Annotated in this window: 55 protein-coding genes and 1 tRNA gene (2 of these 56 cut by a window edge); 38 read left to right on the forward strand and 18 right to left on the reverse strand. The window is 72.4% G+C overall.

The window, feature by feature from the left end:
• Positions 1 to 1,096: the 3' portion of an RNA polymerase sigma factor gene (locus IT072_RS08630; RefSeq protein WP_223360534.1), read on the forward strand. 155 nt of this gene lie to the left of the window's left edge; the window shows 1,096 of its 1,251 coding nt (coding positions 156–1,251); its start codon lies off the left edge, out of view; it ends in the stop codon at positions 1,094 to 1,096.
• 27 nt (positions 1,097 to 1,123) lie between these two features.
• On the opposite strand, the gene IT072_RS08635 is transcribed toward IT072_RS08630, so the two are convergent.
• Positions 1,124 to 1,675 (reverse strand): TetR/AcrR family transcriptional regulator, encoded by a 552-nt coding sequence (locus IT072_RS08635; RefSeq protein WP_223360536.1) that lies wholly within the window; start codon positions 1,673 to 1,675, stop codon positions 1,124 to 1,126.
• Positions 1,676 to 1,736: 61 nt separating this feature from the next.
• Between IT072_RS08635 and IT072_RS08640 the strand changes: the two genes are divergently transcribed.
• The 3 genes from IT072_RS08640 (at position 1,737) to IT072_RS08650 (ending at position 5,567) form a co-directional block, all read left to right on the forward strand.
• Complete coding sequence (locus IT072_RS08640; RefSeq protein ID WP_223360537.1) at positions 1,737 to 3,269, forward strand: MFS transporter; 1,533 nt, start codon at positions 1,737 to 1,739, stop codon at positions 3,267 to 3,269.
• Between the two features lie 72 nt (positions 3,270 to 3,341).
• Positions 3,342 to 4,397: a 3-isopropylmalate dehydrogenase gene (locus IT072_RS08645; RefSeq protein WP_223360538.1), complete on the forward strand. Its 1,056-nt coding sequence runs from the start codon at positions 3,342 to 3,344 to the stop codon at positions 4,395 to 4,397.
• Between the two features lie 39 nt (positions 4,398 to 4,436).
• Positions 4,437 to 5,567, forward strand: coding sequence for a branched-chain amino acid aminotransferase (locus IT072_RS08650; RefSeq protein WP_223360539.1), 1,131 nt, complete (start codon positions 4,437 to 4,439; stop codon positions 5,565 to 5,567).
• A gap of 19 nt (positions 5,568 to 5,586) precedes the next feature.
• On the opposite strand, the gene IT072_RS08655 is transcribed toward IT072_RS08650, so the two are convergent.
• Positions 5,587 to 6,696 (reverse strand): aminotransferase class V-fold PLP-dependent enzyme, encoded by a 1,110-nt coding sequence (locus IT072_RS08655; RefSeq protein ID WP_223360541.1) that lies wholly within the window; start codon positions 6,694 to 6,696, stop codon positions 5,587 to 5,589.
• A 22-nt stretch (positions 6,697 to 6,718) separates the two neighbouring features.
• On the opposite strand from IT072_RS08655, the gene IT072_RS08660 reads away from it, so the two are divergent.
• The 6 genes from IT072_RS08660 to IT072_RS08685 all read left to right on the forward strand — a co-directional run bounded on the left by IT072_RS08660 (position 6,719) and on the right by IT072_RS08685 (position 11,974).
• Positions 6,719 to 7,663 (forward strand): LysR family transcriptional regulator, encoded by a 945-nt coding sequence (locus IT072_RS08660; protein ID WP_223360543.1) that lies wholly within the window; start codon positions 6,719 to 6,721, stop codon positions 7,661 to 7,663.
• Positions 7,660 to 8,553, forward strand: a complete 894-nt coding sequence (locus IT072_RS08665; RefSeq protein ID WP_223360544.1) for a ketopantoate reductase family protein — start codon at positions 7,660 to 7,662, stop codon at positions 8,551 to 8,553. The genes IT072_RS08660 and IT072_RS08665 overlap by 4 nt, the downstream gene beginning before the upstream one ends.
• Position 8,554: 1 nt before the next feature.
• Positions 8,555 to 9,322: a fumarylacetoacetate hydrolase family protein gene (locus IT072_RS08670; protein WP_223360545.1), complete on the forward strand. Its 768-nt coding sequence runs from the start codon at positions 8,555 to 8,557 to the stop codon at positions 9,320 to 9,322.
• A gap of 42 nt (positions 9,323 to 9,364) precedes the next feature.
• The gene (gene gltX / locus IT072_RS08675) at positions 9,365 to 10,882 is read left to right on the forward strand and encodes a glutamate--tRNA ligase (RefSeq protein WP_223360547.1); all 1,518 of its coding nucleotides are present in this window, start codon (positions 9,365 to 9,367) and stop codon (positions 10,880 to 10,882) included.
• Between the two features lie 8 nt (positions 10,883 to 10,890).
• Entirely contained in the window at positions 10,891 to 11,844 is a 954-nt protein-coding gene (locus IT072_RS08680) for an NAD(P)/FAD-dependent oxidoreductase (RefSeq protein ID WP_223360548.1), read from the forward strand.
• 58 nt (positions 11,845 to 11,902) lie between these two features.
• Positions 11,903 to 11,974, forward strand: a tRNA-Gln gene (locus IT072_RS08685).
• A gap of 71 nt (positions 11,975 to 12,045) precedes the next feature.
• On the opposite strand, the gene IT072_RS08690 is transcribed toward IT072_RS08685, so the two are convergent.
• Genes IT072_RS08690 through IT072_RS08700 form a run of 3 tightly spaced genes read right to left on the reverse strand, consistent with a single transcriptional unit; the run spans position 12,046 to position 15,541 of the window.
• Positions 12,046 to 12,783 carry a YoaK family protein gene (locus tag IT072_RS08690; RefSeq protein WP_223360549.1) on the reverse strand — a complete coding sequence of 246 codons (738 nt, stop codon included), beginning with the start codon at positions 12,781 to 12,783 and terminating at the stop codon, positions 12,046 to 12,048.
• Entirely contained in the window at positions 12,780 to 14,045 is a 1,266-nt protein-coding gene (locus IT072_RS08695) for a threonine/serine ThrE exporter family protein (RefSeq protein ID WP_223360550.1), read from the reverse strand. Before IT072_RS08695 ends, IT072_RS08690 begins: the two co-directional genes overlap by 4 nt.
• A gap of 2 nt (positions 14,046 to 14,047) precedes the next feature.
• Positions 14,048 to 15,541 (reverse strand): class II fumarate hydratase, encoded by a 1,494-nt coding sequence (locus IT072_RS08700; protein ID WP_223360552.1) that lies wholly within the window; start codon positions 15,539 to 15,541, stop codon positions 14,048 to 14,050.
• A gap of 219 nt (positions 15,542 to 15,760) precedes the next feature.
• Here IT072_RS08700 and IT072_RS08705 point away from each other — a divergent pair, with 219 nt between their 5' ends.
• Positions 15,761 to 16,903, forward strand: a complete 1,143-nt coding sequence (locus tag IT072_RS08705) for a PucR family transcriptional regulator (RefSeq protein ID WP_223360553.1) — start codon at positions 15,761 to 15,763, stop codon at positions 16,901 to 16,903.
• Between the two features lie 24 nt (positions 16,904 to 16,927).
• Here the strand turns inward: IT072_RS08705 and IT072_RS08710 are convergent, their stop codons facing one another.
• Entirely contained in the window at positions 16,928 to 17,821 is an 894-nt protein-coding gene (locus tag IT072_RS08710) for a helix-turn-helix domain-containing protein (protein ID WP_223360555.1), read from the reverse strand.
• 192 nt (positions 17,822 to 18,013) lie between these two features.
• On the opposite strand from IT072_RS08710, the gene IT072_RS08715 reads away from it, so the two are divergent.
• The 7 genes from IT072_RS08715 (at position 18,014) to IT072_RS08745 (ending at position 23,332) form a co-directional block, all read left to right on the forward strand.
• A complete protein-coding gene (locus tag IT072_RS08715) occupies positions 18,014 to 18,946 on the forward strand; it encodes a helix-turn-helix transcriptional regulator (RefSeq protein ID WP_223360556.1) in 933 nt (310 codons plus the stop codon).
• Between the two features lie 73 nt (positions 18,947 to 19,019).
• Complete coding sequence (locus IT072_RS08720) at positions 19,020 to 19,733, forward strand: alpha/beta hydrolase (RefSeq protein WP_223360557.1); 714 nt, start codon at positions 19,020 to 19,022, stop codon at positions 19,731 to 19,733.
• 28 nt (positions 19,734 to 19,761) lie between these two features.
• Complete coding sequence (locus tag IT072_RS08725; protein ID WP_223360559.1) at positions 19,762 to 20,727, forward strand: alpha/beta hydrolase; 966 nt, start codon at positions 19,762 to 19,764, stop codon at positions 20,725 to 20,727.
• Positions 20,724 to 21,233: a MaoC family dehydratase gene (locus IT072_RS08730; RefSeq protein WP_223360560.1), complete on the forward strand. Its 510-nt coding sequence runs from the start codon at positions 20,724 to 20,726 to the stop codon at positions 21,231 to 21,233. Before IT072_RS08725 ends, IT072_RS08730 begins: the two co-directional genes overlap by 4 nt.
• Complete coding sequence (locus IT072_RS08735; protein ID WP_223360562.1) at positions 21,230 to 22,222, forward strand: acetamidase/formamidase family protein; 993 nt, start codon at positions 21,230 to 21,232, stop codon at positions 22,220 to 22,222. Before IT072_RS08730 ends, IT072_RS08735 begins: the two co-directional genes overlap by 4 nt.
• Positions 22,222 to 22,605, forward strand: coding sequence for a nuclear transport factor 2 family protein (locus IT072_RS08740; RefSeq protein WP_223360564.1), 384 nt, complete (start codon positions 22,222 to 22,224; stop codon positions 22,603 to 22,605). The genes IT072_RS08735 and IT072_RS08740 overlap by 1 nt, the downstream gene beginning before the upstream one ends.
• Before the next feature lie 40 nt (positions 22,606 to 22,645).
• Positions 22,646 to 23,332 carry an SDR family oxidoreductase gene (locus tag IT072_RS08745; protein WP_223360565.1) on the forward strand — a complete coding sequence of 229 codons (687 nt, stop codon included), beginning with the start codon at positions 22,646 to 22,648 and terminating at the stop codon, positions 23,330 to 23,332.
• Between the two features lie 32 nt (positions 23,333 to 23,364).
• On the opposite strand, the gene IT072_RS08750 is transcribed toward IT072_RS08745, so the two are convergent.
• Positions 23,365 to 23,676: a hypothetical protein gene (locus IT072_RS08750; protein WP_223360567.1), complete on the reverse strand. Its 312-nt coding sequence runs from the start codon at positions 23,674 to 23,676 to the stop codon at positions 23,365 to 23,367.
• A 173-nt stretch (positions 23,677 to 23,849) separates the two neighbouring features.
• Positions 23,850 to 24,776 (reverse strand): Ppx/GppA phosphatase family protein, encoded by a 927-nt coding sequence (locus tag IT072_RS08755; protein WP_223360569.1) that lies wholly within the window; start codon positions 24,774 to 24,776, stop codon positions 23,850 to 23,852.
• A 57-nt stretch (positions 24,777 to 24,833) separates the two neighbouring features.
• Here IT072_RS08755 and IT072_RS08760 point away from each other — a divergent pair, with 57 nt between their 5' ends.
• Positions 24,834 to 25,691 carry a siderophore-interacting protein gene (locus tag IT072_RS08760; protein WP_223360571.1) on the forward strand — a complete coding sequence of 286 codons (858 nt, stop codon included), beginning with the start codon at positions 24,834 to 24,836 and terminating at the stop codon, positions 25,689 to 25,691.
• Positions 25,692 to 25,736: 45 nt separating this feature from the next.
• On the opposite strand, the gene IT072_RS08765 is transcribed toward IT072_RS08760, so the two are convergent.
• On the reverse strand, positions 25,737 to 26,435 hold the full coding sequence (locus tag IT072_RS08765) for a GntR family transcriptional regulator (protein WP_223360573.1): 699 nt from the start codon (positions 26,433 to 26,435) through the stop codon (positions 25,737 to 25,739).
• Positions 26,436 to 26,689: 254 nt separating this feature from the next.
• On the opposite strand from IT072_RS08765, the gene IT072_RS08770 reads away from it, so the two are divergent.
• The 15 genes from IT072_RS08770 (at position 26,690) to IT072_RS08840 (ending at position 44,624) form a co-directional block, all read left to right on the forward strand.
• Positions 26,690 to 27,964 carry a Gfo/Idh/MocA family protein gene (locus IT072_RS08770; RefSeq protein ID WP_223360575.1) on the forward strand — a complete coding sequence of 425 codons (1,275 nt, stop codon included), beginning with the start codon at positions 26,690 to 26,692 and terminating at the stop codon, positions 27,962 to 27,964.
• Positions 27,965 to 28,021: 57 nt separating this feature from the next.
• Positions 28,022 to 29,266: an extracellular solute-binding protein gene (locus IT072_RS08775; RefSeq protein WP_223360576.1), complete on the forward strand. Its 1,245-nt coding sequence runs from the start codon at positions 28,022 to 28,024 to the stop codon at positions 29,264 to 29,266.
• 62 nt (positions 29,267 to 29,328) lie between these two features.
• Positions 29,329 to 30,285: a carbohydrate ABC transporter permease gene (locus tag IT072_RS08780; RefSeq protein WP_223360578.1), complete on the forward strand. Its 957-nt coding sequence runs from the start codon at positions 29,329 to 29,331 to the stop codon at positions 30,283 to 30,285.
• The gene (locus IT072_RS08785) at positions 30,282 to 31,148 is read left to right on the forward strand and encodes a carbohydrate ABC transporter permease (protein ID WP_223360580.1); all 867 of its coding nucleotides are present in this window, start codon (positions 30,282 to 30,284) and stop codon (positions 31,146 to 31,148) included. Before IT072_RS08780 ends, IT072_RS08785 begins: the two co-directional genes overlap by 4 nt.
• A gap of 30 nt (positions 31,149 to 31,178) precedes the next feature.
• Positions 31,179 to 32,201, forward strand: coding sequence for an NAD-dependent epimerase/dehydratase family protein (locus IT072_RS08790; protein ID WP_223360581.1), 1,023 nt, complete (start codon positions 31,179 to 31,181; stop codon positions 32,199 to 32,201).
• On the forward strand, positions 32,201 to 33,238 hold the full coding sequence (locus tag IT072_RS08795) for a dihydrodipicolinate synthase family protein (protein WP_223360582.1): 1,038 nt from the start codon (positions 32,201 to 32,203) through the stop codon (positions 33,236 to 33,238). Before IT072_RS08790 ends, IT072_RS08795 begins: the two co-directional genes overlap by 1 nt.
• Complete coding sequence (locus IT072_RS08800) at positions 33,238 to 34,287, forward strand: hydroxyacid dehydrogenase (RefSeq protein ID WP_223360583.1); 1,050 nt, start codon at positions 33,238 to 33,240, stop codon at positions 34,285 to 34,287. Before IT072_RS08795 ends, IT072_RS08800 begins: the two co-directional genes overlap by 1 nt.
• Positions 34,284 to 35,225 carry a hypothetical protein gene (locus tag IT072_RS08805; RefSeq protein WP_223360584.1) on the forward strand — a complete coding sequence of 314 codons (942 nt, stop codon included), beginning with the start codon at positions 34,284 to 34,286 and terminating at the stop codon, positions 35,223 to 35,225. The genes IT072_RS08800 and IT072_RS08805 overlap by 4 nt, the downstream gene beginning before the upstream one ends.
• Positions 35,222 to 36,145 carry a GNAT family N-acetyltransferase gene (locus IT072_RS08810; protein WP_223360585.1) on the forward strand — a complete coding sequence of 308 codons (924 nt, stop codon included), beginning with the start codon at positions 35,222 to 35,224 and terminating at the stop codon, positions 36,143 to 36,145. Before IT072_RS08805 ends, IT072_RS08810 begins: the two co-directional genes overlap by 4 nt.
• Before the next feature lie 31 nt (positions 36,146 to 36,176).
• Positions 36,177 to 37,556 (forward strand): hypothetical protein, encoded by a 1,380-nt coding sequence (locus tag IT072_RS08815; RefSeq protein ID WP_223360586.1) that lies wholly within the window; start codon positions 36,177 to 36,179, stop codon positions 37,554 to 37,556.
• Positions 37,553 to 39,724, forward strand: coding sequence for a peptidase C14 (locus IT072_RS08820; RefSeq protein WP_223360587.1), 2,172 nt, complete (start codon positions 37,553 to 37,555; stop codon positions 39,722 to 39,724). The genes IT072_RS08815 and IT072_RS08820 overlap by 4 nt, the downstream gene beginning before the upstream one ends.
• Before the next feature lie 13 nt (positions 39,725 to 39,737).
• Entirely contained in the window at positions 39,738 to 41,939 is a 2,202-nt protein-coding gene (locus IT072_RS08825) for a peptidase C14 (protein WP_223360588.1), read from the forward strand.
• A 44-nt stretch (positions 41,940 to 41,983) separates the two neighbouring features.
• Positions 41,984 to 42,760 carry an SDR family NAD(P)-dependent oxidoreductase gene (locus IT072_RS08830; RefSeq protein ID WP_223360589.1) on the forward strand — a complete coding sequence of 259 codons (777 nt, stop codon included), beginning with the start codon at positions 41,984 to 41,986 and terminating at the stop codon, positions 42,758 to 42,760.
• The gene (locus IT072_RS08835; RefSeq protein WP_223360590.1) at positions 42,757 to 43,839 is read left to right on the forward strand and encodes an enolase C-terminal domain-like protein; all 1,083 of its coding nucleotides are present in this window, start codon (positions 42,757 to 42,759) and stop codon (positions 43,837 to 43,839) included. The genes IT072_RS08830 and IT072_RS08835 overlap by 4 nt, the downstream gene beginning before the upstream one ends.
• Positions 43,836 to 44,624 carry an SDR family NAD(P)-dependent oxidoreductase gene (locus IT072_RS08840; protein WP_223360591.1) on the forward strand — a complete coding sequence of 263 codons (789 nt, stop codon included), beginning with the start codon at positions 43,836 to 43,838 and terminating at the stop codon, positions 44,622 to 44,624. The genes IT072_RS08835 and IT072_RS08840 overlap by 4 nt, the downstream gene beginning before the upstream one ends.
• A gap of 25 nt (positions 44,625 to 44,649) precedes the next feature.
• Here IT072_RS08840 and IT072_RS08845 read toward each other — a convergent pair whose 3' ends face one another.
• Both IT072_RS08845 and IT072_RS08850 read right to left on the reverse strand, forming a co-directional pair.
• Positions 44,650 to 44,985, reverse strand: a complete 336-nt coding sequence (locus IT072_RS08845; RefSeq protein WP_223360592.1) for a nuclear transport factor 2 family protein — start codon at positions 44,983 to 44,985, stop codon at positions 44,650 to 44,652.
• 66 nt (positions 44,986 to 45,051) lie between these two features.
• Positions 45,052 to 45,801 (reverse strand): SDR family NAD(P)-dependent oxidoreductase, encoded by a 750-nt coding sequence (locus IT072_RS08850; RefSeq protein ID WP_223360593.1) that lies wholly within the window; start codon positions 45,799 to 45,801, stop codon positions 45,052 to 45,054.
• Between the two features lie 78 nt (positions 45,802 to 45,879).
• On the opposite strand from IT072_RS08850, the gene IT072_RS08855 reads away from it, so the two are divergent.
• Both IT072_RS08855 and IT072_RS08860 read left to right on the forward strand, forming a co-directional pair.
• Positions 45,880 to 46,857: a C-terminal binding protein gene (locus IT072_RS08855; RefSeq protein ID WP_223360594.1), complete on the forward strand. Its 978-nt coding sequence runs from the start codon at positions 45,880 to 45,882 to the stop codon at positions 46,855 to 46,857.
• A gap of 11 nt (positions 46,858 to 46,868) precedes the next feature.
• Entirely contained in the window at positions 46,869 to 47,726 is an 858-nt protein-coding gene (locus IT072_RS08860; protein ID WP_223360595.1) for a fumarylacetoacetate hydrolase family protein, read from the forward strand.
• 7 nt (positions 47,727 to 47,733) lie between these two features.
• Here IT072_RS08860 and IT072_RS08865 read toward each other — a convergent pair whose 3' ends face one another.
• Both IT072_RS08865 and IT072_RS08870 read right to left on the reverse strand, forming a co-directional pair.
• A complete protein-coding gene (locus IT072_RS08865; protein ID WP_223360596.1) occupies positions 47,734 to 48,606 on the reverse strand; it encodes an SMP-30/gluconolactonase/LRE family protein in 873 nt (290 codons plus the stop codon).
• A 22-nt stretch (positions 48,607 to 48,628) separates the two neighbouring features.
• Positions 48,629 to 49,420, reverse strand: a complete 792-nt coding sequence (locus IT072_RS08870; protein WP_223360597.1) for an alpha/beta fold hydrolase — start codon at positions 49,418 to 49,420, stop codon at positions 48,629 to 48,631.
• A gap of 192 nt (positions 49,421 to 49,612) precedes the next feature.
• On the opposite strand from IT072_RS08870, the gene IT072_RS08875 reads away from it, so the two are divergent.
• On the forward strand, positions 49,613 to 50,218 hold the full coding sequence (locus IT072_RS08875; protein WP_223360598.1) for a hypothetical protein: 606 nt from the start codon (positions 49,613 to 49,615) through the stop codon (positions 50,216 to 50,218).
• A gap of 9 nt (positions 50,219 to 50,227) precedes the next feature.
• On the opposite strand, the gene IT072_RS08880 is transcribed toward IT072_RS08875, so the two are convergent.
• Genes IT072_RS08880 through IT072_RS08900 form a run of 5 tightly spaced genes read right to left on the reverse strand, consistent with a single transcriptional unit; the run spans position 50,228 to position 55,028 of the window.
• Positions 50,228 to 52,156, reverse strand: coding sequence for an MSCRAMM family protein (locus IT072_RS08880; protein WP_223360599.1), 1,929 nt, complete (start codon positions 52,154 to 52,156; stop codon positions 50,228 to 50,230).
• Between the two features lie 53 nt (positions 52,157 to 52,209).
• The gene (locus IT072_RS08885) at positions 52,210 to 52,407 is read right to left on the reverse strand and encodes a hypothetical protein (protein WP_223360600.1); all 198 of its coding nucleotides are present in this window, start codon (positions 52,405 to 52,407) and stop codon (positions 52,210 to 52,212) included.
• 49 nt (positions 52,408 to 52,456) lie between these two features.
• Positions 52,457 to 53,785 (reverse strand): NtaA/DmoA family FMN-dependent monooxygenase, encoded by a 1,329-nt coding sequence (locus IT072_RS08890; protein WP_223360601.1) that lies wholly within the window; start codon positions 53,783 to 53,785, stop codon positions 52,457 to 52,459.
• Positions 53,782 to 54,894, reverse strand: a complete 1,113-nt coding sequence (locus IT072_RS08895) for an LLM class flavin-dependent oxidoreductase (RefSeq protein WP_223360602.1) — start codon at positions 54,892 to 54,894, stop codon at positions 53,782 to 53,784. The genes IT072_RS08890 and IT072_RS08895 overlap by 4 nt, the downstream gene beginning before the upstream one ends.
• A complete protein-coding gene (locus tag IT072_RS08900) occupies positions 54,891 to 55,028 on the reverse strand; it encodes a hypothetical protein (RefSeq protein WP_223360603.1) in 138 nt (45 codons plus the stop codon). The genes IT072_RS08895 and IT072_RS08900 overlap by 4 nt, the downstream gene beginning before the upstream one ends.
• A 138-nt stretch (positions 55,029 to 55,166) precedes the next feature.
• On the opposite strand from IT072_RS08900, the gene IT072_RS08905 reads away from it, so the two are divergent.
• Positions 55,167 to 55,276, forward strand: the beginning of a protein-coding gene (locus IT072_RS08905) for a SufS family cysteine desulfurase (protein ID WP_223360932.1). The gene runs 1,168 nt beyond the window's last position; 110 of the gene's 1,278 nt are visible here — the first part of the coding sequence; the start codon lies at positions 55,167 to 55,169; its stop codon lies off the right edge, out of view.

Genomic DNA, 55,276 nt, shown 5'->3' on the forward strand with positions numbered 1-55,276 from the left:
CAACCCCGCCGCGTGGATCACGACGGTCGCCCGACGGATCGCCATCGACGCGTTGCGCCGCGAGGCCACAGCGGCCCGTGCCCTTCCCGCCCTCGCGGCGGACGAGGCCGGGCGGGAGGCGCGCAACAGCGTGGCGGAGGCCGACATGCTCGCGAACGACGTGTTCACCGGGGACGAGCGTCTGGAGCTCATCCTCCTGGTCTGTCACCCCGAGGTGACGGAGGAGACGCGGGTCGCCCTCGCCCTGCGTTTCGTCTGCGGCGTTCCGACGGCGCAGGTGGCGGAGGTCTTCCTGGTGCCGGAAGCGACGATGGCGGCGCGCCTGACCCGGGCGAAGAAGCGCATCCATGATTCGGGGCTGCGCTTCACCGTGGACGACCCGGAGGCGTTGAGCGACCGTCTGCCGGACGCGCTCACCACGGTCTACCTGCTCTACACGGTCGGCCACGCGCGCACCGACGACCGGCTGCGCGCCGACGCCGTCGAGCTGGCCAGGGACGTGCGCCGCATCCGCCCGGACGACGCGGAGGCGACGGCGCTGCTGGCGCTCCTGCTGCTCACCGAGGCGCGGCAGACGACCCGGGTGTCGGCGCAGGACGACTTCGTCACGCTCGCCGACGCGGACCGCACGCGCTGGGATCGCGCGCTGCTGGCCGAGGGGGAGCGGCTCGCGACCGCCGCGCTGACGACCGCGGCAGGGGAGGAGCCCGGCCGGTTCGCCCTGCAGGCGGCCGTCGCGGGGCTGCACGGGATGGCGCCGACATGGGAGACCACAGACTGGCCGGCCATCGCGCGGCTGTACGACGGTCTCGTGCGCGGGTGGCCGTCGGCGACCGCCCGGCTCGGGAGGATCGTGGCCCGTGCCTACAGTCCGGACGTGGGGCCGGAGGCGGCGCTCGCAGAGCTGGACGCGCATCCCGACCTGTTCGACGGGGTGGCCGCGTCGCAGGCTCTCGCCGTGCGCGCCGACCTGCTGCGGGCAGCGGGGGAGCGGCTCGCCGCCGCCGACGCCTACGAGCGGGCCCTGACGGCGGCCGATGACGCGCGGGTGCGGCGGTTCCTCACCCGCCGGCGGGACGAGCAGCGCGGAGCGTGAGGCTGGGAGTCCGGCCGAAGGCGCTGCTCAGGCGACGGGATCGACGCCGAGGCGCTGGACGAGCTCGATCACGCGGTCGAGATCGGTCTCGCCGCGGAGGACGGCGTTCGTGTCGGGCAGGAGCGCGGTGTTGTAGTACATCCCGTCGCCGATGAGCATGATAATGCGCGCGATGAGCGGGTCGCCGACGGATGACTCGAGGATCTCGAGCCAGGATCGCTGCATCGCGGCGAGGGCGTCGCGCGCCCGGCTGTCCGCGCTCTGCGCCAGTCGGGCGACGGCGACGATGGAGCGTTCGAGGTCGTTGTCCGTGGGGATGGACGTGCGGATGAAGTAGTCGACCGGCCCCTCTGGTGCAGCCCGCATGCGCCCGAGATCGGCCTCGACGTGGTCGTTCAGCCGGGCGAGCACGCCGTCGACCATCGCGTCCTTGGAGGCGAAATGGTAGAGCAGGCCGCCCTTGGAGACGCCGGCGCGCGCGGCGACGGCCTCGAGGGTGGCCGCCCGTTCGCTCTGCTCCCCGAGGAGCTCCTCGAAGGCGTCGAGGATGCGGTCGCGGGCGGAGGGGGTTTCGGCCATGCCGCCCATGCTAGCCGCTCGGACTTGATTACTGTACCGTCCAGACGGTACAGTAATCGACATGTCCACGACGAACCCCACCCGGCCCGCACCCACCGTCGCCCCGCGCGCCGGTGCGCGTGAGTGGGTGGCTCTCGCCGTCCTCATGCTCCCGGTCCTCCTGGTCTCGGTGGACAACACCGTCCTGAGCTTCGCGCTGCCCGCCATCTCGCAGGCGCTCGAGCCGAGCGGCACCGGGATGCTGTGGATCATCGACGCCTACCCGCTGGTCCTCGCCGGCCTGCTCGTCTCGATGGGCAGCCTGGGCGACCGGATCGGGCGCAGGAAGCTGCTCATGATCGGCGCGACCGGCTTCGCGCTCGTCTCCGTCGGTGCGGCGTTCGCCCCCACCACGGAGCTGCTCATCGCCGCACGTGCCAGCCTCGGCTTCTTCGGCGCGATGCTCATGCCGTCGACGCTGTCGCTGCTGCGGAGCGTGTTCGTCGACCGCGAGCAGCGGCGCCTGGCGATCGCCGTCTGGGCGTCCGGTTTCGCGGCCGGCTCCGCTCTGGGCCCGATCGTCGGCGGCCTCCTGATCGAGCACTTCTGGTGGGGCTCCGTGTTCCTGCTCGCCGTCCCGGTGCTCATCCCGCTGCTCGTGCTGACGCCGCTGCTGGTGCGCGAGTCGCGCGACCCGAACCCGGGGCCGATCGATGTGCCGAGCATCCTGCTCTCGCTGTTGGCGATGGCGCCCGTCGTCTACGGCATCAAGTCGCTGGCGTCGGAGGGGCTCACGGTCGTGGGGGTGCTGGCGATCCTGATCGGCGTCGCCGCGGGCTGTCTGTTCGTGCGCCGTCAGTTGCGCCGCCCCATCCCGATGCTCGACATGCGCCTGTTCCGACGCGCCTCGTTCAGCGGCGCAGTGCTGGTCAACCTGCTGAGCGTGGTGTCGCTGGTCGGCTACCTGTTCTTCGTCTCCCAGCACCTGCAGCTGGTGCTCGGGCTCAGCCCGATCGAGTCGGGGCTCGTCCTGCTCCCCGGACTCGCCGTCATGATCGTCGCAGGCCTCGTCGTCGTTCCGATCGCGCGACGGGTGCGCCCCGCGATCGTGGTCCCCGTCGCGCTCGGCATCTCGGCGGTCGGCTACCTCGTCATCGCCCTCTCGGGCGGGGACGCGCAGACCGGGACGCTCATCCTGTCCTTCGTGCTCCTCGGGCTGGGCATCGGCGCGGCCGAGACCGTCTCGAACGAGCTGATCCTCACGAGCGCGCCCGCGGAGAAGGCCGGGGCCGCGTCGGCGGTCTCCGAGACGGCCTACGAGCTCGGCGCGGTGCTCGGGACGGCGACACTGGGCACCATCCTCACCGCGTCCTACCGGGCGGCGGTCGTGCTGCCGAGCGGACTCACCGATGCCCAGGCGCACGCCGCGGGGGAGACCCTGGGTGGTGCGACGACCGTGGCCGGCCAGCTCCCGCCGCAACTGGGCGAGCAGCTGCTCGCGTCGGCGCGGGCGGCGTTCGATTCCGGCGTCGGGCTGACCGCCGGCATCGGGGTCGGTCTCATGGCCGCCGCTGCGGTGCTCGCGGTGGTCTCCCTCCGGCGGCTGCGCGGCTGACGCGGCGAGGAGGGAGGCCGCCCCGGCCGGTAATGTGGAGGCGTCCGCACGCATCGACCACGCAGGAGTGCCATGTCCCAGACCGTCAAGCTCGCTGTCATCCCCGGAGACGGGATCGGGCCGGAGGTGATCGCCGAGGCGGTCAAGGTCCTCGACGCGGTGAGTGCCGGCAGCGACCTCGCCTTCGATAAGACGCACTTCTCGCTCGGCGCGGACCGCTACCTGGCCACGGGCGACGTGCTCACGGACGACGACCTGGCGGCGATCTCCGCGCACGACGCGATCCTGCTGGGCGCGGTCGGCGGGACGCCCGGCGACCCGCGGCTCGCAGGGGCGAACATCGAGCGCGGCCTGCTGCTGACGCTGCGCTTCTCGCTCGACCACTACGTCAACCTCCGCCCGACCACGCTGTTCCCCGGCATCGCCAGCCCGCTGGCCGACCCCGGCGCGGTCGACTTCGTCGTCGTCCGGGAGGGCACAGAGGGGCCCTACGTCGGCAACGGCGGCGCCATCCGCCAGGGCACGCCGCACGAGATCGCCAACGAGGTCTCCGTCAACACCGCCTTCGGCGTCGAGCGCGTCGTGCGGTTCGCGTTCGAGCAGGCCGGGCAGCGGCGCAAGAAGCTGACGCTCGTGCACAAGACGAACGTGCTGACGTTCGCGGGCGGGCTGTGGAAGCGCATCGTCGACGCGGTGGCCGCCGAGCATCCGGATGTGGCCGTCGACTACCTGCACGTGGACGCCGCGACGATCTTCCTCGTCACGGACCCTGCTAGATTTGACGTGATCGTCACGGACAACCTCTTCGGCGACATCCTCACCGACCTCGCGGCCGCGATCAGCGGCGGCATCGGGCTGGCAGCGTCGGGCAACATCAACCCCGCCGGCGCGTTCCCGAGCATGTTCGAACCGGTTCACGGATCGGCTCCGGACATCGCCGGCCAGCAGAAGGCCGACCCCACCGCCGCGATCCTCTCCGTCGCACTCCTGCTCCGCCACCTCGGCGCCCAGGAGCAGGCGGCCCGCGTGGAGCAGGCGGTGTCCGCCGACCTGGCCTCCCGCAGCGGGACGCAGCGCACGACCGCCGAGATCGGCGACGCGATCGCCGCCCGGGTGGCGCAGAATTAGATCACCCTGTTTCACCGCAGGCAGCGCAAAGGACTCTCAATGACATCCAGCAGTATCACACTCACCAGCGGCCCCACCGAGACGAGCGGCCTGCTCTGGCAGGTCACGCGCAACGAGGCCGCGCGCGACGCCGCCGAGCGCGAGGAGATCCTCGCCGACCCGGGCTTCGGCAACTACTTCACGGACCACATGGTCGACATCTGCTGGTCGTCGAAGGGCGGCTGGCACCGGCCGCGCGTCTCGCCGTACGGGCCCATCCAGCTCGACCCGTCGGCGGCCGTGCTGCACTACGCCCAGGAGATCTTCGAGGGCCTCAAGGCGTACCGCCACGAGGACGGCTCGATCTGGACTTTCCGCCCCGAGGCCAACGCTGCGCGTATGCAGCGCTCGGCCTACCGCCTGGCGCTGCCCGAGCTGCCCGTCGAGCACTTCCTCGACTCGATCAAGCAGCTCATCGCCGTGGACGGCGACTGGGTGCCCTCGGCGCCGGAGACCAGCCTCTACCTGCGTCCGTTCATGTTCGCCAAGGAGGCGTTCCTCGGCGTGCGCCCGGCGAACAAGGTCGCGTACTACCTGATCGCGAGCCCGGCGGGCGCCTACTTCACCGGCGGCGTCGCTCCCGTCTCCATCTGGCTCTCCGACCGGTGGTCCCGCGCGGGCCAGGGCGGCACGGGAGCGGCGAAGACCGGTGGCAACTACGCGTCGAGCCTCCTCCCGCAGGCGGAGGCGTACGACCACGGATGCGCCCAGGTGCTGTTCCTCGACTCCGTGGAGGGCAAGTACCTCGAAGAGCTCGGCGGCATGAACGTGGTGCTCGTCCACAAGGACGGCACCGTGGTGACCCCGGAGTCGGAGAGCATCCTCGACGGGATCACGCTCGACTCCATCCTGCAGCTCGCCCGCGACCGCGGCCACACGGTCGAGCGCCGCAAGGTCACCATCGACGAATGGCGTGACGGCGTCGAGAGCGGCGACATCGTCGAGGTGTTCGCCTGCGGCACCGCCGCGGTGGTCACCCCGATCGGCGAGCTGAAGTCGGACACGTTCACCGTGGGCGACATCACCGCGCCGCCCGGGGAGCTGACGATGGCGCTGCGCCAGGAGCTCACCGACATCCAGTACGGCCGCGCGCGCGACCGCCACAACTGGATGACCCGCCTCGACGGGTAGCCCTGCGGCACCGGGTCCTTCAGCGGACGGCCGGCGTGCGCACCGCCTTCAGGGCGGCGTGCACGTCGGCTTCGTCGTTCCAGAGGTGGAAGGCGACGCGGGCGCGGCCCGCGCGACCGGAGGCGCGGAGGCCGGCCGCGGCGAGGTCGGCCAGGGCGGCGCCGTCGGGGTCGTCCCAGGTGACGATCGCCTGCCCGCGGGTCGGCAGGCCCATCGCCTCGGCGAACGTATCGCCGAGCGCGGTCGCGTGCGCGTGGACGGCGTGGATGTCGAGGTCGTCGAAGAGGCCGAGGGCGGCCGCGGTTCCCGGCCAGACCGGCCACGCGGGCGAGACGTCGAAGCGTCGGGCGGAGCGGGCCGGTTCGACGACGGGCCCGTAGCAGGATGTCCACGGGTCCTCACCCGCGCACCAGCCCGCGTGCACCGGCACGAGTGCCTCGCGCATCACATCGCCGACGGTGAGGAAGGCGGACCCGCGGGGTGCGCACAGCCATTTGTAGGCGTGCGTGGCGGTGACGTCGAACCGCGAGGCGTCGACGGGCAGCCAGCCGAGCGCTTGGGTGAGGTCGGCGAAGGTGCGCGTCCCGGTTCGGGCGCACGCCGCGAGGATCCCGTCGGCGTCGGCGAGCGCGCCGGTCGCCGACTGCACGAGGGAGAACGCCACGAGCCAGGTGCGGTCGTCGATCGCGTCTGCGAGGGCGGCCAGTGGTGCCGAGCGCACGACGACGCCGCGGTGGGCCTGCGCATAGAAGGGTGCGACCATCGACGCGAAGTCGCCGTCGGCGCAGAGCACGGTCGCGCCGTCGGGCACGGACGCGGCGACGAGCGAGGCGAGCACCGACACCTGCGAGCCGATCGCGACGGCGTCGACCGGTACGCCGGCGAGGCGCGGGAAGGAGGCGCGGGCCCGGCGCACCGCGTCGTCGTAGTCGACGGGCGACGAAGCGCCGGACGCCCAGCGGTCGAGGTCCGCGCGGCCGGCGGCGACGGTCGCATGGGTCGGCAGGCCCTGCGTGCACGCGGCGAGATAGCCGGCTCCGGCGGGGAAGCGGTCCTGAAAGGTGAGCATGCCTCCACCGTGCGGGATGCGCCATCCATCGCACCAGATCAGGTATTCAATCGCATCCATTCGGATTGGTTATGATTACTGAATGCTGCCCGACGACCTCGACTCCCACAGCCTCCGCGTGGTCCGCGCGATCGCGGACGAAGGATCGATCACGCGCGCCGCCGAGGCCCTCGGATACAGCCAGCCGGCGGTGAGTCAGCACCTGCGCAAGCTGGAGGCCCGGATCGGGCTCCCCGTCGTCGCGCGTGCCGGGCGCGGCGTGCGCCTCACCGAGGCCGGGCGTGTGCTCGCCCGGCATGCGCTGGCGGTCACGACCGCGCTCGACGCCGCGGCGGGCGAGCTCGACGACCTGCGCGGCCTGCGGACGGGCCGGGTGCGCCTGGCGGGATTCCCTTCCGCCTCGTCCTCCCTCGTGCCGCGCCTCCTGAGCACCATGGAGGCCCGGCATCCCGGAGTGCGGATCACCTACCTCGAAGCCGAGCCGCCGGAGGCCGTCGCCGCCGTCCGGGCGCAGACCGCCGATCTGGCGATCACCTTCGGCTATCCGGGAGACCGGGTCGACCCGCACCGCGAGAGCGCGCGTGGCCTGGCGGTCGCACCGCTCTGGCGCGACGAGATGCTGCTGGCCCTCCCCTCCGGGCATCCCCTCGCCGTGCGCGAACGCGTCGACCTGGCTGACCTGGCGGACGAGGCGTGGATCGGCGGGTGTCCGCGCTGCCGCGGCCACCTGCTGGAACTTGCGGCCGGGCGCGGCTACGAGCCGCGCATCGCCTATGAGACCGACAACTTCGTCGCCGTGCTGCGGATGGTGGCCGAGGGCATGCGCCTCGCCCTGCTCCCCGGCCTCGCGGTCGGCTCGGCCGGGGAGCAGGCCGGCGTCGTGCTCCGCTCGACAGGCAACCGCGACCACCGGACGATCAATCTCGTCGGCGCGGCGGGGGCCGACGTCGTGCCGGCGATCTCCGCCACCGCCGAGGCCATCGCCGGGCTCGAGGTGGGGGAGTGGCGACTAGCATCGGTGGGATGAGCGACGAGAGCGACGTGACCCGCGCCGACGAGACCGTCTTCGCGGTCGTGGGGCCCGGCGCGGTCGGCGGCCTCGTGGCGTGGCTGCTGCACCGGGCGGGGCGGGACGTGGTCGCGGTGGGGCGCCCGGCCACGGTGGACGCCCTCCGCGCGGACGGCATCGAGGTGCGCAGCGCGCAGTTCGGCTCCGGCGTGGAGCGGGTCCCGGCCGACACGGTCGTGCCGGACGGGGCGAGCGTCATCCTCGCCACGAAGGCGTACGGGCTGGACGCGGTGCTGCCCGACATCGCCGCCTCCCGGCCCGTCGAGGTCGTCTCGTTCCTCAACGGGGTGGAGCACGTCGGGCCGCTGCGCGCCGCGCTCCCGGGCGTCGCGGTCGCGGGCGCGTCGGTCGCGGTCTCGGCGCTGCGCCTCTCGCCGAGCGTGATCGACCACCGCAGCCCGTTCGTGAACATCGAGGCCCCGGAGGCGGCGGCCGGATTCGCGGCGGTCCGCGCGCTCGCCGACGCCGGGCCGCGCGTGCGCGCCCGCGGAACCGAGTCCGAGGTGCTCTGGGCGAAGTTCCGGATGCTGGCGAGCCTCGCCCTGCTCACCTCGCACTGGCGCCAGCCGGCCGGCGCCGCCCTCAGCGCGGAGCCGGAGCTGACCGAGGCCGTGGTCGCGGAGATCGTCGCCTGCTCCACCGCCGAAGGTGTTCCCGCCACCGCGGTCGACCTGATGAGTGTGCTCGCCACGGTGCCGGGCGGGATGCGCACGTCCCTGCAGGAGGACCTCGCGGCCGGCGCGCCGAGCGAGCTCGACGCCATCGGCGGCGCACTGCTGCGCATCGGGGAGCGCGACGGCGTGCCCACGCCCGCGATCGCCCGGATCGTCGCGGGGCTAGGCTCGTAGGGTGAAGATCGCACGATTCAGCCACGACGGCGCCATCGACTACGGAATCGTCGACGACGACGCCCTCGTCGTCCTCGCCGGGGACCCCATGTTCGCCGGATTCGACACCACGGGCGAGCGTGTGCCGCTCGGGAAGGTCGGCGCTCTGCTCGCGCCGGTCATCCCGCGCTCGAAGGTGGTGGCGGTCGGCAAGAACTACCGGGACCACGCCGCCGAGATGGGCGGGGAGGCGCCGGCCGAGCCGCTGCTCTTCCTCAAGCCGAACACGTCCGTCATCGGCCTCGGCGACGCCATCCTGCTGCCGCCGCAGTCGGAGCGCGTGGAGTTCGAGGGCGAGCTGGCCGTCGTGATCGGGACGATCGCCCGCAACGTGCCGGAGGCGAAGGCCCACGAGTACATCTTCGGGTACACCGTCGCCAACGACGTGACCGCCCGCGACCTCCAGAAGAAGGACGGTCAGTGGACGCGCGCGAAGGGCTTCGACACGTTCTGCCCGCTCGGCCCCGTGATCGAGACCGAGCTCGACCCGGAGGCGTTCCTGCGCACCCGGGTGAACGGCGAACTGAAGCAGGAGGCGCGTCTCTCGGAGATGGTGCACGACATCCCGTCGATCATCGCCTACGCGTCGAGCGTCTTCACCCTGCTCCCCGGCGACGTCATCCTGACCGGCACGCCCGCCGGCGTCGGGCCCCTCGTGGCCGGCGACACGGTCGAGGTGGAGATCGACGGGGTCGGCTCGCTCGTCAACCCTGTGCGCGCCCCCAAGTAGCCGCGCCGCGCACGGCCGCTCCTGACTAGGATTGGGAGCGGTATGTCTGACAACGCTTCGCACCCCTTCTCCACGGCCACCGGCTCGGACGTCCGCGTCCGCTTCTGCCCGTCGCCGACCGGCACGCCGCACGTCGGCCTGATCCGCACCGCCCTGTTCAACTGGGCGTACGCGCGGCACACCGGAGGCAAGCTCGTCTTCCGCATCGAGGACACCGACGCGGCGCGCGACAGCGAGGAGAGCTACGCGCAGATCATCGACGCGCTCACCTGGCTGAAGCTCGACTGGGACGAGGGAATCGACGTGGGCGGCCCGCACGGGCCGTACCGGCAGTCGCAGCGCGGCGAGATCTACCAGGAGCTCATCGAGCGCCTGAAGGAGTCGGGCCACATCTACGAGAGCTTCGCCACCGGCGAGGAGATCGAGGCGCGCAACGTCTCGCTCGGCCGTGACCTGAAGCTCGGCTACGACAACTTCGAGCGCGACCTGACCGAGGAGCAGAAGGCGGCCTACCGCGCCGAGGGCCGCGAGCCGGCCCTGCGTCTGCGCGTGCCGGACGACGACCTCAGCTTCGACGACCTGGTGCGCGGCGAGATCACCTTCCCTGCCGGCTCGTTCAGCGACTTCGTGGTGGTGCGCCCCAACGGCAAGCCGCTCTACACCTTCGTGAATCCGGTCGACGACGCGCTCATGGGCGTGACCCACGTGCTGCGCGGCGAGGACCTCCTGTCGTCCACTCCGCGCCAGATCGCGCTGTACCATGCCCTGATCGACGCGGGCGTGACCACTTTCGTACCGCGCTTCGGCCACCTCCCGTACGTCATGGGCGAGGGCAACAAGAAGCTTTCGAAGCGCGACCCCGAGTCGAACCTGTTCCACCACCGTGATCGTGGCTTCATCCCCGAAGGCCTGGTCAACTACCTCGCGCTGCTCGGCTGGTCGCTGAGCCACGACCGCGACGTGTTCTCGACCGACGAGATGGTCGCCGCGTTCGATGTCGCCGACGTGAACCCGAACCCGGCACGCTTCGACCAGAAGAAGGCCGAGTCGATCAACGGCGACCACATTCGGCTGCTGGAGGTCGCGGACTTCGCCGAGCGGACCATCCCGTACCTGGTGGCCGCGGGTATCCTCACCGAGCCGCTCACCGAGGCGCAGCGCACGGTGCTCGCGGAGGCGGCACCCCTGGTCCAGGAGCGCATGCAGCTGCTCGGCGAGGCGCCGGGGATGCTCGGCTTCCTGTTCACCGACGCCGCCTCGCTCGTGGTGGAGGACGACGCCCGTGCGTCGCTGCCCGCGAACACCGGCGAGGTGCTCGCCGCCTCCCTCGGCGCCCTGGGCGACATCCCCGAGGCCGAGTGGACCCACGACGCCATCGAGAGCGCCCTGCGCGACGCCCTGATCGAGACGATGGGCCTCAAGCCCCGTGTTGCCTTCGGCCCGCTGCGTGTCGCCGTCTCGGGGCGCCGGGTGTCGCCGCCGCTGTTCGAGTCGATGGAGATCCTGGGCAAGGCCGACACCATCGCGCGGCTCGACCGGCTCTCGGCGTCGCTGGCCTAGGGGGAGCGGTGCCCGAGCAGAGCGAGCACGCAGCGTTCGAGGTCGTCGTCGTCGGCGGCGGCCCGGCCGGGCTCTCGACCGCACTGAACCTCGCGCGTGCGCGGCGGCGGGTGCTCGTCGTCGACGGCAACCGGCCCCGGCACGCTGCGACACTGATCGCGCGCGGCTTCTTGACCCGTGACGGCGTGCCTCCGCTGGAGCTGCGCCGTCTCGGCCGCGAGGAGGTCGACGCCTACGACAACGCGCAGGTCGTCTTCGCCCAGGTCGGGTCGATCGAGCTGGAGGGCTCGGGCTTCCGGGTGCGCGCCCGCGGCGTGCGCGGCGGCGCGGACGTGGACACGGTCGCGGAGGCCCTCGTGCTCGCGACCGGCGTCACCGAGACCATGCCCGCCATCCCGAGCCTTCGCGCCTACTACGGCACCCAGCTGCACAGCTGCGTCGAGTGCGACGGCTTCGAGAAGGCCGATACGCCGCTCGCCCTCATCGGCGAGTCCGCCGACCTCGCCGAGCGCGCCCTCCTGCTCACCCAGTGGACCGACGACCTCGTGGTGTTCACCAACGGTGTCGCACCCGTGAGCGCGGACGAGGAGCGGGCCCTGGCCCGGCTGGGCGTCACCGTCGAGCGCCGCCCGATCGACGACGTGGTGGGGGACAAGGGCGTGATGACCGGCGTGCGACTGGCCGACGGCACGGTGATCGAGCGGGCGGGCGGCTTCGTGCGCCCCGCCTGGACCCCGGCGCTCGACTTCGCCGCCGGCCTCGACCTCGACCGGGACACCGACGGCTACCTGGTGACCGACCGTCAGGGCCGCACCTCGCTCCCCGGTGTCTACGCCGCAGGAGAGACCACGGCCCCCGGACCCCAGCAGCTCATCGTCGCGGCCGGCTCCGGCGCCGTCGTCGCATCCGCCGTCAACCGCGACCTGATCGGCATCCAGGCGGACGAGCGCGCCGTTTTGTAGTTCGTTGCGCGCGTAGGATAGAGTTGTTTCTCGTGCCCGGGCCTTGGCCCGAAGCCCTTGGGGTATGGTGTAATTGGCAACACGGCTGATTCTGGTTCAGTTGTTCTTGGTTCGAGTCCAGGTACCCCAGCAAGCGAAGCCCCGGAATTCCGGGGCTTTTTTGCTGTCATCCCGCGGCCCGAGTTCGCCGGGCCCCGGGCCTCACCCGCCCGCGCCCCCACCCCTCCGCCGGCCGACGGCGGCGGTGACGCCCGCGAGGATCAGCGACAGGGCCGCGGGGGTGATCGCAGCGTGGTCGCCGATCATGCTGGCCCCGGTCGCGCCGACCAGGCATCCCACGATGAACCCGGTGAGCAGAGGCCAGGCCGCGGTCCACCTTTCGCGGACGGCCCGGTCGTGACCGCGCGTGCGGACGAGGTCGACGGCGGCCATGGTGGCGACGACGAGGTTGCCGGTCATCACCGCTGTCGAGAACGCCGCGCCGGGGAGGAGGTGCAGGTAGGCGTTCTGGGTCGCCATCGCCGCGACCGCGCACAGACCGATGACGACCGCGAGCGGGGCGGCCGGGTCTGCCGAGGCCGTCGTCGTGAAGGAGAGCACGGCGGCGACCGCGAGCAGGACGGTCTGAACGGCGAGCAGGGGTCCGAACCGGCGCCTCCTCAACCACGCGGAGGCGCGTCCTGTCACGGTGACCACGGCGACCACGACGACGAACACGGGAATCGCGAGGAGGCTCGCCGGAGCCGGCCGATGGCCGGTGACCGCGTCGGCGGCCAGCACCACGAGGTTGCCCGTCACGTGGGCGGAGAAGAAGCCGCCGAGCAGCAGCCAGCTGGTCACATCCGTCGCTCCGGCGATGAGACTGAGCGCGGCCGCGGTCCACAGTGCACCGGAGCCGAGGTCGTCCCTCGACGCGACGCGCGAGCCAGAGGTCGTCACGCTCCCGTCCCTCTCGCGGCGCGGATCCGGTTGTGGACGAACGCCGGAATCAGGATCCCGACCGCCATGCCGAACACCGTGAGGCCCGCCTCGGTCGCGTCCTGAACGATCTCGACGAGCAACCGCTGGGCCGCCTCCCCGGACGACCGCTGCAGGACCGTCAGACCGTCGAGCACGCGGAAGATGAGCACACCGGGCATGAGCGACACGACGGAGGCGAACCCGACGGCGGCGAACGGCACTCCGAACCGACGAGAGGCGGGAAGGAGCACACCCGCCGCGAGAAGGCAGGCGAGGACGGCGGCGAGAGCGGAGTCCCAGTGCCACACGGTGATGGCGGTCCATCGGAGAGCGTGGACGGCCCCGCCCACCAGGAGCGGCCAGTAGAGGATGCGCACGGGCGCCGAGTAGAAGACGCCGTAGCACACGGCCACGACCCCCGCAGCGACGGCGTCGAGCAGCACCGGGACCTCCCGCCCGCCGGGCTCCGGGATCAGGTTCGCGCCCCCGATCGTGAGGCCGATCACGAGGCCCGCGCCGATCGACAGGAGAGTGACCGCGGCGAAGGTGAGGCGGCTCACGCCCAGCGGGATACGCAGCCCGGCCAGGTCGAAGGCGCCGTTCAGGAGGTGCGGACCCGGGACGAGGATCATGCACGGGCACACCACGGCGAGCCGCAGCTCGGAGCTGAAGCCCAGGTCGATCGCGGCGGCGCCGAGCACGCCCGCTATCAGGGCGGCGGCTCCGACCTGCCAGAACGGGGATGCGCCGGCCCGGCCGAGCAGCCGTCGGACCACCGCGCCCAGAGTGGCGGACACCACGATGACGGCGATCGGCTCCCACCGCCGGACTCCGAAGATGACCGCGAGACACGAGGCGCCCGCGGCGCAGGCCAGGACGAACAGCGCCAGGTTCGCGGCCGGGAGCGCGGCCGCTCGCCGCACCGCCTCATATGCCGCCGCCGGGTCGGTTCGCCCGGCGGCGAGGGCGTCGATCGCCCGATCCACGGCGAGGACGCGGTTCATGCCCAGATTCGACGGTGGCGTCCTGAACACGAGCCGGGAGCCGCTCGCGGCCGTGACCTCGGAGCGGTTCCAGCCCAGGTCGAGCTCGATCGGCTCCCCGAGAGCGGATGACAACTGGTCCGCCCGCGCGCGGGTCCGGTGGGACTCGGCCCCGTTGGCATGGAGGGTCTCGAGGGCGTCCGCGGCCAGCCGCTCGCCGGACACAGCATCCCGCGTGGTTTCGGGTCCTGTCGGCATCCTCAGGCGCCCTCGACCCCGTGGCCGACAAGGGTGGACGGCACGACGATCGCATCGAACTGCTCGGCGGTGACATGTCCCGAGGCGATGGCCGCATCGCGCAGCGACAGATCGTGCGCGAGCGCGTCCTCGGCGATGTGCGCCGAGTTCTGGTATCCGATCACGGGGCTGAGCGCGGTGACGAGCATGAGACTCTCCCCGACGTAGGAGGCGATCTTCTTCTCGTTCAGGACGGTGCCCGTGACCGAGTAGGCGACGAACTTCTCGATCCCGTCGCCCAGGATGCGTGCCGAGTGCAGGAAGTTGTTGATGATCACGGGACGCATCGCGTTGAGCTCGAAGTTGCCCTGCGATCCTGCGAAGGCGACGGCCGCGTCGTCACCGAGGACCTGGATGGAGATCATCACCATCGCCTCGCACTGGGTCGGGTTGACCTTGCCCGGCATGATCGACGAGCCGGGCTCGTTGGCGGGGAGGATCAGCTCGGCGAACCCGGTGCGGGGGCCGGACGCCAGCCAGCGCATGTCGTTGGCGATCTTCATCAACGCGACCGCGAGCCCTCGCAGGGCCGCATCGGCGCGGACCATCGCGTCGAGCGAGCCCTGGGCCATGAACTTGTTCGGCGCCGTGACGAACTCCTTGCCCGTCAGATCCGCGATCGTCAGGGCGATCTCACGGCTGAAGCCCTCGGGGGCGTTGAGTCCCGTGCCGACCGCCGTGCCGCCGGCGGCGAGCTCCAACAGCCCCTCCCTGCTGCGCTCGATCTCCGCGATGCACGCGCGGATCTGCGCCGCCCAGCCGGACCATTCCTGGCCGACGGTGAGCGGGACGGCGTCCTCGAGGTGCGTGCGGCCGATCTTGACCACATCCATCCACTGGATCGCCTTGCGGTCGAGCTCGTCGGCGAGCTCGCGCACCCGGGGGAGCAGCCGGTCGTCGATCTCCAGGATCGCGGCGATGTGCATGGCGGTGGGGAAGGTGTCGTTGCTCGACTGCCCCATGTTGACGTCGTCGTTCGGCCCGACCGGCTCCTGGCTGCCCAGCGTGCCGCCGAGCAACTGGATCGAGCGGTTCGAGATGACCTCGTTGACGTTCATGTTGCTCTGGGTGCCGGAACCGGTCTGCCAGACGAAGAGAGGGAAATGCGCGTCGAGCTTTCCAGCGATGGTCTCCTCGGCGGCGCGGATGATCGGGTCCGCCTTCCATCTCGGCAAGCGGCCCGCGGCCAGGTTCACCAGCGCTGCGGCCTTCTTGACGTAGCCGTACGCGTGGTACACCTCCTTCGGCCTGTGGTCATTGCCGATGGAGAAGTGGAGGAGGGAGCGCTGGGTCTGAGCTCCCCAGTACTTGTCCGCCGGGACATCGACGGATCCCAGACTGTCGAACTCGGCGCGCGTGCCGGTCGCATCGAGCCCGATCGGGATGTCGTGGAGCACCGGGGGCGTGCTGTCCGCGGCGGCCGGCGTCGTGTGGGAAGTGCCCTTGTGCGTCGTCATCGGTCTTTCCTCTCGTGCTGTCGTCACGTGCCGTCTTCGGTGTGCGGTCGTGCTGAGGACGACGGTAGGAAGGCACCGTGCCACCGTCGTGGGACAGGAGTCGGAAGATCTTCCGCGAGATGTCGAGCGGCGCGGTCCTCTCCGGGATTCGGCCCCCCGATGACCCTGACCCTGCTGGGGGCACGTTCACCCCGGTGGGCGGTTCGTAGAATCCCGACCGTGAATCTGCAGGATGTCGTCGACCAGCTCGCCATGAACCTGGCCCGGTCCGTGGTGATCGACGACCTGCGCTACCGACCGCTCGTCTCCTCGGCACAGGGCGACGAGATCGACGAGCTCCGCGCGTCAGCGCTGTTGAAGCGCTCCACCCCCGAACCGGTCCGCGCATATCTGGACGAGCTCGGCGTCGGAGATGCCCTGCGCCCGGTCACGGTCGACCTCACCCGATTCGGCGGAAAAGAGCGTCTCGCCGTCCCGGTCCGCGACGAGGGCGGCCCGATCGCCGTGCTGTGGCTCATCACCGGGAATCTGCCGCCGCTCCGGGCGTGCGACTATGCGGCGATCGACTCCGCGGTCGATCTCGCGCGCGCGGCGCTGAATGCCGGGCATCGGTCGGAGGACTGCGAGAACCGCCGTGCCGGAGTCCTGCGACGCCTGCTCGATCCGGACCCGGCGACCAGGACCCGCGCGCTCCGCGACGCCGGCGCCGCGCACCTCCTTCCCCCGCGCGGCGGCGCGACCCTCCTGGCCGTGCGGCTCGACTCCGGTGCGCAGGAGCTCGAGCGGGCCACGTTCGCGAAGTACGGCTCTTCGCCGCGCACGACGCCGCTCGATCTGATCGACGACCAGGACGGCGACCTCGTCTTCCTGACGAGAGGGTCTCCGGATGATGCGCTCCCGGTGCTCCAGGAGCGCGCCGAGCACCTCGGTCTCCCCATCCTCGCCATCGGCTCCGCGCAGACCACCGGCGCGGAGGACGATCTGCTCCCGGTCGCGAAGGACGCCCGGACGGCGGTCTCGATCGTCGCCGCGGTGACCTCCCTGGGCGGATATGCCGACATCCGGAAGCTCGGCACCTGGCGGTTGCTGTCCGAGATCACCGCCGGAGAGGCGCACCTCGCCCGCTACTCGCCCGCCGCGCACGCCCTGCTCGTCCACAGCGACCCCGTGCACAGGGAGACCGTCGAGACGTATCTGGACGCCGGCGGGAACGTCCGGGCGGCCTGCGAACGGCTCCACCTGCACCGGACGACCCTCTACTACCGACTGGACAATCTGCCGCAGGTCGTGCGGGAGGCGCTCGACGACGGCATCTCCCGCAGCGCCCTCCACCTGTGCCTCAAACTGGCACGGTTCGCGTGATCGGCGGCGGGCAGCGGGCTGCGGTCAGCGCACCAGGCGGCGCCACCGCGCGGGCGTCGTCCCGGTGTGCGATCGCCACACCCGGATGAAGGCCGTGACATCGGTGTAGCCGACTGCGCGGGCGGTCTCGGCGACGGTGGCGTCCGTCGTGAGGAGCAGCCGCTCCGCCGCGGCGAGCCGTGCCGACCGGATCGAGCCTGCGACGGTCTGCCCTTCGGCTTCGAACGCGGCGAAGAGCGTGCGGAGCGAGACGTGGAGGCGCAGGGCGATCGTTCCGGCCGAGAGCGCAGGGTCGGCGAATTCTCGCCGGATGTGGTCCACGGCGTCTTCGACGAGACGGTCCGTGTGACGGACGCCCCGATCGGGTCCGTCGCCGTCCAGATCGCGCAGCACCGCTCGCGCAGCACCGACGAGCCGGTGCGAGAGCGCGGTGGGACCGGTGTCGGCGCCCGGGGTCGCCCCGCCGACCGCGCCGCGCAGCAGCCCCTCGAGCGCGATCCTGCTCCGGGAGCCGCTGGCCACCGCGCGGCCGTTGAGCGCCTCCGGGAGCACTCCGCCTGCCCGCAGCAGAACGGTCGGCACTTGGATGATCGTCGCTCGGAACTCCTCCGGGTAGACGAACGAGAAGGGACGGCTCGCGTCGTAGACGGCGAGGTCGCCGACGCCGAATCGGTGGTCGCTCTCGCCCAGACGGACGACGAGGCTCCCGGAGTGGACGAAATGAAACTGCGTCGACTCCATCGCCTGGGGCGGGACCTCGTCCATCCGGGAGTCGACCGTCTGCGCGACGGAGGCGATCTGGGCCACCCCGACATGGCCGAACGAGTGCCTGCCCATCCTGCGGTACACCGCGTGCTCGGCATGCGTGGTCGCCGTCATCTGCACGAGCACGCACGTGGGATCGGTCGGGAGCTGCATTTCCCTCCAGGGGTCTGTCGCCTCAGCATCGCACAATCGTGGCGTGGCGGCAGCCGGGAGCATCGCGGCCGGGGGCGCGCAGCTGGACGGACAATCGGCTGATCGTGCAGATCTGGCGGCCGGGGCGCGCCCGCTGCGACAATCTGGAATGGTGAATCCATATCGGAGCTGCCACAGCAGAGGACGGTCGTGATGAGTGGCTCCCACGCCGAGCTGGGGATCTACCTGCGTGCCCGGCGCGACGCTCTCGCTCCCGCCGACGCGGGCCTCTCGGCGGACGCACGGAGACGCGTGCCCGGGCTGCGCCGTCAGGAAGTCGCCGTGCTGGCGGGGATCAGTCCCGAGTACTACCTGCGGCTGGAGCAGGGGAAGGACCACCAGCCCTCTCCGCAGGTGCTGCTCGCCTTGGGCAGGGCTCTCCGACTCGACGCGGACGCCACCGACTACCTGTTCCGGCTCGCGGGGCAGACCGTGCCCTCCCGCAGGCCGTCCGCGGCTGGCCCCTCGGCGCCATCCGACCCGGACGCGCTGGACAGTGTGACGACGTTCCTGGACCAGTGGACCTCGGCTCCCGCGTACGTCGTCGACCGCAACCAGGACGTCCTGGCGGTGAACACGCTGGCGCGATGCTTCATCCCGATGGCGATCGCTCCGGGCGACAATCTGATCGAGGCGATCGTCGCCGGCGCGGAGGGCTCCGACGCCGAACCGGGTGCCGAGGCGCGCAAGCCCTACTGGGATGGGGCGATCCGGTCCGCCACAGCGAACCTCCGCTACCACGCCGACATCGACGATCCACGGCTGCAGCTGCTCGTCGCCTCGCTCTCGTCACGGTGCAAGCTCTTCCGAGACGCCTGGGGGAGCCACGAGGCACATCCGCAACGCCGGGGCGAGGCGCTGGTCGATATCGCCCCGTTCGGGCTCATCCCGTTCCGCTGGCAGACGCTGGAGGTGCCGGGCGGCGGGCAGTACCTCACCACCTTCTTCGGCGACCCCGGCTCTCCCGCCGCAGCGGCCGTCGAGTATCTGCTGGCGAAGGACAAGGTGAGCCGCGCACTGGGCGAGGCCGGTGAACGGCGGCCGGGACCGGAGGAGATAACCGAGCCCGAGCCCGGCGACGGGTGATCCTCTCAGGGTCACGACAACCGCGGCGGCCTTTCCTAGCGTGGCCTGCGAACCCCGAGAAAGGAACGCCGCCATGGCCGCACCCACCATCGTCCTCGTCCACGGAGCCTTCGCCGACGCGGCGAGCTTCGCGCCCGTCACACGGATCCTGCTCGATCAGGGACGCGCTGTCCGGGTTCCGGCTGTGCCGAACCGCAGCCTCATCGGCGACTCCGCGTACATCCGCTCGGTCGTGGAGCAGATCGACGGCCCGGTGCTGCTCGCGGGCCACTCGTACGGTGGCGCGGTCATCACCGTGGCCGGCGCCGCCGACAACGTCGTCGGTCTGGTCTATCTCTCGGGCTACGCCCTCGACGAAGGGGAGAGCCTCGGCCAGCTGCAGGGCGGATTCCCGGACTCGGACCTCGCTGCGAACCTCGTCTACACGCCCTTCCCCGTCGAGGACGGCGAACCCGGCACAGACGTCTCGGTGAAGGTGGACGCCTTCCCGGACGTCTTCGCCGCGGGCATCGACCGTTCCGTCTCGGAGGTGCTGGCGGCCTCGCAGCGACCGCTGGCCGCCCTGGCCTTCAGCGAGGCCGCCCCGGTCGCCGCGTGGAAGACGAAGCCCGGCTGGGGGATCGTCTCGGCCGCGGACCACACGATCAACCCCGACGTCGAGCGCTTCGGCTACCAGCGGGCCGGTCTCCGGTCGGTGGTCGAGATCGACGCCCCTCACCTGGTGATGCGCTCGCACCCCGAACAGGTCGCGGCGTTCATCGCCGCCGCCGCCGACGAGGTGTCCTGACTCCCCGTCCCAACCGAAGGAGAAGAAGATGGCGACCGCCAACCCCCAGGGATACGCCCTCGAGCCCGCCGCACTGGCCTTCTGCGAGGCCACCGTCGAGCCGCCGTTCCTGTACCAGCTTCCGCCCGAGCAGGGGAGGACGATGGTCGACCAGGTGCAGGACTCGGAGATCGCCAAGCCGGAGGTCGACGACACCTGGATCACCGTCGACGGCGGTCCCACCGGCTCGGTGCCCGTGCGCATCGTCAAGCCGGTGGGCGCGACCGGCGCCCTCCCCGTGATCGTCTACACCCACGGCGCCGGGTGGGTGTTCGGCGACGCGCACACGCACGACCGGCTGGTCCGCGACCTCGCGGTCGGCACGGGGGCGGCTGTGGTGTTCCCCGAGTACACGCGCTCGCCCGACGTCCACTACCCGGTTGCGAACGAGCAGTCCTATGCCGCCGCGAAATGGGTCGTCGAGCACGGCGCCGACAGAGGACTCGACGGAAGCCGCATCGCCGTCGCGGGAGACTCGGTCGGCGGCAACATGGCGATCGCGCTCACGCTGATGGCGAAGGAGCGCGGCGATGTGACCTTCCGCGGGCAGGTGCTGTTCTACCCCGTCACCGACGCCGCCTTCGACGACGGCTCCTACCGGGAGTTCGCCGACGGCTACTGGCTGACGCGCGACGCGATGCGCTGGTACTGGGATCAGTACACCACCAGCGCCGACGAGCGCGCCGAGATCACCGTCTCACCCCTCCGGGCGAGCGAAGAGCAGCTGGCGGGACTGCCGCCCGCGCTGGTCATCAATGCCGAGTGCGATGTGCTGCGCGACGAGGGGGAGGCCTATGCGTCCAAGCTCCGCCGGGCGGGCGTCGAGGTGACCGGAGTGCGATACGAAGGAATCATCCACGACTTCGTGATGGTGAACAGCCTGCACGACACCCCTCAGGCCCGGGCGGCGATCGCGCAGGCGGTCTCCTTCCTCTCCGGCTGGCTCGCCGAATGAGCGCGGACGGCGGGAGCGGCGGCTTCGACCCGCTGGACTTCGCGATCGTCGAGCCGCGGACGTTCGAGCAGCTGCGCATCGGGGAGGTGTTCCGTGCCCCGAGCCGGACCCTGACGGATGCGCACGCGTCCGCGTTCCAGGCGGTCTCCGCGGACAACCACCCCGTGCACTACGACGCGGTGTGGGCGGCGGCCCACGGCCACAGCGCCCCCGTCGTGCACGGTCTGCAGGTGCTGGCGTTCACGGCCCCCGGCGCGACGCTGTTCCCGCAGGAGATCGGCGAGGTGTTCATCGCCTTCACGGGTCTCTCCGCACGCTTCCTCGGCGAGGTCCACGCCGGTGACACGCTCTACTCGCAGCTGGAGATCACCGGGCTCACCCCGGAGGGCGCGAACGGCGTGGTCACCGCAGCCGTCACCGTGCACAACCAGCGGTCGGAACTGGTGCTGGCCGGCGAGCACACCTACGTGCTGAGGCGCACCCCCGAGGCGGAGCCGCCGCGGTGAGCGTCGCCGAGCTCCGCTCCACTCGGGCGACGGTGCGGTCGGGATACCTCGACCCGACCGCACCGGCCGCCGTCCAGATCGAGCCGGGGGATACCGTCCGGTACCTCGACACCTGGACGCACTGGGGGAACGAAGCGGTCTACGGCATGAGCTTCGCCGATCGCGAGCCGCTCCGCCATCGCTATCCGAAAGGCCCCTACTCGATGGTAGGCCCCGTCGAGATCGCCGGGGCGGCGCCCGGGGACGTCGTCGAGTGCGCCGTGCTCGATCTGCGCACCATCGACTGGGGGTGGAACTCGTTCCCGCACGGCGTCGGAGCGTTGCCCGACGATTTCGCCGAGCCCTACGTCCACTACTTCCGTTTCGACGACGCCCGGACGGGCACGGATTACACCCACGGTGTGCGGCTTCCGCTACGACCGATGATCGGTGTGCTCGGGGTCGAACCCGGCGGCGACGAGGTCTCTGCGATCACGGCCGGCCCGTGGGGCGGCAACCTCGTCCTCCCCGAGCTCGGCGTCGGCGCATCCGTGTTCCTCCCGGTCCGCCGCCCCCGAGCGCGCGTCTGGCTCGGCGACATCCATGCGCGCCAGGCGGAAGGCGTCGTCGATCAGACCGGCATCGAGACGGCCGCCGAACGCATCGACATCCGGTACGCGCTCCACCGCCGGGTCCCGCTCGACGCGCCGCTCGTCGAGACGGCCACCCACTGGGTCCGGTTCGGCTTCGCCGACAGCCTCGACGACGCCCTCGTGGCCTGCCTCCGCGGAACGATCGCCTGGCTCGCCGCCGTGACGGACCTCTCGCCCAGTGAGGCGTATGCCCTGTGCAGCATGGCGGTCGACTTCCGCGTGACGCAGTATGCGAACCAGACGGCCTCGGCCTACAGTGCGACGCCGCCCAAGACCGTCCACGCCATGATCCCGAAGGACGTCTTCGACTCCCGCGCCTCCGCGGCGGTCGGCGCGTGGCTCCGGGGAGGATCCTGATGCGACTGACCGGAGCCGAGCGGCTCGAGATCGCGGCGCTCATCGCCGAGGCCGACGACTGCGCGACCCGTCGTGACGCGACCGCCTATGCCGCTTTGTTCGACGTCGGTGCGCGGATGACCGGGGTGCAGGGCAGCGTCGCCGGGCGGGACGCCATCGAGCGCCGGGTGAGAGAGGTGTGGGCCGCTGAACCCGACGCGACCCTCCACCTGACGGTGACGCCCGTCGTCTCAGCGGAGATCGACGACGGCGAGGCGACGGCGCGATCCGCCCTCCTGGTCGTGGATCCGACGGATCGGCGTCTGATCGCCGTGCAGCGGGTCAGCCATCGGCTGGTCCGGCGCGGTGCGGGTTGGAGCTTCGTCGCACGCGACATCGGATGATCCCGGGGTCGCGGTCGTCGCGGTCACGTAGGGTCGAAGCATGACCTCCGCCTCTCGCCCGATCGCCCTCGTCACCGGTGCTTCTCGCGGCATCGGCGCTGCCATCGCCCGCGAGCTCGGGCGCACCCATCACGTCCTGGTCGGAGGCCGGGACGACGCCGCGGTGGCGCGCGTCGTGTCCGGCCTGCCGTCGGCCGAGCCGTACGTGGGGGAGCTCACCGGCGACGGTCTGCCGTCGCTCCCCGAGCGGCTGGATGTGCTCGTGCACTCGGCGGGTGCGGAAGACGGCGGCACGATCGAGGACACCGACCGGGCGACGTGGCGGCACCTGTTCGAAGTGAACGTCTTCGCGGTCGCGGAGCTGACCAGACGCGCCCTGCCGGCGCTGCGGCGAGCCGAGGGGCTCGTCGTGGTGATCAACAGCGGCTCGGGGCTGACGAGCGGACCCGGGGGTGGGCCGTATGCGGCCTCGAAGTTCGCCGCGCGGGCGCTGGCGGATGCGCTGCGGGAGGAGGAGCGGCCGAACGGAGTCCGGGTGAGCAGCATCCACCCCGGCCGCGTCGACACGGACATGCAGCGGGCTCTCGTCGCCCGGGAAGGTCACGACTACGACGAGGCGTACACGATCACGCCGGAGATGGTCGCGGCGACGGTCCGGACCGTGGTCGACCTGCCGTCGGCCGGGACGGTGGAGACGCTCAGCGTGCGGCCGATGCGGCGCCGCTGAACGATCAGGCCCGGCCGCGGACGGGTCCGGCGTCAGCCGATCAGGCTCTGCACGGCCGCGAAGCCGCCGAGCGCGATCACGGCGATCGCCAGCAGGATCCAGACGCCCATCGCGAGCAGATTGAGGGCGATGCCCCAGCCGGCGCGGCCGCGGGCATACGGCTCGCGACTCCGGGACGAGACGCCCAGGATCAGCCCGATGACGGGGGCGAAGAAGGTCCAGCCGACCAGCAGCGAGCAGATCCCGAGCACGAGGCTCGCGGTCCCGCGCCCGGTGCCCGGCTGGGGCGCGATGCCGGCCGGAGGGCGGGTGTCGTACGGGTTGGGTGCAGTAGTGGTGGTCATGTCTTCCACGCTACGAAGGACCGCCGCCGGTCGGATCGGCCGAGGGTGCCGTCGCTGGGGTACCAGGAGACGACCTGTGCGGCCGACCGCGTCATCCCGGCCATCCCGGCCGCCGAGGTTCACGTCGTTGCGCCCATTCCGCGGTCGTGACCGCAACGACGTGAACCTCGGGGCTAGTCGAGATGGTCGAGGTAGCGGAGGATGACGCCCTCGCGGAGCGCCCACGGCACCACCTCGAGCTGGTCGACGCCGAACGCGCGCATCGCCTCGCGGAGGACCACGCCCCCCGCGACGATCTGGAAGGTGCGGTCGGCGGTGATGCCGGGTAGGGCCGTGCGCGACTCGGCGTTCATTCGCGCCAGCCGCGGCACCCAGTCGGCGAGGTCGCTGCGGCGCAGAACGATGCGCTCGGCGCCGCCCGGGCCCTCGCTCGTGGAGCCGGCGAGGCGGGCGAGCGAGCGGATGGTCTTCGACGTTCCGATGACGTGCTCGTCCGGCCGGCGGTTCGGGAACCTCGCGACCGCGCCGGCCAGCGTGGTGCGCGCATGATCGCGGAGTGCGTCGAGCTGGTCGTCGCGGGGCGGGTCGTCGGGGAGGAATCCGATGGTGCTGCGGCCGGCGCCGAGTGGCACCGAGACGGCGATCTCCGGGTACTCGTCCGCGCCCGCGGCGATCTCGAGCGAGCCGCCGCCGATGTCGAGGAGCAGGATGCTGCCGGACGACCAGCCGGACCAGCGGCGCACGGCCAGGAAGGTCAGCCGCGCCTCGTCCTCGCCGGACAGCACCTGCAGGTCGACGCCGGTCTCGGTGCGGATGCGTTCGAGCAGCGTGGGCCCGTTGGCGGCCTCCCGGATGGCGGAGGTGGCGAAGGGGAGCAGTTCCTCGATGCCCTCCTGCTCGGCCACGCGCATCGCGGCGGAGATGGCGTCGAGGACGGCGGCGCAGCCCTCGTCGCTGATGGCCCCCTCCGGCGTGATGTATCGCATCAGCCGCAGCACGGACTTGTGCGTGGCGGCGGGGATCGGGCGCGCGCCGGGGTGGGCGTCGACGACGAGGAGGTGGATGGTGTTCGAACCGACGTCGAGGACTCCGAGGCGCATGCTTTGACAGTAATGCGTGCATGGGAGGCCGGAATACGCGGCGGATACGATCGGATCATGACCCTTCCGCTCTCCGGCTCCCGTCCGTCGCGCCCCGCCCGTTCGCAGCATGTCTTCGAGGTGGTGCGCACCGAACGGCTGACCCCGCACCTGGTGCGCGTGGTGCTCGGAGGTGCGGCCTTCGACGCGTTCGTCGGGGAGGCGGATCCCGGCAAGCTGGCGACGACCGACAAATACGTCAAGCTGCTGATGGCGAAGCCGGGGCTGGACCTGCAGCCGCCGTACGACCTGGACGCGCTGCGGGCCGAGCTGCCGCCGGAGGACGTCCCGGTGCGCCGCACCTACACCGTGCGCGACCTCGACCGGGAGGCGAAGACGCTCACGATCGACTTCGTCGTGCACGGCGACGAGGGGATCGCCGGCCCGTGGGCGGCAGCGGCGCAGCCCGGCGACCTGCTCGCGCTCTCGGGCCCGGGCGGCATGTACGCCCCCGTCGACGACCCCGGAGTGGAGCACCTGCTGATCGGCGACGACAGCGCTCTTCCCGCGGTGGCGGCTGGTCTCGCCGGTATGGTGGCGGAAGCGCGCGGGCTGGTGCTGATCGAGGTCGGGGGAGCGGCGGACGAACTGGAGCTGGAGCATCCCGCCGGGGTGGAGGTGCGCTGGGTGCACCGCGGCTCCGCGGTCGCGGGCGAGCCGCTGGTGGAGGCCGTCCGGGCGCTCCCCGAGCCGGGCGGGCGGGTGCAGGTCTTCGCGCACGGCGAGCGCACGGCGATGAAGGGGGTGCGCGCGGTCCTGCAGGGCTGGGGGCTGACCCGGGAGGAGTTCTCGCTCTCCGCGTACTGGGCGCTGGGTCGTGCCGAGGACACGTTCCAGGCCGAGAAGCGGCTGCCCGTCGGGGACCTGTTCGCCTGAGCGGACGGACCGGGGCGGTCGGTCGCGACGCGGGAGAGCCTCCGTCTAGACCGTAGCGCTCGCGTCCGTCGCGGTCGCGTCGGTGGCGTGCGACACCGCGTTGATGCGCTCGGCGGCGATCTCGACGTGATCGGCCATCGCAGACTCCGCGCGGCCCGGGTCCCCGCTGGCGAGCGCGTCGACGAGGGCCTCGTGCGAGCGCGCGTGCGCGACGAGCTCGTCGGCGGCGAGGGAGCCGTTGGCCGCGCGGAGGAAGCCGTTGATGCGGCTGCGCAGCTGCGAGGCGATGGTGAGCAGCGTGCGGTTGTCGGCCATCTCCCACAGGGTCTCGTGGAATCGGCTGTCGAGGGCGAACAGGCTCTCCAGCTGCTCCTTCTCGGCCGCGGCGACCATCTGCCGGACGATGCGGCGCAGGGCCTGGTCGGACTTCGCGCTCCATGCCGTCTGCACGCTGCGGGCCACGTATTGCTCCAGGACGATGCGCAGGCCGGTGATCTCCTGCAGCTCCTTCTCGGTGAGCGACGCGACCCGGGCTCCGCGGCGCGGGGTGCGCTCGACGAGGCCCTCCTCGCTCAGCTTGGCGAGGGCCTCCCGCACCGGGATGTGGCTGACGCCGAGGCTGTCGGCGAGCTTGCGCTCGACCAGTCGCTCGCCGGGCTCGAGCCGGCCGTTCTGGATGGCGTCGCGGAGCTCGTCGGCGACTTTGGCCGAGATGTTCCGGTCGGACACGCTCCCGAATGTCATGGCTCTCCCTCCTGCGTGGGTGCTTCCGCTACAAGCTATAGGACGCGAGGATGGATTCGCGCAAGACATCGCTCCGTGTCTCCTGGTCGGGGGAGGCGTTTGTTTCGAGCGCGTAAAGCTTTCTTCCTCAGCTCGTCATTTGCTACATGCTATAGCAATAATGCTATCGTGGGAGCGTTCGACGGCGAACCGCTCCCAGCGAAGCCGTCGGCCCGGGTCCCCGGGCACGGACAGATGAGAGAGCGCGAGGAACGATGGACCACACCCCCGTAGCCGGCCGCCCGGTCCGCATCGCCGTCATCGGCGCGGGCAACCGCGGCCAGTCGTACGCGAAGTGGGTCCACGCCAATCCCGATCGGGCGCGCATCGTCGCGGTCGCCGACCCGCGTCCGTTCCAGCGCGGCGTCATCGCGGCCGGCGACCCGGACGTGCGCCACTTCGAGGATTGGCGCGAGCTGGTCGCCGAGCCCGAGCGCATCGCCGACATGGTCATCGTCTCCACGCAGGACCGGCAGCACGTCGAGCCGGCCGTCGCGTGCGCCGAGCGCGGCTACGCCATCCTGATGGAGAAGCCGCTGGCGCCCACCGAGGAGGAGTCGCGGCGCATCGTCGCGGCGATCGAGTCGGCCGGGGTGCTGTTCGGGGTCTGCCACGTCATGCGGTACATGCCGTACACCGACCTCGTGAAGAGCGTCGTCGACTCCGGCGTGCTGGGAGACATCGTCAACGTGCAGCACCTCGAGCCCGTCGGGTGGTGGCACATGGCGCACTCGTACGTGCGCGGCCCCTGGCGCCGTGAGGACCTCGCCGCGCCGATGCTGCTTGCCAAATCCAGCCACGATCTCGACTGGATCCGCTATGTGACGGGCAAGCGCATCGCGACGGTCGCGAGCTTCGGGTCGCGGCATCACTTCCGGCACGAGAACAAGCCGGCGCTGGCCGCCGACCGCTGCCTCGACTGCCCGCTGCAGGAGACGTGCCCGTACGCGGCGCAGAAGCTCTACCTGCCGGTCGTCCGCGACGAGGGTGCGGTGTGGCCGGTCACGGTCATCACCGACGACGCCACGGAGGAGGGCGTGATCGAGGCGCTCCGCACCGGCCCGTACGGGGTGTGCGTCTACGGAGCCGACAACACCGTCGTCGACAACCAGGTCGTCGCCCTGCAGTTCGAGGACGGCGCGGCCGGCACCTTCACGATGACGGCCTTCAGCGAGCAGGAGCACCGCAAGACGCAGCTCTTCGGCTCGCACGGCATGCTCGACGGCGACGGCGAGCGCGTGCGGGTCACCGACTTCCGCACCGGGGAGTCCACGGTCCACGAGACCGGGCCGACCGGGGCGGCGAACGCCGGAGGCGACCACGGCGGCGGGGACGGCGGCGTGATGAGCGCCTTCGTCGCGGCCGTCGCCGCCGGCGACCCGGGCCTCATCCGGTCCGGTCCGCGCGAGTCCCTCGACAGCCATCTGGCGGTGTTCGCGGCCGAGCGCTCGCGGCACGGCGGGACGGTCGAGGCGGTCCCGCGCTTCTAGCAGCACCAGCACCTGCGGCATCCGCCGCGCCCCCACCCCCACGCACGAAGGAGCAGCATGCGGTACACGAAGACGATCACGGCGGCAGCCGTGGCAGCGACGGCGGCGCTCGCGCTGGCCGGTTGCAGCGGCAGCTCCGGAGGCTCTGACGGCTCGAAGAAGACGGTCACCATGTGGATCTATCCGGTGATCGCCGACGAGGCGAAGCACAAGAGCTTCTGGGACGACACGATCAAGGCGTTCGAGGCCGAGCACAAGGACATCACCGTCAAGTACGAGATCTACCCCTGGGCGAACCGTGACGAGTCGCTGTCGACGGCGATCGCCGCGGGCAAGGGCCCCGACCTCGTCTACTTGATCCCCGACCAGCTGAGCACGTATCAGAAGTCGATCGAGCCGATGGACTCCTACCTGCCGAGCGATCAGAAGAAGGACATCCTCGACAACGTCGCGGAGTCGATCACGATCGACGGCAAGCTGATGGCCGCGCCGATCCTCACCAGTGCCAACGCCCTGATGTGCGACGCCAAGGCATTCGAGGCGGCAGGCGTCACCGAGTACCCGAAGACCTGGGACGACCTGGAGAAGCTCGCCCCGATCTTCAAAGAGAAGGGCATCTACGTCACCCAGTACTTCGGCTCGCCGGACGTCACCCTCAACATGACCTTCTACCCGCTCCTCTGGCAGGCCGGCGGCTCGGTCTACAACAAGGACGGCAGCAAGGTCGCCTTCGACAGCACAGCCGGGGAGAAGGCGCTCAGCATGATCTCCGACTTCGCCCAGAAGGGCTACATCGAGAAGGACCTCATCTCGACGATGCCGGCCCTGGAGCAGACGGCTCTCGCCACGAACAACGTGGCCTGCACCTGGCAGTCGGGCCCGAGCGACGTCACCAGCTTCTGGGGCGAGGACGCGATCAAGATCCTCCCGCCGCTGACGGACGAGAAGCAGGTCTCCTACGGCACGGTGGGGTCGCTCGCCATGCTCAAGGGCGCGAAGGACAAGGACGCCGCTGGCGAGTTCGCCGCGTTCGCCACGGACGCCGAGAACTCGAAGAAGTTCGACCTGGCCTCCAACTTCTTCTCCCCGCTGAAGTCGACCGGCGAGCTCTACGCCGACAACCCCATCCAGAGCGCGATCGAGAAGACGATCCCGACGAGCAAGGTCGGCGAGCTGCAGCCCAGCGCGCGTGCCGTGATGGGCGTGCTCGCCCCGGAGATCCAGGCCGCGCTGCTCGGCACGAAGTCGCCGGAGCAGGCGCTGAAGGACGCGGCCGCCGCCGCGCAGCCGCTGATCAAGTGACCGTCGGATCCGGCCGGGGCGCCTGACCGCCCCGGCCGGGTCCGCGACCCGAGGAGACCCCCGTGACCACCACCCCCACCCAGCCCCGGCCTCCCGCCGTGGGCGGACGAGCGGACGGCGGGCAGCGCCGCGACGATCGGCCGCCCGGCCTGACCAAGCGGGTCCTCGCGCGCCGGGAGGCCCGGATCGCGCTGTTCTTCGTGCTGCCCGCGTTCGTGCTGTTCCTCGCCTTCCGGTTCGGTCCGGCGATCGCCGGTGTCGGGTTGAGCTTCTTCGACTACGACATCTCGGGAGAGCTCGACTGGGAGGGCGTCAAGAACTTCGAGCGGATGTTCGCCGATCCGACGTTCTGGCAGGCCCTCGGCGTCACGCTCGCGTACTCGGTGCTCGCGGTGCCGATCTCCCTCGCGCTGTCGGTCGCGATGGCGCTCGGCGTGCGCCGTGCCTTCCGGGGGTCGCGGTTCTTCCGCTCCGTGTTCTTCCTGCCGGTGATCACCTCACTGGTGCTGGCCGGGGCGATCTTCAAGTGGATCTTCTCGACGGACGGCCCCTGGTCGGCGATCATGACGCCGCTCGGGCTGGGCGGTTCCTGGCTCAACTCCACGGTGCTCGTCATCCCCGCACTCGTGGTCGTCGGGGTCTGGTCGCGATTCGGCTACGGGATGCTCATCGTGATCGCCGCGCTGCAGGACGTGCCGCGCGAGCTGGAGGAGGCCGCCCTGATGGACGGCGCCGGCGCCTGGTCGCGGTTCCGCTTCATCGTGCTGCCGCATCTCAAGCCCACGCTGTTCTTCCTCGCGGTGATCGAGACGACGGCGTCGTTCCAGGTGTTCGACCTCGTCTACGTGATGACCCAGGGCGGCCCGGCGCACGCGAGCTACTCGCTCGTCTACATGCTCTACGACCAGGGCTTCAAGTACACCGACTACGGCTACGCGGCCGCCATCGGCGTCGCGCTCTTCGTCATGACACTCGTCGTCGCGCTGATCCAGCGCCGCGTCATCGGGAGGCAGAAGTGACCACAGCGACCACGCGCGTGACGCGCACGCGCTCCTTCCGCGCCCTGCACCCGACCCGCGGCGGCCTCGTGCTGCGCTACCTCTGGCTGTCGATCGCGGCGGTGCTCTGCTTCTTCCCCTTCTACGCGATGGTCGTGCTGAGCCTGAAGCCGGGCCTCGCCGTGCAGTTCCCGCAGAGCCTCCTGCCGTGGAACCTCTCCACCGCCTCCTACGAACAAGTGCTGGGCGGACAGAACCTGCTGGCCTGGCTCGGCAACACGTTGATCTACGCGGTGGTGAGCGTGGTGGCCGTGCTGCTGCTCTCGGCGATGGCCGGGTACGCGTTCGCGAAAAAGCGCTTCCGCGGCAAGGAGACCATGTTCTGGTCGTTCCTCGCCATGGTGATGGTCCCCTTCCACGTCACGCTGATCCCCACCTTCATCGTGCTGGCGAAGCTCGGCGGTGTGGACACCTACTGGGGCCTCATCCTCCCGACGCTCGCGAACGCGCAAGCCGTCTTCCTGATGCGCCAGTTCATCCAGGGGCTGCCGGACGAGCTGTTCGAGGCGGCGCGGATCGACGGCGCGGGGGAGTTCCGCATCTTCCTGACGATCGTGCTCCCGCTGTGCAAGCCGGTACTCGCGACGCTCGGCATCTTCGTGTTCCTCTGGCACTGGAACGACTTCCTCTGGCCGTTGATCATGGCCAAGAGCTCCGACATGTGGACGCTCACCGTCGGCATCGCGTCGCTGCAGCAGCAGAACGTGCCGCTCAGCGTCATGCTCGCGGGCTCGGTGGTCGCGCTCGTCCCCATCTTCTTCGCCTACTCCGTGGCCCAGCGCTACGTGCAGGAGGGCGTCACGTCCGCGGGGATCAAGGGCTGAGGCCCGCCCCGCTCGATGCGAAAGGCAGACATGTTCAGCAGTGAGAAGGAGCTCGAGGAGGCCCTGGCGACGCCGAGCGCGGCGCTGGTGGCCGACCTCGCGGAGTCGAGCGGCGACCTCGTCGTGCTGGGCGCCGGCGGCAAGATGGGCCCGAGCCTGTCGGTGCTCGCTCGGCGCGCGCTCGACGAGGCGGGCCGCGGCGGCGACGCCGTGTACGCGGTGTCGCGATTCTCGAGCGAGGAGGCGCGGCGGGGGCTCGAGAGGGAGCGCGTGGAGGTGGTGCCCTTCGACCTCCTGTCGGACCGGGACCTCGCCGAGCTGCCCGACGCCCCGAACGTGGTGTTCATGGTGGGCGCGAAGTTCGGCGCGGCGACGAACGCGTCCTGGGCCTGGGAAGTCAATGCCGCCCTGCCCGACCGGGTCGCGCGCCGCTACCGCGACAGCGCGATCACGGCGATGTCCACCGGCAACGTGTACCCCTTCGTCGCCCCCGCGAGCGGCGGCTCGATCGAGTCGGACCTGCCCGGCCCGGTCGGCGAGTACGCGATGTCGTGCCTGGGCCGCGAGCGCGTCTTCGAGTTCGGCGCGGTCACCCGGGGGACGCGCGTCTCGATCGTGCGCCTCAACTACGCGGTCGACCTGCGCTACGGCGTGCTCGCCGACATCGGATCCACCGTGCTGGCGGGCGCGCCGGTCGATCTGACCACCGGCGCCGTCAATGTCGTGTGGCAGGGCTACGCGAACGAGGTCGTGCTGCGCTCGCTCGGCCACGCGAGCGACGCCGTCTTCACCGTGAACCTCACCGGGCCGGAGCTGTTGAGCGTCCGCGGGATCGCGGAGCGCTTCGGGGACCTGCTCGATCGCGCGGTCTCCTTCGCCGGCGAGCCGGCGCCCACCGCGCTGCTGAACAACGCGGGACGCTGCTTCGAGCTCTTCGGGTACCCGTCCGTGCCGGCTGGACGCCTGATCGAGTGGCAGGCGGAGTGGCTGCGGCAGGGCCTGCCGACGTCGGGCAAGCCGACGAAGTGGGCCGTGCGGGACGGTCGGTTCTGATGGGCGTCGAACGGCTCGCCGACGGGCTCGTCATCCCCGCTCATCCGCTCGCCCTGACGGCGGAACGGCGGCTCGACGAGCGGCGCCAGCGCGCCCTGACCCGGTACTATCTGGCCGCGGGCGCGGGAGGGATCGCGATCGCGGTGCACACCACCCAGTTCGAGATCCACGAGCCGGAGCGCGGCCTCCTGGAGCCCGTCCTCGCGCTCACCGCCGACGTGCTCGACCGCGAGGCGGACCGTGAGCTGGTGCGCATCGCCGGCGTCGTCGGCCCGACGGCGCAGGCCGTCGCCGAGGCCGAACTGGCCGCGCGGCTCGGCTACGACGCCGTGCTGCTGAGCCCGCGGCTCGCCGGCGCGAGTGAGGACGACCTCATCGAGCGCGCCCGCGCGGTCGGCGAGGTGCTGCCGGTGATCGGCTTCTACCTGCAGGAGGCCATCGGCGGCCTGGTGCTGTCGCGGGCGTTCTGGCGGAGGTTCGCCGACCTGTCGGCCGTCGTGGCCGTCAAGGCCGCCCCCTTCGACCGCTACCGGACGGCGGAACTCGTGCGCGGCGTGGGGGAGTCCGACCGCGCGGACGAGGTCGCGCTCTACACCGGCAACGACGACGCGATCGTCGCCGACCTGACCGCCGTGCACCGGGTGCCGGGACCGGGAGGGGCGCGCGAGCTGCGCTTCCGCGGCGGCCTGCTCGGTCAGTGGGCGGTCGGCACCCGGGCCGCGACGGGGCTGCTGCAGCTCGCGAAGCGGGCGGCGGACGGCGATGGCGCCGCAGCCCTCGAGCTGGCGGACCTCGCGGCGGACCTCACCGACTTCAATGCCGCGGTGTTCGATCCCGCGCACGGCTTCGCCGGCGTCATCGCGGGCGTGCACGAGGTGCTGCGGCAGCAGGGGCTGCTGGAGGGGATCTGGTGCCTCGACCGGGCGGAGACGCTGTCGCCCGGACAGGCCGCGGAGATCGAGCGTGTGCGCCTGGCCTACCCGCGCCTCGGCGACGACGCGTTCATCGCCGAGCACCGCGACGAGTGGCTGCGCTGATGAGCGACGGCGTGCCGGCGGACGCCGCCGCATCGACGAGCCGGCCGGTGCTGCTGGTGGCCGTGCCCGTCGCCCGGCGCGCGGAGTTCTTCGACGCGGGGGACGCCGGGCGCCTGGCGGACGCGGCGGCACGCCTCGGCGGGGAGCTCGTCTTCGCGGAGTCGCTGGCCGACGCGGCGGCGGAGGTCGACCTCGCGGCGGTCCGCGTGCTGGTCGTCTCCTGGGGCGTTCCCGCGCTGGACGCCGCCCGGCTCGACACGCTGCCCCGCCTGGAGCTGGTCGCCCACTGCGGCGCGAGCATCCGCCCGTTCGCCACGCCGGAGCTGTTCCGGCGCGGCGTGCTCGTCACACAGGCGGGCGCCGCGATGGCGCGGTCGGTCGCGGAGGTCTCGCTGGCCTTCACGCTCGCCCTGCTGCACCGCATTCCACGCTTCGACCACGCGCTCCACGCGGGCTCGGAGTGGACGGAGGCCGAGGCGGCGCCGCCGCAGCACGAGCTCTTGGACGCGCCGATCGGCGTGGTGGGCGCCTCACGCACCGGCCGGGCGTACCTGGAGCTGCTCGTCGCGCTCGGCGCACGCCCGCTCCTGGCCGATCCCACGGTGGACGCAGCGGAGGCGCGCCGGCTCGGCGCCGCGCTCGTCCCGCTGGACGTGCTGCTCGCCAACAGCCGCATCGTCGCCCTCCACGCACCGAGCCTCCCGGAGACGCACCGGATGATCGGCGCCCGCGAGCTCGCCCTCATGCCGACGGGCGCGGGACTGGTGAACACGGCGCGCTCGTGGCTGGTCGATGAGGACGCCCTCCTCGCCGAGCTGGGCAGCGGCCGCATCGACGCCGCCCTCGACGTCTTCGACGACGAGCCGCTGCCGGTCGACAGCCCCTTCCGGGCTCTGCCGAACGCGCTCCTGGTGCCGCACAAGGCGGCCGGGACCCGGGAGGGCCGGCTGCGGCAGGGGGCGGTGGTCGTCTCCGAGGTGGCCCGCCATGCGGCAGGGCGGCCGCTTGAGCATGTCGTCACCGAGCAGGATCTGGAGCGGATGGCATGACCGGGCCGGCCGTGGTGTTCGCGGGTGTCGCCCACTCGCACCCCTTCGCGGACGCGGCGAACCTCCGTGACCGCGGTGCGCGGATCGCGGGCGTCTGGGACGCCGACGACGGACAGCGGCGGGACGGCTTCTCGGCGCGATTCGCCGCCGAGCCGCACGCGACCCTGGAGGGACTGCTCGACACCGGTCCCGATCTCGTGATCGCCACACCGCGCACCCCGAGGGCGCCCGCGGTGGTCGCGGCCTGTGCGGCGGCCGGGGTGCCGGTGTTCGTCAACAAGACGATCGCCGCGACGGAGGAGGCGCTGGCGAGCCTCGACGCGGCGGCGGCCGCCGGAGCCCGGTTCGGCACCTCCTCGGTGCTGCGGTTCGCACCCGCGGTGGCCGCGTTCGCCGCGCTGCTCGACGGGTCGCGCGTGCGGGCGGTCGATGTGACGGCGCAGCACGACATCGCGGGTTTCCTGACGCCGGAGCGCGCGTGGCAGGACGACCCGGCGTCCGGGGGAGGGACGCTCCTCTCGATCGGCGTGCACGCGGTGGATCTGGTGGACGCGGTGCTGCCGCTCGACCGTGGCCGTGCGGTGCTGGAGGGTGCGATCGTGGTCGACGCCCGGGGTTCCGCCGGGGCGGTGCCGACCCGATCGGAGGCGGTCGCCGTGGTGCGCGCCGACACGGCGGAGGGCATCCCGCTGACGCTCACCATCAGCGGCGTGCCCGGACCGGATCGCTACGCCCTGCGTGTCGTGACCGACGGAGGCCTGCTCGAGCTGGCCCTGGGCGACGGGGACGATCTCGGCTACGCCGGGCTCGCCGACGCCCTGCTCGCGACCACGCGGGGCGCCTCCCTCCCGGCGCCCTGGCGGCGGAGCGCGGCGGGCTACCGGCTGCTGCTCGACGCCGCCGTCACGATCCGGACCCGGCGGGAGGTCGCGGCATGATCGCCGTGCGCGTCGCGACCGCCGCCGACGAGCCCGGGATCCTCTCGGTGTGGGGGGAGGCCTTCGGCGAGCCCGACATGGCCCCGCGCTGGCGCCTCGACCCGAACCGGCGCTCCTGGACGCTGGTGGCGGTCGAGGGAGCCGACCTCGTCGGGGCGCTGTACCTCGTCGACCAGCGTCGCCGGACCGCGACGGGCCGGCTCGCCCGCGTGCTCGGCCTGGCCAACGTCGCCGTCGCCGGCCGGGCGCGAGGCCGAGGTCTCGCCCGCGCCCTCACCGACGAGGCGGTGGCCTTCGGACGACGCGCCGGCTACGACTGGTCTCTGCTCTTCACCGATACGCCGGGCGTGTACGCGCCGAGCGGCTATCGGGCTTTCGCCCAGCGCCGCGTCCGTCGCGGCACGGTGCTCACCGGCCGGTCCGCCGCCGGCCGACCTTCCGGCGTGCGCAGCGGCGGAGCGGAGCTCCTCGGCCTGCCCGGCGTCGCCGCGCTGCACGACGGCGCGGACGAGCGCCCGCTGACCGCGGTCCGCGACGAGCTGGGCTGGAGGCGGGCGCTCTCCTGGTACGCCGACACCCGCGTGCACGTGCTGGGCGGCCCGGGCGGGTCGCCGCGCGCCTACGCGGTGACCCGGCTCGGCGCCGCGCCCGCGCTTCTCGAGGCGGCGGGCGACAGGTCCGGTCTGGCCGTGCTGGGCGATCTCGTGCGCGCCGACCTCCTGGGCGCCGGGGCGGTCGCCGTCTCGGTCGAGCTCCCGCCCGGGGAGCCCTACGACGACCTGGTCGGCCGCGTCGTCGCCGACCCGGCGGCCGTCGCGGACGACACCGGGATGTTCCACCCGCTCGACACCGACCCCGAGGTCGTGCGAGCGACCCTCGACCATCCCCGAGCCTTCCACTGGACGGGGGACTACCTGTGATCCTCCCGACCGCCGATCGAACGGAGCACGCATGACCGAGCTGGGCGCACGCCTCGCCGTCCCGCGCACCGACGCCCCCGTCGGCGTCGCCCGACGGGACATCACCCCACCGACGGGCATCCGCGCGAAGAACTGGGGACCGGCCGACTGGGAGCGCTCGGAAGGCGCCCACCGGCCGTTCACCGCGACCGCGCTCGCGGTCGGCGCCGACCCGCTGGTGCTCGTGGCCCTGGACGGCACGTGGTGGCGTCGTGTCGACGACGAACGCGCGGTGCGCGGGCGCGTGCGGGAGCTGCTCGGGATCGCGGAGGAGCGTCTCGTCATCGCGCTCTCGCACACGCACGCGGGCGCCGTGCTCTGCAGCGCCGACGCCGGGCTCCCGGGGGGAGAGCTGATCCCCGGCTACCTCGACGCGCTCGCCGAGGCGATCGCGTCGGCCGCGCGGGAGGCCGTCGACACCGCCGCGCCCGGGCATATCGACTGGACCGCCGGCCGCTGCGCGCTGGCCGCCGATCGCGAGCTCGACATCGAGGGGCGCGCGCTCGTCGGGTACAACCCGGACGCGACGGAGGCCGACGACACCGTCGTCGTCGGGCGGATCACGGCGGCCGACGGGGGTACCGTCGGCACGGTCGTCAACTACGCCTGCCATCCCACGACCCTCGCCTGGCAGAACCGCCTCGTCTCCCCGGACTACGTCGGAGCGATGCGCGAGCTGGTCGAGGCGGAGACCGGGGCGCCCGTGCTCTTCCTGCAGGGCGCGTCGGGCGAGCTGGCGCCGCGCCGGCAGTACACGGGCGAGCTCGACGTCGCGGACCGGCACGGCCGAGCGCTCGGATACGCCGTACTGTCCGCCCTCGCCCTGCTGCCTGCGCCGGGGACCGAGCTGGAGCTGAGCGGCGTCGTCGAGTCCGGGGCTCCGCTCGGGATGTGGACCGAGGCGCCTCAGGCGCCGGCGACGACGATCGCCGCCGCCCGCTCCGCCGTCGAGCTGGAGTTGAACGACCTCCCGACGCTCGACGACCTGGAGCGCAGCTGGGCGGACATCGATCCGCGGAGCAGACAGGAGCGCCTCGGCCGGGCCCGCAATCTGCGCGACGGCTACATCGACGGTCCGACCGTCGAGCATCCGCTCTGGGCCTGGAGGTTGGGCGACGCACTGCTGGTCGCGCATCCGGGAGAGGCGTACTCGGCCTTCCAGACGGGCGTGCGCGGGGATCTGGAGGGGAATCCTGTGCTCGTGCTGAACCTCGCCAACGGTCCCGGCTTCGTCTACCTGCCGACCGACGAGGCCTACCGGCGCGGCGCGTACCAGGCGTGGCAGACCCCGCTCGCGCCCGGGTCGCTCGGCCGGGTGACCGCGGCGGCCTCCGGTCTGCTCTGCGACCTCCTCGACGGAGGTGCGCGATGACCGACGGGACGCGCCGCGGGCTGCTCGTCGGACTGGGCGCCGCGGCACTGGGCGGCGCCGGGATCCTGGCCCAGAACGGGGCGGAACCGGCCGCGGCTTCGTCGCCGGGCGGCTCGAACGCCGCGCCGCTCGTCGTGCGCACGGTCGCCGACCTCGCCAGGGAGAAGGCACAGGACGGGCGCCTCGCGGTCGCCTCCGGCTACCGCGCGCCGGGGGATGCCGGGGCCCTCCTCTACGTGGGCGTCCAGCACCCGGGGAGCAGGGCGAACGGCGGCACGCTGGTCGCCGGCCGCAACGGAACCGCCTGGCGGCTGCTGCACGACGGCACCGTCGACTTCCGCGCCTTCGGGGTGCTGGGAACGGACACCCCGGCCGACGACGCGCTTGACGCCCTCCTCGCCGATCCGTCCGTGCACCGCATCGAAGCGCGCACCGATCTGCACTTCGTCCGCCGGCACACCTCGTCGCGGTCGGGCGTCGAACTCGACTTCGGCGGCCACCTCGTCAGCACCGACGGCATCGAGCCGAACAGCCACGACAACCCGTTCGGCGCCGTGCTCTTCTTCACGGGCACGCCCACCGGTGTGACGGTCGAGTACGCGCTCCCGGAGGCCTGGCCCGAGCTGACGGACGCCGTCGCCGTGCCTGATGCCGGCGCGTTCCCGCTCGACTCCTGGTGGGCGCTGCAGTGCGACGAGGTCGCCGGAGGAGGCGGGGACGAACGGGAACTGCAGCGGTTCGTCCGGATCACGCAGCGCATCGACGCCACCCACGTGCGCGTCGACTACCTCAACGGCTGGACGCTGGAGAAAGGGCGGAAGCTCCGCTGGCGGGGTGTCGCGCCGGTCGAGCGGGTGCGCATCCACTCGATGCGGTTCGCCGGGGCGGGCCCCTTCGACGGCCCGACGGACGGCTCGCTGCCCGACCCGCGGGAGCTGACCGGTTCGCATCCCGTCGCGTTCGAGTACGCGGTGCACTGCGACGTGGCCGACATCCACGCCACGCAGACCTGGTGGCCGGTGATCATGCGGCGCTGGAACAGCCACTTCGTCACCGAGCGCTGCTCCCTCGAGAACCCGCCCACCGTGTTCTATGGCGGTGCGGGCTACCTGACCCAGCAGATCTACTGCCTCTATGGCACGGTGCGCGACTGCCGCAGCTCGAACGCGCGCCACCTGAACGACCTGACGGCGAGCGCGTACTGCCTGGTGCAGAACTGCCACGGGGACGGCGACGATCAGGGCGGAAACCCCTTCACCACCCACGGCCAGTACGAGCACGATCTCACCTTCCTCGGCAACTCCGGGCTGATGGACATCGCCAACTCGGGCGCCCAGTGGGGGACGAGCGCGAAGCGGATCACCGTGCGCGATCACGTCTGCTCCTGGTTCGTCGCGAGCACAAAGATCACCGATCTCACCCTGGAGAACGTCCGCGTCGTGCCGCGCAGCACCTTCGACCCGCAGGCCACGCTGACGATCAACGCCGACGGCGCCCAGCTGCGGGGCTGCACGGCCGGCCTATTCGCGGTGGGCCAGCGCAGCAGCCGGTCCACGCGGCCGACCGTGATCGAGGACTGCACCCTCACCCTGCCGAAGGGACAGGTGCTCGTGCAGACCCCGGTGGCGGCGACGGTCACCTTCTCCGGCTGCCGCATCGATGGCGTCGACGGGACGGTCGCGCGCGGCGCGGGCGCCCTCCGCTTCGTCGACTGCGCCCTGAGCGGGCCCGCCGGCGGGGACGCCTTCCAGATCGGGAGTGCCGAGCTGACCCTGAGCGGCGGCACGGCCGACGGGGTCGCCCTCGTCGTCACGGCCGCGCGCGACCAGCGCGTGACCGTCGAGGGCACCCGCTTCTCCACCACCCGGACGTCCGCGCCGACCCTCGCCCGCGGCGACGGTCCCGGCACGGTCACCTGGCGGATCGACGGGATCGCGTCCGACGCGCCCGCCGGAACGCCGCACCTCGCGATCGAGCGCGGGACCAACCACCTCCGCCTCACGGGCGCCGAGCTCACCGGCGGCGCGCTGAGACTCCCGGCGGCGGGGTTCGGCTCCGACTCGACCCTGCTCTACGACGGCGCCACCGAGCGGCGCGTGGAGCGGACCCTGCCCGAACCGTCGAACCGCATCCTCCTCGGCGACGTGCTCGTCGCCGACCGAACGTGAAGGACTCTGCTCCATGACCAGCTCCTCGGTTCCACCGACCTCCCCCCGCCGCTCCCGCCGCAGCGAAACGGCGCCCGCGCCCGACGTCCCCCGCTCCGGCACCCGCCGCGGCCTGCTCGTCGGTCTCGGGGCCGCCGCGATCGGCGGGGTGACCGCCGTCGGCGGGCTCACCCCGGCCGATGCGGCGACCGCTGCGGTCCCCGCGACGCCCGGCGCCTCCGGCTCGCTGCGCCAGGTGCGCGTCGTCGGCGACCTGGCGAAGATCAAGGCGAAGGACGGCGAGATCGCCATCGCCTCCGGCTACCATCAGCCCGGCGACGTCGGCGGACTGATCTACCGCGGTGCGTCCGGCCAGGGCGCGACCGTCAACGGCGGGACGATCGTCGCGGGCAAGAACGGGACGGTGTGGGTGCTCGTGCACGACGGCACCGTCGAGTTCCGCCAGTTCGGGATCATGGGGCCGGACACCCCGGCCGACGCGGCTCTGGAGGCGATGGTCGCCGACGCGGCCATCGCCCGGATCGAGGGCCACACCGACCTCAACTTCACCAAGCGCCACAAGCTGGTCCGCTCGCACCTCGAACTCGACTTCGGCGGCCACCTCATGACGACGGAGGGGATCGAGAACGCCGGGACGGACGACCCCTTCGCCGCGGTCATGTTCTTCCAGGGGGTCCTCTCGACCGAGACCCAGAGCGCCGCCCTCAGCGCGGCCATCCCGGACCTCGGCGACATCTTCGAGGTCGCCGACTCCTCGTGGTTCGCCGTCGACGCGTGGTATGCCGCGGAGGTCAACGCGCTGAGCGGGCGGTGGGAACGCGAGCTGCAGAAACTGCTGCAGGTGACGCAGATCGTCGACGGCACGCACATCCGCGTGAACTACAAGAACGGCTGGCCGCTGGCGAAGGGGCGCACGATCACCTGGACCAAGGTGCAACCGGTCCAGGACATCCGCATCTCCAACCTCGTCTTCCGCGGCAAGGGGACCGACCAGTACACCGGGTCGCACCCGATCGCGTTCGAGTACGCCGTGCGCTGCGACGTCGAGAACATCGTCGGCAGCCTGACGTTCTGGCCGCTGATCATGCGCCGCTGGAACACGTTCTACTCCACCATCGGCTGCACCCTCTCGAACCCGACGTCGGTGACCTACGGAGGGGCCGGGTACCTCACGCAGCAGATCTATTGCCTGTACGGATACGTCGCCAACTGCCACACGTCCAACGCGCGGCACCTGAACGACTTCACCGCGAGCGCGTACTCGATGGTCGAGAACTGCCACGGCGACGGCGACGACCAGGGCCCGTTCGTCACGCACGGCCAGTACGAGCACGACCTCACCTACACGGGCAACTCCGGTCTGATGACCTTCGCCAACTCGGGTGCGGCGTGGGGTTCGGCGGCCAAGCGCATCACGGTGCGCAAACACGTCTGCTCCTGGTTCGTCGCGCGGGTCAAGGTCACCGATCTGACGCTGGAGGACGTCCGGGTGATCGGCAAGCCCAGTCTGGCGGGCTCCGGGATGCTCTGGATCAACGCTGACGGTGCGCAGCTGACCGGCTGCACCGCCGACAGCACGCTCGTCATCACGCAGGCGTCGACCGCCTCCACCCGGCCGACGGTCATCCGCGACTCCTGGTTCGGCTTCGCGGCTCCGGGCAGCCTGACCGACGCCAGTGTGAAGGTGCCGGTCACCTTCGAGAACACGACGCTGGAGAATGTCGGAGGGATGAAGATCCTCGGGGCCGGGGAGGTCACCTTCCGCGGCTCCACGCTCACGGCCCCCACCGGGTCCGACCCGGTGCAGACGGCGTCGGCGCGCACGCGCATCACCGGCAGCCGCCTCGACAACGTGTCGATCCAGGCGACGGGCGCGGCAGAGCAGGCGATCGAGGTGACGGCGAGCAGCGTCATCACGGGCGCCGGAGGCACGGCGATCGGCCGGTCGGGGGACAAGGCGGTCACCGTGCTGCTCGCCGACAGCGCGTTCTCCCGCTCGGAGTCGAGCGGGAAGCACGTGTCGCTCACCGGGGGCACGAACCACTACCGCGCCACGGGCTGCCGCTTCGACGGCGGCGCGCTCGAGCTCACGGGAGGCGGCTTCGGCGGGACGTCGACGCTGCTGCACACCGCGAACGTGGAAAGCTCGGTGACACGCACCGGATTCCCCGCCGACTCGGCGCGCGTCGTGACCGCCGGCAACATCACCGTCTGAACCGTCCGCTCCACCGCACCGCAGAACCACTGGAAGGAACACGCATGACCGCACCCGCGTCCGCATCCGCCCCCGTCGCCCTCGTCACCGGAGGCGCGGCCGGCATCGGCTGGGAGATCGGGAGACGGCTCGCCGCCGACGGCTACCGGGTCGTCGCCGCCGACCTGGTCCCGGGGCTCACCGCGACGACGCCGGAGGCGGGGATCGTCCACCGTCGGCTCGACGTGACCGATCCGGACGACGTCACGGCCGTCTTCGCCGACGTCGTCGCCGAGTTCGGGCGGCTCGACGCGGTCGTGAACAACGCGGGCATCCAGCGTCACCGCGCGATCGAGGACCTGAGCTGGGACGAGTGGAAGGCCGTCGTGGACGTGAACCTGCACGGCGTCTTCCTCTGCCTCCAGGCCGCCGGCCGGCACATGCTGGCGGCCGGCGGCGGACGGATCGTCAACATCTCGTCGATCTCGTCGCGCGGCTCGGCGGGCCGCGCGCCGTACGCCTCCACGAAAGCCGCGGTCGTCGGGCTGACAGCGACGGCGGGCGCGGAGTGGGCGGCGCGCGGCGTGCGGGTGAACGCGGTCGCCCCCGGCTATGTCGACACCGGGGTCTTCCGTCAGGGCGTGGCAGCCGGGACGCTGAGCGAGGAGACGATCCTCGCCCGCATCCCGGCCCGCCGCCTCGCCCAGCCGCGCGAGATCGCGGCGACCGTCGCCTTCCTACTCTCCGACGACGCGAGCTACTTCGCCGGTCAGACCCTCTTCGCCGACGGCGGGTTCCTGGTCGACTACGGCGTGCCGCTCGCGTCGGTGCCGAAGCCGTGACGCGCGAGCTGCGCACCGCGACGACGGCCCTGCCGCTGCCCGCGCCCCTGCAACTCGGCGCGATGACCGTCACCCGGCGGGAGTTCGCCGCCGTGCGCGTCGAGGAGGGCGGGGAGGCCGGAGTCGCGTACGGGCTCACGCGTGAGGCGCCGATGGCGGAGATCGTCGAACGCCTCATCGCGCCGCACGTGCTCGACGGCGATCTCGACCCCGAGTCGCTGTGGGACCGTGCGTTCCGCGGCAGCGCGATCGTCGGCCGCGTCGGCCTGGTGCGCCGTGCGCTCGGGCTCGTCGATGTGGCCCTCTGGGATCTGCACGCACGGCAGCAGGGCGTTCCCGTCTGGCGCCTGCTCGGCGCGGACGGCGGCCCGCGCGCCGCCATGCTCGTCGCCGCCTACCCGACGGCCGGCCGCACGGTCGAGAGCCTGGTCGAGGAGGTCGTGGTGCAGGCGCGCGCGGGCTGGCCGCAGGTGAAGATCTCGCGGTCGCCCGATCGCGGGCTCATGCGCGACCTCCTGGCCGAGCTCGACCGAGAGCTGCCCGCGGGCTGCGGTCTCGTCGTCGACGTCGGCTTCGGCTGGCGGGGCGCCGACGAGGCGATCGACGAGCTCGCGGCGTGGGGGAGTCCGCGGCTCGCCTGGCTCGAGGACCCCCTGCTCCCGGAGGATGTGGTCGGGTGCGCCCGGATCCGCCGGGAGACCGGACTCACGGTCGCGGTCGGCGACGAGGTCACCGACCCGGCCGTCCTGCAGGCTCTCGCCGAGGGCGGAGGCATCGACGTGGCGCGACTCGATGTCGTCGCCCTCGGCGGGATCACCCCCTCGCGGGCGTTCCTCGCCTGGGCGGCCGACCGCGGCCTCCCCGTCTCGTGCCACATCGGGCCCGAGATCAGCACGCACCTGCCGGGCGTGCAGGTCGAGACGTTCGCGCGCGGCCCCCTGCCCAACCCCTACGACCCCTCGCCGGTGCTCGTCACCGGCGGCCCGGTGTTCGCCGGCGGTCGTGCGACACCGCCGTCGGGTCCCGGGCTCGGCTTCGGGTTCGCACCGGGTACGTTCGACTTCGGGAGGTCGCAATGACACGCAGTGTGGTCGTCACCGGCAGCGGCAAGGGGATCGGGCGCGGCATCGCCGAGCGGCTCACGGCCGACGGCTGGACCGTGGTCGGAGTCGAGCGGTCGGCGTCGGACACCCTCGAGGCGGGGATCTGCGCGGCGGTCGTCGTCGGCGACTCCGCCGAGCGCGCGGTCCACACCCGGGCCGCGGAGCGTGCGGAAGAGCTGGCGCCGCTCGCGGGGTGGGTCAACAACGCCGGTGTCACGGTCCGCACCCCGCTGCACGCCCTCGACGAGGAGGCCGTGCGCCGTGTCGTCGAGACCAACGGCCTCGGCTATCTCTGGGGCTGCTCCGCCGCCGTCGCGGCCTTCACCGCGCGTGCGGCCGGCGGTGCGATCGTCAACGTGGGCTCGATCCACGGCCGCGCGAGCTTCGTCGACCACGCGGCGTACGAGTTCACCAAGGGCGGGATCGACGCCCTCACCCGTAGCGTGGCGGTCAGCTACGGTCCGTTCGGCATCCGCGCCAACACGGTCGCCCCTGGCGGGGTGCGGACGCCGCACCTCGACGCGCAGATCGCCGGGGCGGCCGACCCGGAGGCCGAGGAGCGCGGCCTCGCCGAGGGGCCGCCGTTGCGGCGGATCGCCACAGTCGCCGAGGTCGCGTCGCTCACGGCGTACCTGCTGAGCGACGAGGCCTCCTACATCAGCGGGCAGTCGATCGCGGTCGACGGCGGCTGGACGGCGGCGTTCGGTCGGCCGGAGGCCGACGCGGGCCTGGCGGAGCGGTACGGTCTCACCGGCCGCTGACGGCGTCCGGACGCGCCGGCCGGCGTCAGGCCTTGACCATCGACGCGCGCCGGATGAGCCCGTCGCGCACGTCGAACGTGGCGATCGTCTCGGTGGCGACCCCGTCGCGCACGACCTGCTCGCGCGCGACCACCCAGCGGTCGCCGAAGAGCGTGTGCGCGTCGATGGTGCAGTGGAGCCCGGGATAGGCGAGCCGGTCGGCGTAGAAGGCGCGGATCTCCTCCCGTCCCGTGAGCGCCGCTTCGCCGACCCCGGTGACGATCGCGTCCTCCGCATAGGTGGCGACGAAGCCGTCGAGGTCGTGCGCGTTGAACGCGTCGACCTGCTCGGTGACGATGCGGAGCGCGTCGAGTGCTGTCATGGGATCCTCCGGTGGCGGGTCGTTCGGCGAGGCAGACGGGGTGGGGGCGGGGCGGGGCGCGGCGCGTCAGTCGATGCGCACGCCGCCGTTGACGTCATAGGTGGCGCCGGTCACGAAGCCGGCGCGCTCCGAGGCGAGCGAGGCGATCGTCCAGGCCACGTCGGCCGGCGTTCCGAAGCGGCCCAGCGGGATCGAGGACTCGAGGGCGTCGCGGCCGTCGCCGGTCAGCTGGTCGGTGATGGCGCTCGTGACGGGACCGGGGGTGACCGCGTTGACGCGGATCCCCTCGGCGGCGAGGTGCCGCGCGAAGCTCCTGGTCAGGGCGAGTAGAGCCCCCTTGCTGGCGGCGTAGTGCATCCCGGTCTGCAGGGCGCCGAGCTGGCCGGCGATCGAGGACAGGTTCACGATGCTGCGGTCGCCGGAGGCGGCGCGCAGCAGGGGGAGCAGCCCGCGGGTGAGGAGGAAGGTGCCGCGCACGTTCGTCTCCATCACCGCGTCCCACTCGTCGAGCTCGATGTCGTCGTAGTGGCGGTAGGGGCACACCCCGCCGTTGTTGACGAGCACGTGCAGCTCGCCCCAGGCGGCGGAGACCTCCTCCACGAGGGCGGTGACCGACCCGGGGGAGCGGAGGTCCAGCCTGCTGACGCGCACCTCGGCGGCCCCGGCTTCCCGGCATTCGGCGGCCACCCGCTCGGCCGCGGCGCCGCCGGATGTGAAGGTGAGCCAGAGCGCGTGCCCGGCGGAGGCGAGCTCGACTGCGGTGGCGGATCCGATGCCGGAGCTGGCTCCGGTGATGAGACTGCGGCGGAGAGTCATGGGAAAACGCTATAGCAAGATCGGCGCAGAATGCGAGCGGACTGGCCCGCAAACGCTAGATGCTATAGCGTTTTCGTTATGACTTCCGATCTCGTTGCGATCACCGACTGCGATCTGCCCGGCACCGCCGCCGACGACGCCCTCACCGCCGCCGGCCTGCGCGTGCGGCGCGCCGCCTCGCCGTCGGCCGATGACATCGCCGAGGCCGCGGCGGACGCATCGGCCCTGATCGTCCAGTGGGCGACCATCGACGGCGCACTGCTCGACCGCCTCCCCCACCTCCGCTTCATCAGCAGGCTCGGCATCGGCTACGACATGATCGACGTGGAGGCGGCGACTGAGCGGGGCATCCTCGTGGCGAACACGCCCGCCTACTGCCTGGACGAGGTCGCGACGCACACCCTCGCGATGATCCTCGCTCTCGGTCGCGGGCTCATCGGCTACGACAGGGCGGTGCGCGCCGGGCGCTGGTCCGCGGTGGATGCACGGCCGATGGGCTTCCGGCCCGCGGCGACCACCGTCTCCGTGGTCGGCTACGGCCGGATCGGCTCCCTGGTCGCCCGCCGCTGCGCCGCGCTCGGCTTCCGCGTGCTCGTCGCCGACCCGATGGTCGACGACGGCGACGTCCTGGCGGAGGGCCTCGAGCCCGTCTCGCTGGACGACGCGATCGCGCGGGCGGATGTGCTGACGCTGCACGCCCCGCTCACGGACGCCACCCGGCACCTCGTCGACGCACGCGCCCTCGCCGCCATGCGCCCGTCCGCCGTGCTCGTGAACACCTGCCGCGGCCCGCTCGTCGACGAGGACGCTCTCGCCGAGGCGCTCGCGTCCGGCGGCATCGCCGGGGCGGCGATCGATGTGTTCGACAGCGAGCCGCTGCCCGCGACCAGCCGCCTCCGCGCACTGGACAATGTGCTGCTGACCCCGCACGCGGCCTGGTATTCGCCGCAGGCGCTGGCCGACCTGCCGCTGCACGCGGCCGGGAACATCGTCGACCACTTCGCGGGACGGCCCGTGGCCGCCGTCGTCAACCGCGCCGTCGCCACCGCCGACTGAGAGGACCCCGCATGCGATTCCAGCGCCTCGGCCCGGCGGGAGCCGAACGACCGTACGTCCGCTCCGCCGGCCGGCTCTTCGAGCTCGACCGGCTCGCGCCCGACATCGACCCGGCCTTCTTCGCGGCGGACGGGATCGCCCGCACCGCCGCCGCGCTCGCCGCCGGAGAGCTCCCGGAGGCCGCAGCCGAGACCGCGGACCTGCGGGTCGGGCCGCCCGTCGGCCGCCCGCCGGCGATCGTGTGCATCGGCCAGAACTACGCCGCGCACGCCGCCGAGTCGGGGGCAGCGCCGCCGGAGCATCCGATCGTCTTCTTCAAGCACCCCAACACGCTCGTCGGACCGTACGACGACATCCTCCTGCCGCCCGGCGCCGAGCGCGTCGACTGGGAGGTCGAGCTGGCCGTGGTGATCGGACGCCGCGCCCGCTACCTCGACACGGATGCCGAGGCGGAGGCCTGCATCGCCGGGTTCGCGGTCTCGGACGACGTCTCCGAGCGCGCCTGGCAGCTGGAGGTCTCCGGCGGCCAGTGGTCGAAGGGCAAGAGCGCCGAGACGTTCAATCCGCTCGGTCCGGAGCTGGTCACCCCCGACGAGGTCGACTGCACGAGGCTGCGGCTGCGCTCCTGGGTGGACGACGAGCCCCGGCAGGACTCGACGACGGCGGACCTGATCTTCGGCGTCGCGGCGCTCGTCCGCGACCTCAGCCAGTACCTGGTGCTCGAGCCCGGCGACATCATCAACACCGGCACGCCGCAGGGCGTCGCGCTCTCCGGCCGGTTCCCGTACCTCGTGGAGGGGAACACGGTGCGCGTGGCGATCGACGGGCTCGGGGAGCAGCGCAGCCGGGTGCGGCGCGCCACGCGCTAGACCCCGCTCAGCGCCGGTAGCGCGGCTGCGGCAGTCCCTGCGCCGCCACCTCCGCCGTGAACAGCGCGCCGGACGCGGGCGCCGCCGCCAGCGCGTCCGCGTCCAGATCCGCGCGTGCGGTCGTGATGACCAGGGTGTGCAGCCCGGGTCCGGCGAACGCGACGCTCGACGTGTGCGGGGCGTCGACGGCGACCGTGTCGATCACCGCGCCCGTCGCGTCGTAGCGGCGCACCTCGCCGCGGCCCCAGAACGCGATCCACAGGTTCCCGTCGGTATCCGCGCACATGCCGTCGGGCATTCCGTCCACCTCGAGATGCACACGGCGCGGCCCCGTTGCTCCGGAGCCGACGTCGTAGTCGCGAGCCCAGACCGTCGCGGCGAGGGTGTCGACCGAGTAGAGCGTGCCGCCGTCGGGCGACCAGCACAGCCCGTTGGAGAGCAGGAGGTCGTCGTCGAGAACGCGGACGCGGTCGCCGTCGAGCTGGACGAGGACCTCGGACCCGTCGCCTCCGTCGAACGGGTGCGTGCCGACCAGCAGGCGCCCGGCGGGGTCCACCGCGGCGTCGTTGGTACGGCTGCGGGCTCCGGTCGGGACCACCACCGGTCCCGCCTCCACGGCGCCGCCCTCCGCCGCGAACAGGATGCGCTCCCGGGCGACGACGGCGAGGCGCCCATCGGCCGCCGGGAGCACGGCGCCGACCGGTTCGCCGAACGACCGCGACCCGGTGACGGTGATGCCCGCGCCGTCGAGCCGGCCGGACAGCACGGTCCCTGCCAGGATGTCGACCCAGAGGACGCGGTCGTTCACCGCGTCCCACACGGGGCCTTCGGCCAGCTCGAACGTCTCGGTCGTGGCCCGGCGTGCGTGGTAGGCGGTCATCCTCCGATCCTGGCAGAAGCAGTCAGCGCGCCGACGCCACGAAGTCCGTCAGCACCGGAGCGAGAGCATCGGCCTCGACCGCGTGCGTCTGGCCCGGCAGATCGGCGTAGCGACCGCCCGCGGCCTCGGCGGCGATGGTGGCGGCGCCGTAGCGGAGGAACTCCGGGGTGGCGCCGCCTGCAAGCCCCAGCACCGGCACGCGAAGCGCCGCGACGACCTCGTCCGGCACCAGGGAGTCGCCGAGCGCCGCGTCGTCGTAAGCGAGCGTGGGCGCGAGGCCGACCGTGCCCGACCAGTACGGCGACTGTCGCAGGCCCGCGAGCTGATCCTCCGGCACCCCGACGCGTCGGAAGAAGAGCTCCGCCGCCGCGTCGCGGTCGCCGCGGAAGAGAGCATCGTGCAGGGCGGCCGTATAGGCCAGGGCCGGCTCCTGCGCGCCCTCGGGCACGTACGGCGGCTCGTAGACCACCAGAGCGCTCACCAGCTCCGGGCCGAGCGCGGCCGCCGCAGTCAGCGCGAGCGCGCCGCCGGAGGAGATGCCGAACAGGGTCACGGGGCCGCCGACCGCGTCGATCAGAGCCGCGATGTCCTCGATCTCCCGCCCGACGGCGAAGGGGAGGGTGTCGCCGCTCTCCCCGCGCCCGCGGCGATCGTAGGCCACAGCGGTCAGCTGGGACGCGAGTGCCGCGGCGATCGGCCGCATCGGGCCGGAGGCGCGATGGCAGGAGGCACCGTCCACGAGCACGATCACGGGCCCGGTGCCCGCGGTCTCGTAGGCGATGTGCGTGCCGTCGGCGGAGGTCGCGGTGGCCATCGATGCTCCTCTCGGCGACCGGCCGGGCATCTCGTCGGCCCGGCTGGGCGCATGGTGCGAGTCTAGGCAGCCGTCCGACGCGGGGCCAGGGGCGACGACGGACCGACCCTGGTCAGCCGGCGCGGAGCGCGGGTAGTGTGTCCACACACGGTCCGCCCCTGCACCCGAAGCGGCGGACGGATGGGGGTGTCGATGAGGTTCTTCCCCGAGCGCGAGGAGCGTTCCGCGGACGGCCGCGATCTGCAGCGGTCACGGACTCCGCGCTGGTCGCGACCCCCCGAAGACGAGCTGCCCCACGCGCTGGCCGAGACAGCCGTGCTCGCGACCACGGACAACCTCGCGCTCCTCCTGGCCGGTGTGCGCGCCTACTCCGACGGCGCCCTGTTCCTGGTCGAGTGGAGGCTGCGCCGGCTCGACGAGGACGACGCCGCCTGGGCGGCCCTCGTGCGCCGCGTCGCCGGCCCGCGCCTCCCGGGTGAGCAGCAGCTCGGCGCGCTGCGGCTGGGCATCGAGCTCGCCGACGGGGAGCGCCTCGTCGCCGACGGCGAGTCCTGGTGGCTGCCGGGGGAGCTCACCGAGCCGGACGGGCACGTGCTCGGCATGGCGAACTGGAGTGGTGGCGGCAGCGACGACACCCAGGTCTTCTCGGGCGACCTGTGGCTGTGGCCGCTCCCGCCCGAGGGACCGGTGACGCTGGCGTGGGAGTGGCCCGCCTTCGGGCTCGCCGAGGGGACGCGCGTGCTCTCCGGCGGGCGCATCCGCGACGCCGCCGTCGCCGCCCGGCCCATCTGGGGCTGAGCGGACGGTTCAGCCGCGCCGGGCGCGCAGGCGCCGCCCGGTCAGGAGCGCCATCCCACCGGTCAGGGCGAGGACGACTGCGAGGGCGGGCAGCGCTCCGGGCGCCGCTCCGCCGGTGTCGGCCAGCTCACCCGCGGCGAGCATCGTCCCGCCGCTCCCTCCGCTGGACGGAGGGGGAGGGGGCGTCGCCGTCGTGGTCAGCGCGAAGTCCTGGCCGACCACCGCGTCGCCCGCCGCCGTGATCGTCACGGTGCGCGTGACCGGTCCGTCGGCGGTGAAGCCGGCCGGTGGCGTGAGCGTGATCGTGTAGTCGCCGGGAGGGAGGGCGCCGAGATCGTAGGAGCCGTCGGCCGCGGTGGTCACGGAGGTCGAACCTCCCGGACCGTCGACCCGCACCGAGGCCCCGGCCACCGCGCCCGCGTCCGACGTCACGACCCCGGCGACCGACCCGGTCTTCGCCAGAGCGAAGTCGACACCGGTGACGTCGTCCGTCGTCACGGTCGCGTCCCGCTCGTCCGCACCGCTGACGACGTATCCCTCGGGAGGGGCCATCGTCACCGCGTAGTCGCCGGGCGCGAGGCGCGGCAGGGTGTACGTGCCGTCGGCCCCGGTCACAGCGCCGACGGTCCCGTCCGGCCCCGTCGCGGTGATCACGACACCCGCGACCGGTCCGGCCGCGTCGGTGACGGTGCCGCTCAGGCCCGGGTTCTCGCGCACGACGAAGTCGACGCCCGTGATCGGCGTCTCGACGCCGGGAGGTACGGTGATCGGCTGTCCGGGCGTGACGACGGTGTAGCCGTCCGGCACACCGGTCACCCGCACGGTGTACGTCCCGACGGCGGCCTCGTCGAAGAGATAGCCGCCGCCCGGGCCGGTGGTGGTCGTGATGCCGGGCGCGAGCTGGACGGTGGCGCCGGGCACCGGGTTTCCGGCCGTGTCTCGGACGGTCCCGCCCACGGCGACGGGGACGATCACGTGCATCGAGAAGTCCACGACCGCGTCCGTCGCGGAGACGTCGGCCGGCCGGGAGATCGGCGAGTCGGCGATCCACCCCGCGGGCGGCGTGAGGGAGACCGTGTAGCCGTCGCTCGCCTGCACGCCCGGGAACGAGTACGAGCCGTCGGGTCCGGAGGTGGTGGTGCCGACGACCGTCCCGTTCGCGTCGGTCAGCGTGAGGGTGGCGCCGGCGGGACTGCTGGCGTCGCTGGTCGAGACGGTTCCCGTGACATCCCGGGCGAGGGAGGCGAACCACGTCTGATAGACCGGGAGGCCCGCACGCTGGGTGTACACGAAGGTGAGGGTCGCGATCGGCGCGTTCGGCTCGAACCACGCGGCCGCGCCGTTGGTGTCGGCGGCCGCCGCGTTGCCGGTCAGGGTCTGGGTCGCTGGATCCCAGGTCGGGACGTCGGTCGCCGACCCGGTGCACGACGGCTTGCCGGCGATGCCCGGCGCGCAGTAGTTGAAGCCCCCGTCGAAGCCCAGCTGCGCCGCCGTGAGGGCCACGCCGTCGGGGCCGACGGCGCGGACCTGTACCTTGTCCGCGTCGATGTCGCCCAGCACGAAGGTCCACCCGGACGTCGGTGTGGGAGCGGCGAACGCGTAGGTGGTGGTGGACGGGGAGGCGGCGTTATCCGCCTTCGGCCGCAGGTTGAGATACGGACGCCCCTGGCTGGACCCGTACTTCGCGCCGACAGGCGTGCCCGCGGCGAGCCAGGTCGACGCCCCCGAGATGACACCGATCTGACCGGTGCGGGAGTCGGTGCTCACCGTCGCGGTCAGCGGCGGGGTGTTCGCCACCTGGACGGTGTAGGACGTGGGGGAGGTCGTCCCCCACCCGGCCCAGAGGCCGGTGGTCGCGGCGGAGGCCGGGGTCGCGGCGACGACCGGCAGGAGGACGAGGGCCGCGACGGCCGTGAGGATCGGCAGGCGGGAGCGCACCTCGCGACCGTACGCCTCTGCAGCCGACCCGTCTAGCGGCGCCCTGCCGGAGACTACCGACCGCGGCGGCGCCGGATGCCGAAGCCGAGCAGCACCGCGCCGCCGATCGCCACGAGGACGCCCGCGCCGCGGCCCAGCCACTGCACCTGGCCGGTGAGCGAGTCGACGATCAAGGGAACGGCAAGGCCGACGGCGATCAGCGCGATGCCCGCGATGAAGAACCAGGGGGAGCCGTTCGTGCGTTCGACCATTCGCCCAGCCTACCGAGCGGGGTACCCCGCCGCCCGCTCCTCCGCTCGCTCAGGCGCTCCGGGCGGCGCGCTCGCGCCGCGGCCGGGGAGGTCTCAGCCCGAGGTTCTCGCGCAGTGTGGTGCCCTCGTACCCGGTCGGGTAGATCCCGCGCTCCTGCAGCTCCGGCACGAGCTTGTTCACGATGTCGTCCAGCCCGGACGGGATGAGCCACGGCGTGATGTTGAAGCCGTCGACCACGCCCGCGTCCGCATACCGCTGCAGCGTCGCCGCCACCGATGCCGCACTTCCCACGAAGCCGCGGGTCGAGGTGAGCGCGATCACCAGCTCCCGGATCGAGAGCCCCTCCGCTGCGGCCCGCTCGCGCCAGGCGTCGGCGGTGGCCTTCGCCTGCGCGCCCCGGAAGCCGGCCCCGCGGGTCTCGCCGGTGGTGTCCTGCACCGGATCGAACGACGGCAGCGGGCCGTCGGGATCCAGCGCGGAGAGATCGGTGCCCCAGATGTTCTCGAGGAACGCGATCGCGGTCTGCGGCGTGATCTGCGCGTGCCGCAGCCAGCGCGCCTTCTCGTCCGCCTCGGCGTCGGTGTCCGCGATCACGAACTCCTGGCCGGGGAAGATCTTCAGGTCGTCCGCCGGTCTCCCCGCCCGCAGTGTGCGCTGCCGGATGTCGGCCGCGAACGCCTCCGCGGCGTCGAAGGCGCTGTGCGCGGAGAAGATCACGTCCGCCTGCCGCGCGGCGAAGTCGCGACCCTCGGGGGAGTCGCCCGCCTGGAACAGGACGGGATGGCCCTGCGGACCGCGGGGGAGCCGGGAGGCAGCGCTCGCCGTGTAGTGCGCGGTGCGCGCCTGTGCGACTCCACCGGCCCCGGCGTCGTCGTCCCACGCGTCCCACAGTGCCTTGGCCGCCACGACCACCGACTCCGCGTGCGTGTAGCGGTCGGCGTGATCGAGGTAGCCGCCGCGACGGAAGTTGGCGCCCGTCCAGGCATTGTCCGTCGTCACGATGTTCCAGGCGGCCCGTCCCCCGGAGAGTGCGTCGAGGCTCGCGAGCCGGTGGGCGAGGTCGAGCGGGTCGTTGTAGGTCGTGTTCTGGGTCGCGACCAGACCGATGCGACTCGTCACGGCGGCGAGGGCGGCGAGCTGGGTCTGTGCGTCCGGGCGACCGGCGACGTCGAGCTGGTGCAGTCGCCCGAGGTGCTCCCGCAGCCGGAGGCCCTCGCCGAGGAAGAACGCCGAGAACAGGCCGCGCTCAGCAGTCTGGGCGACGCGGCGGAAGCTCTCGAAGTCGGTCTGCGACCCGGACGCCGGGTCGGACCAGACGGTGCTGAAGTTGACGCCCTGGAAGAAGACGCCGAAGCGGAGGACGGTGGGGGTGGTCATGCGGACTCCTCGAGACGGTCGGCGGGGGGCAGCGCGGACACGGCTGCCAGGCCCAGGGTGCTGCGCAGCGTGTCGCCGGGCCGCGGCACGGCGACGGGGATGCGCGCCCGGAGCGCGGGGATCACGGCGCGCTCCAGCTCCTCCAGATCGACGTCGAGCACCGCGGGGTGCAGCCGGACGCCGTCGACGACGGTGGCGAGCGCGGTGAGCAGTTCGACGAGGGCGCCAGCGCCGCCGACGAACCGGGCTCCGCCGCGGACCCAGGGAGAGTGCTCGTCGAGCGCGGCGATGCGGGAGGCCGCGGGGAGGCCGGCGGCGTCGAGGGCGACCTCGAGGTCGAGCACGGCCAGCGCCGCGCCGCGGGAGCGCAGCGTCGACGCGAGAGCGGTCGCAGCGGCGATCCGTTCGCCGGGCTCGGCCGAGGCGACCGTGAACACCGCGACATCGAGGCGTGCGCTCTCCACGAGGGCGGCCGGACCGAAGACCGGCAGGAGCTCCTGCGGCGGTCGGGGCCCGATCGCCGGGCCGGTGATCCGGTAGTCGTCGCCCGCGAAGTCGATGTAGTGCACGCGTTCACGGTCCAGGTAGCGCCCGGTCGACACGTCCGCGATGACCGCGTCCGCCTCCCACGAGAGCCACAGCCGGCGCGCGACCTCGACCGAGTCGGCGGCGAGCCGAGCGGCATCGGCCTCCGAGACGGCAGGTCGCCCGTACACCGCGGCGGACCTCGGGTCGCTGTCCGCGGAGACGAGCCAGCCGCCGCGGCCATGCGAGGCGAAGTCGAGGCTGGCCAGCTGCGTGCCGAGATGGAACGGCTCGCCGTACACGCCGTGCACCGTGGGGACGAGCCCGATCGCCGAGGTCAGCGGGGCGGCGTAGGCGGCGCGCAGCACCGCGTCCGCGCGGAGCCGGGGAGCATCCCCGGTGGCCGGCGGAGTGGGCGCATCGTCGAAGGTCGCGAACGCGAAGCCCGCGCGCTCGGCGCGCTGTGCGCGCGCGGCGACCAGGCGTCCGGTGACGAGCTCCCCGGGCGCGGAGCCCGAGGCACGCCACGCGGAGGGGTGCGCCCCGTCGCCGTCGAGTTCGACGCCGAGCACGAACCCGGTCACGCGAGCACCTGCCGACCGCCGCGATCCAGGGGAAGCCGCTCCCCGGCCTCGACACGGAAGAGAAGGCGATCGCCGGCGGGCGGGAGCGGGGACGCCGCGAAGTCGGTGGCGGGGGTGTCGGATGCGATGCTCATGGCGCAGGACGCTACCGGCGGCGCACCGGGTGCCGACAAGGGCCGCCGACACGCGGCGTAACGCCCGTCGTCCGGCGTCATACAGGTTGCCTCGCGCACGGCGGGATTGCAGGAGGCGCTTGTATGGTTGAGGACCGTATGCGCACCGACACCCTCGACCCCTCCCGCCTGCGCGCGGACTTCCCGATCCTCACTCGCGAGGTGAACGGGCACCCCTTCGTCTATCTCGACTCCGGGGCCACCTCCCA

The sequence above is a fragment of the Leifsonia sp. ZF2019 genome, assembly GCF_019924635.1.
Taxonomy (GTDB): domain Bacteria; phylum Actinomycetota; class Actinomycetes; order Actinomycetales; family Microbacteriaceae; genus Leifsonia.

Bases quoted from the DNA above. Each gene is read 5' to 3' on its own strand.
- IT072_RS08640 (WP_223360537.1), top strand. From the start codon at position 1,737: ATGTCCACGACGAACCCCACCCGGCCCGCACCCACCGTCGCCCCGCGC.
- IT072_RS08760 (WP_223360571.1), top strand. From the start codon at position 24,834: ATGACCCTTCCGCTCTCCGGCTCCCGTCCGTCGCGCCCCGCCCGTTCG.
- IT072_RS08745 (WP_223360565.1), top strand. From the start codon at position 22,646: ATGACCTCCGCCTCTCGCCCGATCGCCCTCGTCACCGGTGCTTCTCGC.
- IT072_RS08800 (WP_223360583.1), top strand. From the start codon at position 33,238: ATGAGCGACGGCGTGCCGGCGGACGCCGCCGCATCGACGAGCCGGCCG.
- IT072_RS08885 (WP_223360600.1), bottom strand. From the start codon at position 52,407: ATGGTCGAACGCACGAACGGCTCCCCCTGGTTCTTCATCGCGGGCATC.
- IT072_RS08755 (WP_223360569.1), bottom strand. From the start codon at position 24,776: ATGCGCCTCGGAGTCCTCGACGTCGGTTCGAACACCATCCACCTCCTC.
- IT072_RS08805 (WP_223360584.1), top strand. From the start codon at position 34,284: ATGACCGGGCCGGCCGTGGTGTTCGCGGGTGTCGCCCACTCGCACCCC.
- IT072_RS08665 (WP_223360544.1), top strand. From the start codon at position 7,660: ATGAGCGACGAGAGCGACGTGACCCGCGCCGACGAGACCGTCTTCGCG.
- gltX (WP_223360547.1), top strand. From the start codon at position 9,365: ATGTCTGACAACGCTTCGCACCCCTTCTCCACGGCCACCGGCTCGGAC.
- IT072_RS08725 (WP_223360559.1), top strand. From the start codon at position 19,762: ATGGCGACCGCCAACCCCCAGGGATACGCCCTCGAGCCCGCCGCACTG.
- IT072_RS08655 (WP_223360541.1), bottom strand. From the start codon at position 6,696: ATGGATGCGATTGAATACCTGATCTGGTGCGATGGATGGCGCATCCCG.
- IT072_RS08765 (WP_223360573.1), bottom strand. From the start codon at position 26,435: ATGACATTCGGGAGCGTGTCCGACCGGAACATCTCGGCCAAAGTCGCC.
- IT072_RS08635 (WP_223360536.1), bottom strand. From the start codon at position 1,675: ATGGCCGAAACCCCCTCCGCCCGCGACCGCATCCTCGACGCCTTCGAG.
- IT072_RS08855 (WP_223360594.1), top strand. From the start codon at position 45,880: ATGACTTCCGATCTCGTTGCGATCACCGACTGCGATCTGCCCGGCACC.
- IT072_RS08830 (WP_223360589.1), top strand. From the start codon at position 41,984: ATGACCGCACCCGCGTCCGCATCCGCCCCCGTCGCCCTCGTCACCGGA.
- IT072_RS08695 (WP_223360550.1), bottom strand. From the start codon at position 14,045: ATGCCGACAGGACCCGAAACCACGCGGGATGCTGTGTCCGGCGAGCGG.
- IT072_RS08860 (WP_223360595.1), top strand. From the start codon at position 46,869: ATGCGATTCCAGCGCCTCGGCCCGGCGGGAGCCGAACGACCGTACGTC.
- IT072_RS08825 (WP_223360588.1), top strand. From the start codon at position 39,738: ATGACCAGCTCCTCGGTTCCACCGACCTCCCCCCGCCGCTCCCGCCGC.
- IT072_RS08660 (WP_223360543.1), top strand. From the start codon at position 6,719: ATGCTGCCCGACGACCTCGACTCCCACAGCCTCCGCGTGGTCCGCGCG.
- IT072_RS08720 (WP_223360557.1), top strand. From the start codon at position 19,020: ATGGCCGCACCCACCATCGTCCTCGTCCACGGAGCCTTCGCCGACGCG.
- IT072_RS08795 (WP_223360582.1), top strand. From the start codon at position 32,201: ATGGGCGTCGAACGGCTCGCCGACGGGCTCGTCATCCCCGCTCATCCG.
- IT072_RS08840 (WP_223360591.1), top strand. From the start codon at position 43,836: ATGACACGCAGTGTGGTCGTCACCGGCAGCGGCAAGGGGATCGGGCGC.
- IT072_RS08645 (WP_223360538.1), top strand. From the start codon at position 3,342: ATGTCCCAGACCGTCAAGCTCGCTGTCATCCCCGGAGACGGGATCGGG.
- IT072_RS08750 (WP_223360567.1), bottom strand. From the start codon at position 23,676: ATGACCACCACTACTGCACCCAACCCGTACGACACCCGCCCTCCGGCC.
- IT072_RS08890 (WP_223360601.1), bottom strand. From the start codon at position 53,785: ATGACCACCCCCACCGTCCTCCGCTTCGGCGTCTTCTTCCAGGGCGTC.
- IT072_RS08900 (WP_223360603.1), bottom strand. From the start codon at position 55,028: ATGAGCATCGCATCCGACACCCCCGCCACCGACTTCGCGGCGTCCCCG.
- IT072_RS08770 (WP_223360575.1), top strand. From the start codon at position 26,690: ATGGACCACACCCCCGTAGCCGGCCGCCCGGTCCGCATCGCCGTCATC.
- IT072_RS08815 (WP_223360586.1), top strand. From the start codon at position 36,177: ATGACCGAGCTGGGCGCACGCCTCGCCGTCCCGCGCACCGACGCCCCC.
- IT072_RS08740 (WP_223360564.1), top strand. From the start codon at position 22,222: ATGCGACTGACCGGAGCCGAGCGGCTCGAGATCGCGGCGCTCATCGCC.
- IT072_RS08790 (WP_223360581.1), top strand. From the start codon at position 31,179: ATGTTCAGCAGTGAGAAGGAGCTCGAGGAGGCCCTGGCGACGCCGAGC.
- IT072_RS08845 (WP_223360592.1), bottom strand. From the start codon at position 44,985: ATGACAGCACTCGACGCGCTCCGCATCGTCACCGAGCAGGTCGACGCG.
- IT072_RS08865 (WP_223360596.1), bottom strand. From the start codon at position 48,606: ATGACCGCCTACCACGCACGCCGGGCCACGACCGAGACGTTCGAGCTG.
- IT072_RS08820 (WP_223360587.1), top strand. From the start codon at position 37,553: ATGACCGACGGGACGCGCCGCGGGCTGCTCGTCGGACTGGGCGCCGCG.
- IT072_RS08870 (WP_223360597.1), bottom strand. From the start codon at position 49,420: ATGGCCACCGCGACCTCCGCCGACGGCACGCACATCGCCTACGAGACC.
- IT072_RS08875 (WP_223360598.1), top strand. From the start codon at position 49,613: ATGAGGTTCTTCCCCGAGCGCGAGGAGCGTTCCGCGGACGGCCGCGAT.
- IT072_RS08710 (WP_223360555.1), bottom strand. From the start codon at position 17,821: ATGCAGCTCCCGACCGATCCCACGTGCGTGCTCGTGCAGATGACGGCG.
- IT072_RS08775 (WP_223360576.1), top strand. From the start codon at position 28,022: ATGCGGTACACGAAGACGATCACGGCGGCAGCCGTGGCAGCGACGGCG.
- IT072_RS08700 (WP_223360552.1), bottom strand. From the start codon at position 15,541: ATGACGACGCACAAGGGCACTTCCCACACGACGCCGGCCGCCGCGGAC.
- IT072_RS08810 (WP_223360585.1), top strand. From the start codon at position 35,222: ATGATCGCCGTGCGCGTCGCGACCGCCGCCGACGAGCCCGGGATCCTC.
- IT072_RS08730 (WP_223360560.1), top strand. From the start codon at position 20,724: ATGAGCGCGGACGGCGGGAGCGGCGGCTTCGACCCGCTGGACTTCGCG.
- IT072_RS08650 (WP_223360539.1), top strand. From the start codon at position 4,437: ATGACATCCAGCAGTATCACACTCACCAGCGGCCCCACCGAGACGAGC.
- IT072_RS08715 (WP_223360556.1), top strand. From the start codon at position 18,014: ATGAGTGGCTCCCACGCCGAGCTGGGGATCTACCTGCGTGCCCGGCGC.
- IT072_RS08850 (WP_223360593.1), bottom strand. From the start codon at position 45,801: ATGACTCTCCGCCGCAGTCTCATCACCGGAGCCAGCTCCGGCATCGGA.